At 73.0% G+C, this 56,834-nt stretch carries 52 protein-coding genes and 1 pseudogene (1 of these 53 cut by a window edge); 14 read left to right on the top strand and 39 right to left on the bottom strand.

The genetic code is table 11. The features are described from left to right. Positions 1-569, bottom strand: partial view of a hypothetical protein gene (locus ACPPVO_RS08705; protein WP_426510711.1) — the 5' portion only. It extends 61 nt beyond the left edge of the window; the window shows 569 of its 630 coding nt (coding positions 1-569); the start codon lies at positions 567-569; its stop codon lies off the left edge, out of view. 44 nt (positions 570-613) lie between these two features. Between ACPPVO_RS08705 and ACPPVO_RS08700 the strand changes: the two genes are divergently transcribed. The 4 genes from ACPPVO_RS08700 to ACPPVO_RS08685 all read left to right on the top strand — a co-directional run bounded on the left by ACPPVO_RS08700 (position 614) and on the right by ACPPVO_RS08685 (position 7,613). Then, on the top strand, positions 614-874 hold the full coding sequence (locus ACPPVO_RS08700; RefSeq protein ID WP_426510710.1) for a hypothetical protein: 261 nt from the start codon (positions 614-616) through the stop codon (positions 872-874). Between the two features lie 193 nt (positions 875-1,067). Continuing rightward, positions 1,068-2,336, top strand: coding sequence for a bifunctional pyridoxamine 5'-phosphate oxidase family protein/GNAT family N-acetyltransferase (locus ACPPVO_RS08695; RefSeq protein WP_426514580.1), 1,269 nt, complete (start codon positions 1,068-1,070; stop codon positions 2,334-2,336). After that, a complete protein-coding gene (gene leuE, locus ACPPVO_RS08690; RefSeq protein ID WP_426510709.1) occupies positions 2,249-2,947 on the top strand; it encodes a leucine efflux protein LeuE in 699 nt (232 codons plus the stop codon). Before ACPPVO_RS08695 ends, leuE begins: the two co-directional genes overlap by 88 nt. Positions 2,948-3,113: 166 nt before the next feature. Further along, on the top strand, positions 3,114-7,613 hold the full coding sequence (locus ACPPVO_RS08685) for an ATP-dependent helicase (protein ID WP_426510708.1): 4,500 nt from the start codon (positions 3,114-3,116) through the stop codon (positions 7,611-7,613). A 1,040-nt stretch (positions 7,614-8,653) separates the two neighbouring features. Here ACPPVO_RS08685 and ACPPVO_RS08680 read toward each other — a convergent pair. Then, positions 8,654-9,436, bottom strand: a complete 783-nt coding sequence (locus tag ACPPVO_RS08680) for an SAM hydrolase/SAM-dependent halogenase family protein (RefSeq protein ID WP_426510707.1) — start codon at positions 9,434-9,436, stop codon at positions 8,654-8,656. Here ACPPVO_RS08680 and ACPPVO_RS08675 point away from each other — a divergent pair. From ACPPVO_RS08675 to ACPPVO_RS08650, 6 genes are all read left to right on the top strand, one after another. Continuing rightward, positions 9,435-10,367, top strand: a complete 933-nt coding sequence (locus tag ACPPVO_RS08675; protein WP_426510706.1) for an LLM class F420-dependent oxidoreductase — start codon at positions 9,435-9,437, stop codon at positions 10,365-10,367. The two genes, ACPPVO_RS08680 and ACPPVO_RS08675, sit on opposite strands and share 2 nt — an antisense overlap. 90 nt (positions 10,368-10,457) lie before the next feature. Then, positions 10,458-11,645, top strand: a complete 1,188-nt coding sequence (locus ACPPVO_RS08670) for a glycoside hydrolase family 5 protein (protein ID WP_426510705.1) — start codon at positions 10,458-10,460, stop codon at positions 11,643-11,645. Beyond that, positions 11,646-12,110, top strand: a complete 465-nt coding sequence (locus ACPPVO_RS08665) for a GNAT family N-acetyltransferase (protein WP_360388803.1) — start codon at positions 11,646-11,648, stop codon at positions 12,108-12,110. It abuts the gene before it with no gap. A gap of 12 nt (positions 12,111-12,122) precedes the next feature. Continuing rightward, entirely contained in the window at positions 12,123-12,575 is a 453-nt protein-coding gene (locus tag ACPPVO_RS08660) for a hypothetical protein (RefSeq protein WP_426510704.1), read from the top strand. Positions 12,576-12,581: 6 nt separating this feature from the next. Next, complete coding sequence (locus ACPPVO_RS08655) at positions 12,582-13,394, top strand: DNA-formamidopyrimidine glycosylase family protein (RefSeq protein WP_426510703.1); 813 nt, start codon at positions 12,582-12,584, stop codon at positions 13,392-13,394. Positions 13,395-13,657: 263 nt separating this feature from the next. Continuing rightward, positions 13,658-14,479, top strand: coding sequence for a hypothetical protein (locus tag ACPPVO_RS08650; RefSeq protein WP_426510702.1), 822 nt, complete (start codon positions 13,658-13,660; stop codon positions 14,477-14,479). A gap of 338 nt (positions 14,480-14,817) precedes the next feature. Here ACPPVO_RS08650 and pspM read toward each other — a convergent pair whose 3' ends face one another. From pspM to ACPPVO_RS08595, 11 genes and pseudogenes are all read right to left on the bottom strand, one after another. Then, a complete protein-coding gene (gene pspM / locus ACPPVO_RS08645; RefSeq protein WP_426510701.1) occupies positions 14,818-15,579 on the bottom strand; it encodes a phage shock envelope stress response protein PspM in 762 nt (253 codons plus the stop codon). Positions 15,580-15,598: 19 nt separating this feature from the next. Then, positions 15,599-16,453 carry a PspA/IM30 family protein gene (locus ACPPVO_RS08640; RefSeq protein ID WP_360388818.1) on the bottom strand — a complete coding sequence of 285 codons (855 nt, stop codon included), beginning with the start codon at positions 16,451-16,453 and terminating at the stop codon, positions 15,599-15,601. Positions 16,454-16,595: 142 nt separating this feature from the next. Continuing rightward, positions 16,596-17,420 (bottom strand): hypothetical protein, encoded by an 825-nt coding sequence (locus ACPPVO_RS08635; RefSeq protein ID WP_426510700.1) that lies wholly within the window; start codon positions 17,418-17,420, stop codon positions 16,596-16,598. Between the two features lie 30 nt (positions 17,421-17,450). After that, entirely contained in the window at positions 17,451-19,265 is a 1,815-nt protein-coding gene (locus ACPPVO_RS08630) for a substrate-binding and vWA domain-containing protein (protein WP_426510699.1), read from the bottom strand. A 200-nt stretch (positions 19,266-19,465) separates the two neighbouring features. Beyond that, positions 19,466-19,951, bottom strand: a complete 486-nt coding sequence (locus ACPPVO_RS08625; protein ID WP_426510698.1) for a helix-turn-helix domain-containing protein — start codon at positions 19,949-19,951, stop codon at positions 19,466-19,468. Between the two features lie 95 nt (positions 19,952-20,046). Further along, a complete protein-coding gene (locus tag ACPPVO_RS08620; RefSeq protein WP_426510697.1) occupies positions 20,047-20,544 on the bottom strand; it encodes a CinA family protein in 498 nt (165 codons plus the stop codon). 572 nt (positions 20,545-21,116) lie between these two features. After that, positions 21,117-21,671 (bottom strand): annotated as a pseudogene (gene pgsA, locus ACPPVO_RS08615) (CDP-diacylglycerol--glycerol-3-phosphate 3-phosphatidyltransferase); the annotation flags it as partial. Beyond that, a complete protein-coding gene (gene rimO, locus ACPPVO_RS08610) occupies positions 21,668-23,107 on the bottom strand; it encodes a 30S ribosomal protein S12 methylthiotransferase RimO (RefSeq protein ID WP_426510696.1) in 1,440 nt (479 codons plus the stop codon). The pseudogene pgsA and the gene rimO, both read right to left, overlap by 4 nt. A gap of 50 nt (positions 23,108-23,157) precedes the next feature. After that, positions 23,158-23,601 carry a DUF3291 domain-containing protein gene (locus tag ACPPVO_RS08605; protein WP_426510695.1) on the bottom strand — a complete coding sequence of 148 codons (444 nt, stop codon included), beginning with the start codon at positions 23,599-23,601 and terminating at the stop codon, positions 23,158-23,160. A gap of 10 nt (positions 23,602-23,611) precedes the next feature. Next, positions 23,612-24,253: a helix-turn-helix transcriptional regulator gene (locus ACPPVO_RS08600; RefSeq protein WP_426510694.1), complete on the bottom strand. Its 642-nt coding sequence runs from the start codon at positions 24,251-24,253 to the stop codon at positions 23,612-23,614. 389 nt (positions 24,254-24,642) lie between these two features. After that, positions 24,643-25,563, bottom strand: a complete 921-nt coding sequence (locus ACPPVO_RS08595) for an AEC family transporter (protein ID WP_426510693.1) — start codon at positions 25,561-25,563, stop codon at positions 24,643-24,645. A gap of 257 nt (positions 25,564-25,820) precedes the next feature. On the opposite strand from ACPPVO_RS08595, the gene ACPPVO_RS08590 reads away from it, so the two are divergent. Continuing rightward, positions 25,821-26,225, top strand: a complete 405-nt coding sequence (locus tag ACPPVO_RS08590; protein WP_426510692.1) for a hypothetical protein — start codon at positions 25,821-25,823, stop codon at positions 26,223-26,225. A 24-nt stretch (positions 26,226-26,249) separates the two neighbouring features. On the opposite strand, the gene ACPPVO_RS08585 is transcribed toward ACPPVO_RS08590, so the two are convergent. The 8 genes from ACPPVO_RS08585 to ACPPVO_RS08550 all read right to left on the bottom strand — a co-directional run bounded on the left by ACPPVO_RS08585 (position 26,250) and on the right by ACPPVO_RS08550 (position 36,053). Beyond that, entirely contained in the window at positions 26,250-28,883 is a 2,634-nt protein-coding gene (locus ACPPVO_RS08585) for a DNA translocase FtsK 4TM domain-containing protein (RefSeq protein WP_426510691.1), read from the bottom strand. A gap of 20 nt (positions 28,884-28,903) precedes the next feature. Beyond that, entirely contained in the window at positions 28,904-29,275 is a 372-nt protein-coding gene (locus tag ACPPVO_RS08580; protein WP_360369738.1) for a DUF2784 domain-containing protein, read from the bottom strand. Position 29,276: 1 nt separating this feature from the next. Further along, the gene (locus tag ACPPVO_RS08575; protein ID WP_426510690.1) at positions 29,277-30,965 is read right to left on the bottom strand and encodes a ribonuclease J; all 1,689 of its coding nucleotides are present in this window, start codon (positions 30,963-30,965) and stop codon (positions 29,277-29,279) included. Next, positions 30,962-31,915 carry a 4-hydroxy-tetrahydrodipicolinate synthase gene (gene dapA / locus ACPPVO_RS08570; protein ID WP_426510689.1) on the bottom strand — a complete coding sequence of 318 codons (954 nt, stop codon included), beginning with the start codon at positions 31,913-31,915 and terminating at the stop codon, positions 30,962-30,964. Before dapA ends, ACPPVO_RS08575 begins: the two co-directional genes overlap by 4 nt. Positions 31,916-31,951: 36 nt before the next feature. Further along, positions 31,952-32,689, bottom strand: a complete 738-nt coding sequence (thyX, locus tag ACPPVO_RS08565) for an FAD-dependent thymidylate synthase (RefSeq protein ID WP_426510688.1) — start codon at positions 32,687-32,689, stop codon at positions 31,952-31,954. A gap of 12 nt (positions 32,690-32,701) precedes the next feature. Next, entirely contained in the window at positions 32,702-33,250 is a 549-nt protein-coding gene (locus ACPPVO_RS08560; protein WP_426514579.1) for a DUF2752 domain-containing protein, read from the bottom strand. 54 nt (positions 33,251-33,304) lie between these two features. Next, positions 33,305-34,543 carry a winged helix-turn-helix domain-containing protein gene (locus tag ACPPVO_RS08555; protein WP_426510686.1) on the bottom strand — a complete coding sequence of 413 codons (1,239 nt, stop codon included), beginning with the start codon at positions 34,541-34,543 and terminating at the stop codon, positions 33,305-33,307. Between the two features lie 139 nt (positions 34,544-34,682). Continuing rightward, on the bottom strand, positions 34,683-36,053 hold the full coding sequence (locus ACPPVO_RS08550; RefSeq protein ID WP_426510685.1) for a glycosyltransferase 87 family protein: 1,371 nt from the start codon (positions 36,051-36,053) through the stop codon (positions 34,683-34,685). 132 nt (positions 36,054-36,185) lie between these two features. Between ACPPVO_RS08550 and ACPPVO_RS08545 the strand changes: the two genes are divergently transcribed. After that, complete coding sequence (locus ACPPVO_RS08545) at positions 36,186-36,797, top strand: N-acetyltransferase family protein (RefSeq protein ID WP_426510684.1); 612 nt, start codon at positions 36,186-36,188, stop codon at positions 36,795-36,797. Between the two features lie 48 nt (positions 36,798-36,845). On the opposite strand, the gene dapB is transcribed toward ACPPVO_RS08545, so the two are convergent. The 18 genes from dapB to rimP form a co-directional block, all read right to left on the bottom strand. Then, positions 36,846-37,544 (bottom strand): 4-hydroxy-tetrahydrodipicolinate reductase, encoded by a 699-nt coding sequence (gene dapB / locus ACPPVO_RS08540; RefSeq protein ID WP_426514578.1) that lies wholly within the window; start codon positions 37,542-37,544, stop codon positions 36,846-36,848. A 62-nt stretch (positions 37,545-37,606) separates the two neighbouring features. Then, the gene (locus ACPPVO_RS08535) at positions 37,607-38,926 is read right to left on the bottom strand and encodes a M16 family metallopeptidase (protein ID WP_426510683.1); all 1,320 of its coding nucleotides are present in this window, start codon (positions 38,924-38,926) and stop codon (positions 37,607-37,609) included. A gap of 3 nt (positions 38,927-38,929) precedes the next feature. Then, a complete protein-coding gene (locus ACPPVO_RS08530) occupies positions 38,930-41,371 on the bottom strand; it encodes a polyribonucleotide nucleotidyltransferase (RefSeq protein WP_426510682.1) in 2,442 nt (813 codons plus the stop codon). A 271-nt stretch (positions 41,372-41,642) separates the two neighbouring features. Further along, positions 41,643-41,912, bottom strand: coding sequence for a 30S ribosomal protein S15 (rpsO, locus tag ACPPVO_RS08525; protein WP_426510681.1), 270 nt, complete (start codon positions 41,910-41,912; stop codon positions 41,643-41,645). Between the two features lie 107 nt (positions 41,913-42,019). Then, positions 42,020-42,967, bottom strand: coding sequence for a bifunctional riboflavin kinase/FAD synthetase (locus ACPPVO_RS08520; RefSeq protein ID WP_426510680.1), 948 nt, complete (start codon positions 42,965-42,967; stop codon positions 42,020-42,022). A 94-nt stretch (positions 42,968-43,061) separates the two neighbouring features. Then, positions 43,062-43,952 (bottom strand): tRNA pseudouridine(55) synthase TruB, encoded by an 891-nt coding sequence (gene truB / locus ACPPVO_RS08515; RefSeq protein WP_426510679.1) that lies wholly within the window; start codon positions 43,950-43,952, stop codon positions 43,062-43,064. 17 nt (positions 43,953-43,969) lie between these two features. Beyond that, on the bottom strand, positions 43,970-44,887 hold the full coding sequence (locus tag ACPPVO_RS08510) for a DUF3626 domain-containing protein (protein ID WP_426510678.1): 918 nt from the start codon (positions 44,885-44,887) through the stop codon (positions 43,970-43,972). After that, positions 44,884-46,170 (bottom strand): MATE family efflux transporter, encoded by a 1,287-nt coding sequence (locus ACPPVO_RS08505; RefSeq protein WP_426514577.1) that lies wholly within the window; start codon positions 46,168-46,170, stop codon positions 44,884-44,886. The genes ACPPVO_RS08510 and ACPPVO_RS08505 overlap by 4 nt, the downstream gene beginning before the upstream one ends. A 590-nt stretch (positions 46,171-46,760) precedes the next feature. Further along, positions 46,761-46,979 carry a DUF6186 family protein gene (locus tag ACPPVO_RS08500; protein WP_426510677.1) on the bottom strand — a complete coding sequence of 73 codons (219 nt, stop codon included), beginning with the start codon at positions 46,977-46,979 and terminating at the stop codon, positions 46,761-46,763. Further along, entirely contained in the window at positions 46,976-47,377 is a 402-nt protein-coding gene (locus tag ACPPVO_RS08495; protein ID WP_426510676.1) for a hypothetical protein, read from the bottom strand. The genes ACPPVO_RS08500 and ACPPVO_RS08495 overlap by 4 nt, the downstream gene beginning before the upstream one ends. Before the next feature lie 40 nt (positions 47,378-47,417). Next, complete coding sequence (locus ACPPVO_RS08490) at positions 47,418-48,494, bottom strand: DHH family phosphoesterase (RefSeq protein ID WP_426510675.1); 1,077 nt, start codon at positions 48,492-48,494, stop codon at positions 47,418-47,420. Then, positions 48,491-48,967 carry a 30S ribosome-binding factor RbfA gene (gene rbfA / locus ACPPVO_RS08485; RefSeq protein WP_426510674.1) on the bottom strand — a complete coding sequence of 159 codons (477 nt, stop codon included), beginning with the start codon at positions 48,965-48,967 and terminating at the stop codon, positions 48,491-48,493. Before rbfA ends, ACPPVO_RS08490 begins: the two co-directional genes overlap by 4 nt. Before the next feature lie 125 nt (positions 48,968-49,092). Next, positions 49,093-49,389: a DUF503 domain-containing protein gene (locus ACPPVO_RS08480; RefSeq protein ID WP_360369684.1), complete on the bottom strand. Its 297-nt coding sequence runs from the start codon at positions 49,387-49,389 to the stop codon at positions 49,093-49,095. Between the two features lie 460 nt (positions 49,390-49,849). Further along, the gene (locus ACPPVO_RS08475) at positions 49,850-50,272 is read right to left on the bottom strand and encodes a hypothetical protein (RefSeq protein WP_426510673.1); all 423 of its coding nucleotides are present in this window, start codon (positions 50,270-50,272) and stop codon (positions 49,850-49,852) included. Positions 50,273-50,353: 81 nt separating this feature from the next. Further along, entirely contained in the window at positions 50,354-53,440 is a 3,087-nt protein-coding gene (infB, locus tag ACPPVO_RS08470) for a translation initiation factor IF-2 (protein ID WP_426510672.1), read from the bottom strand. A gap of 158 nt (positions 53,441-53,598) precedes the next feature. Further along, positions 53,599-53,934, bottom strand: coding sequence for a YlxR family protein (locus ACPPVO_RS08465; RefSeq protein WP_360369678.1), 336 nt, complete (start codon positions 53,932-53,934; stop codon positions 53,599-53,601). Positions 53,935-53,969: 35 nt separating this feature from the next. Then, on the bottom strand, positions 53,970-55,004 hold the full coding sequence (gene nusA, locus ACPPVO_RS08460; RefSeq protein WP_360369675.1) for a transcription termination factor NusA: 1,035 nt from the start codon (positions 55,002-55,004) through the stop codon (positions 53,970-53,972). Beyond that, positions 55,001-55,546 (bottom strand): ribosome maturation factor RimP, encoded by a 546-nt coding sequence (gene rimP, locus ACPPVO_RS08455; RefSeq protein WP_426510671.1) that lies wholly within the window; start codon positions 55,544-55,546, stop codon positions 55,001-55,003. The genes nusA and rimP overlap by 4 nt, the downstream gene beginning before the upstream one ends. Before the next feature lie 286 nt (positions 55,547-55,832). On the opposite strand from rimP, the gene ACPPVO_RS08450 reads away from it, so the two are divergent. Then, complete coding sequence (locus tag ACPPVO_RS08450) at positions 55,833-56,324, top strand: hypothetical protein (RefSeq protein ID WP_426510669.1); 492 nt, start codon at positions 55,833-55,835, stop codon at positions 56,322-56,324. A 28-nt stretch (positions 56,325-56,352) separates the two neighbouring features. Next, positions 56,353-56,784, top strand: coding sequence for a ferritin-like domain-containing protein (locus ACPPVO_RS08445; RefSeq protein WP_426510668.1), 432 nt, complete (start codon positions 56,353-56,355; stop codon positions 56,782-56,784). Positions 56,785-56,834: the final 50 nt, after the last annotated feature.

Here is a 56,834-nt window from a genome sequence, read left to right as displayed (position 1 = left end):
ACCGTGACCTGCACCGGCTTGCCCTGGTCGCGGTAGTCGACGGTCAGCGTGCGCTCGGCGGTGCCCGCGTAGGCCGGGACCGTCACCCGCACCGAGGCCAGCCGCCCCTGGGCGTCGAGCGCCACCGTGAACGGTGCCGCCTTCGCGCGCTCGCCGAGCGCCGTGAGCCCCGCCTGGTCGGCGAGCCCGAGATCGCCGCCGCGCGTGAGGTCGTAGGTGCCCGTGATCCGGCCGCCGTCCTCGAGCCGGGCCCGCCCGACCCGGGCCACGAAGTCCTGGCTGCTGGTCGGGTCGTCGGTCTCGAACAGGCCGATGATCTCCGTGTGCGCCACCTTGGTCCGGTCGAACCGGTACCACTTCTTCGCGCTCACCCCCGCCGCCGGGATGCTCGTGCGGAAATACCGCTCGCCGCCCCCGAGCACGATCCCCTCGAGCGAGAACCTCACCCCGGACGCCACCGAGTCGAGGCGGGCCTGGCGCTTTCCGGCCGGGTCCACGACGCCGGTGACGTCGTCGATCTTCATCGTGTAGCCGTAGGCCACCCCCTGCAGCGCCTTCACGGCCGCCACCAGCGCATCCTTTCCGGCCGGGGTCGGTCGATGCCGCCGCCGATGTGGAGCCGCCCTGGTCGCCGCCGCCTCCGCACCCGGCCAGCACCAGCGCCACGAGCATCGCCAGCACGACCCCGGCGACCCGGCCGCCGGAGCGCCGCCGCTCGACGGGGTCGGCCACCGGTGCGCGCTCGGCGACCTCCAGCGAGCACGCGGTGCGCGCGGCCAGCGTGGACGAGGGCGGCACGGACACGGCGACGAGCGGAGCCGGTGGCAGCCACAGCACGAGGTGGTCGGTGCGCATGCTCTTCCTCCCTGAATGAGCGGTCGACTACTCCCCTTCAACAGTTGATCGGTCGTTGCGGGTGCGGACACCGCTCGCCCCCGTTTTGCGAGCGGTGTCCCGGACGGTGGGGACATTAATGAGGGGGTCTGACATTTTTGGGTTGTGGCAGGTCAGGGGTCGGCTGATATTGTACTGCCACATTCGGAGTTTTGTACTAGTACAAGAGGAGTATCGTGGAGACGTATCAGCAGACGGCACGCACCACGCCGCGGCGCATGCCCGAACGAGCCTCCTACGACGCCGCCCTGGTGCACTCGGTACTCGACGAGGCCTATGTCTGCCACGTCAGCTACGTCGCCGGGGGCGAGCCGCGGGTCCTGCCGACGCTGCACGCGCGCGTGGGCGACACCCTGTACCTGCACGGCTCGACCGGCAGCCGCCCGATGCTCGCGGCGCGCGAGGACGGCCTGCCCGTGTGCGTCGCGGTGACGATCATCGACGGGCTGGTGCTGGCCCGCTCGCAGTTCAACCACAGCGCCAACTACCGCTCGGTGATCGTGCACGGCACCGCGCGCCCCGTCACCGACGAGGACGAGCGCACCCGGGCGTTCGCCGCGCTGGTCGAGAAGGTGGCGCCGGGCCGCGACGCCGACAGCCGGCGCCCGAGCCGGAGGGAGTCCGCGCAGACGGCGCTGCTCGCGCTGCCCCTCGCCGAGGCCTCGGCCAAGGTCCGCGCGGGCGCGCCGAGCGACGACCCCGAAGACCTGACGTTGCCGCATTGGGCGGGAGTTGTACCGCTGGTGCTCACCCGGGGACTGCCGGTGCCCGCGGAGGCTCAGGAGGTACCGCTGCCGGCTTATCTGCGTCCGGAGCGTGAGACGTGGCGGCGCCCGGTCGCGCTGCGGGGCCGTCACATCGTGCTGGAGCCCCTGGACCACGCGCACGCGCCTGAGCTCTTCACGGCGCTCGACGACGCCGAGGTCTGGGCGCATCTGACGAGTCCGCGGCCCGCGTCCGCGCGCGAGATGGCCGAGATCGTGGCCGCGGCGCTGGCCGACCCCGAGCGCGTGCCGTTCGTGCAGCGCGAGGCCGCGACCGGGCGGGTCGTCGGCAGCACCTCGTACTACGGGGTCAGTCCGGTGCAGCGCGGCCTGGCCATCGGGTACACCATGGTCGGCCGGCCCTGGTGGCGCACCGCGGTCAACACGGAGTCGAAGCTGCTGATGCTGCGGCACGCGTTCGACACGCTCGGCGCGCTGCGGGTGGAGTGGCACACCGACGTGCGCAACGAGCGGTCCCAGCGGGCGATCGAGCGGCTCGGCGCGCAGCGTGAGGGCATCATGCGCAGTCACCGCCGGCGGGCCGATGGCAGCCAGCGCGATACCGTGCTGTACTCCATGATCGCCGACGAATGGCCCGCCGCGCGGGAGCGGCTGGGCGCGGCGCTGGAGAACGGTGGCACTGGAGGCGTGGCGTGCTCGGCATCACCAACCCCTTGACGTACGTCCTCGGCACGCTGGCGATCGTGCTGCTGCCGGGGCCGAACTCGCTGTACGTGCTGTCGGTGGCCGCCCGGCGCGGAGTGCGCGACGGCTACCGGGGCGCCGCGGGCGTGTGGCTCGGCGACGCGCTGCTCATGACGCTGTCGGCGGGCGGCGTCGCGTCGCTGCTGCACGCCAACCCGTGGCTGTTCGGGATCGTGAAGTACCTCGGCGCCGGCTATCTGGCCTTCGTCGGCGTCCGGCTGGTGGTGAGCACGCTGCGGCGCCGGCGCGCCGAGGACGCCCCGCCGCCGGCCGCGCCCGCCGACCGGCCGTTCCGCCGGGCGCTGGTGATCAGCCTGTTCAACCCGAAGGCGATCCTGTTCTTCGTCTCGTTCTTCATCCAGTTCGTGGACCCGGCGTACCCGCACCCGGCCGTGAGCTTCCTGGCGCTCGGCACGGTGGTAGAGGTGCTGAGCGCGTTGTACCTGACCGCGCTGATCTTCGGCGGGCAGTACCTGGCCGACCGGTTCCGGGCCCGGCGCCGGCTCGCCCAGGGGCTGACCACGCTGGTCGGGGGCGCGTTCCTGGCCTTCAGCGTGAAGCTGGCGACGTCGAGCCTCTCCTGAGGCCGCATCGGGGTTCCCCGCCTGACCGGGCAGGGGACCCCTTCGCTGCCCGGCCAGGCAAGCTCGGGTGTCTCTTCGGTGTGGAACACAGTAGCCAAACGGTCCAATTCGGGCAAATCGCCGTCGCTTCAGAAAAGTGTCGTACCCCCGGTGCAGGATTGGGGGCATGAAGGAGCTGGATGGTTTCGGAGCGGCGACCCGCGAGTGGTTCCGCGCGGCGTTCGCGGAGCCGACCAAGGCGCAGGCGGGTGCCTGGCGGGCGATCAGCGCCGGCCGGCACGCGCTGGTGGTCGCGCCGACCGGCTCCGGCAAGACCCTGGCCGCCTTCCTGTGGTCCCTCGACCAGCTGGCCGCGAAGCCGCCCGCCGAGCCGGCCCGCCGGTGCCGGGTGCTCTACATCAGCCCGCTCAAGGCCCTCGCGGTCGACGTCGAGCGCAACCTGCGGGCGCCGCTGGCCGGCATCCGGCAGGCCGCCGCCCGGCTCGGGCAGGAGCCGCCCGACATCCGGGTGGGGATGCGCACCGGCGACACGCCCGCCGACGAGCGCCGCGCCTTCACCCGCACCCCGCCCGACATCCTGATCACCACCCCCGAGTCGCTGTTCCTGCTGCTCACCTCGCAGGCGCGGGAGTCGCTGCGGGGGGTCGAGACCGTGATCATCGACGAGGTCCACGCGGTCTGCGCCACCAAGCGCGGGGCGCACCTGGCGCTGTCGCTGGAGCGGCTCGACGCGCTGCTGGAGCAGCCGGCCCAGCGCATCGGGCTCTCGGCGACGGTGCGGCCCATCGACGAGACCGCGCGGTTCCTGGGCGGGGCGGCGCCGGTCGAGATCGTCCAGCCGCCCAGTGCCAAGACCATCGAGGTCGAGGTACAGGTGCCGGTGGAGGACATGACGGCGCTGGGCGAGACCACGCCCGGCGAGGACGACGACGGGGCGCCGCGGCAGGCGTCCATCTGGCCGGCGGTCGAGGAGCGGGTGCTCGACCTGATCCAGCAGCACCGGTCGACGATCGTGTTCACCAACTCGCGGCGCGGCGCCGAGCGGCTCTGCGCGCGGATCAACGAGCTGGCCGGGGCGCGCGCGGGCGTGCCGCAGCCCGAGCCGGTCAACCTCCCGGCCCAGATGATGGCCCAGGCCGGCATGGCCGGGGGCGCGCCGCCGATCGTGGCCCGCGCCCACCACGGCAGCGTCTCGCGCGAGGAGCGCAAGCACATCGAGGAGGCGCTCAAGTCCGGGCAGCTGCCGGCCGTCGTGGCCACCTCCAGCCTGGAGCTCGGCATCGACATGGGCGCCGTCGACCTGGTGGTGCAGATCGAGGCGCCGCCGAGCGTCGCCGCCGGGCTGCAGCGGGTCGGCCGGGCCGGGCACCAGGTCGGGGCCGTCTCCCGCGGCGTCGTCTTCCCCAAGCACCGCGGCGACCTGGTCTCGTGCGCGGTCGTGGCCGAGCGCATGGTGCAGGGCAGCATCGAGGAGCTGCGCTACCCGCGCAACCCGCTCGACGTGCTGGCCCAGCAGATCGTCGCGATGGTCTCGATGGAGCCGTGGCCGGTCGACGGGCTGGCCGCGCTGGTGCGCCGGGCCGCCGTCTACGCCGACCTGCCCGACTCGGCGCTGTATGCGGTGCTGGACATGCTGGCCGGGCGCTACCCGTCGACCGCCTTCGCCGAGCTGCGGCCGCGCGTGGTCTGGGACCGCACCGAGGGGATGCTCTCCGGCCGGCCCGGGGCCCAGCGGCTCGCCGTCACCAGCGGCGGCACCATCCCCGACCGGGGCATGTTCGGGGTCTTCCTGGCCGGGGCCGAGAAGGCGGCCCGGGTCGGCGAGCTCGACGAGGAGATGGTCTACGAGTCGCGGGTCGGCGACGTGTTCCTGCTCGGCTCGACGTCGTGGCGGATCGAGGACATCACCCCCGACCGGGTGCTGGTCTCCCCCGCGCCCGGCGCCGCGGCGAAGATGCCGTTCTGGAAGGGCGACTCGCCGGGGCGGCCGGTGGAGCTGGGGCGGGCCATCGGGGCGCGGCTGCGCGGGTTCGTCAAGTCCGGCGACGAGGCGGCCCGGGCGCACCTGCGGGCCGGCGGGCTCGACGACTGGGCGGCCGACAACCTGCTGGCCTACCTGCGCGAGCAGCGGGAGGCGACCCGGCACCTGCCCGACGACCGCACGGTGCTGGTCGAGCGGTTCCGCGACGAGCTCGGCGACTGGCGGATGACCGTGCACTGCGTGCTCGGCGCACGCGTCAACGCCCCGTGGGCGCTGGCCATCGGGCGGCGGCTGCAGGAGCGGTACGGCGTGGATGCCCAGGTCATGCCCAGCGACGACGGCATCGTGGTCCGGCTGCCCGACGTGGCCGAAGAGCCGCCCGGCGCCGACCTGGTCGCCTTCGACCCCGACGAGATCGCCGGGATCGTCGAGGAGACGGTCGGCACGTCCGCGATGTTCGCCGCCCGGTTCCGCGAGTGCGCGGCCCGGGCCCTGCTCCTGCCGCGCCGCGACCCGCGCCGCCGGCAGCCGCTGTGGCAGCAGCGGCAGCGCTCGGCCCAGCTGCTCGACGTGGCCCGCGACTACGCCGACTTCCCGATCACCCTCGAGGCCGCCCGGGAGTGCCTGCAGGACGTGTTCGACGTCGCCGGGCTCGTCGGGGTGATGCGCGACGTCGCCGGGCGCAAGCTGCGGCTGGTCGAGGTGGAGACCGAGCGGCCCTCCCCGTTCGCGCGGTCGCTGCTGTTCGGGTACGTCGGGGCGTTCCTCTACGAGGGCGACGCGCCGCTGGCCGAGCGCCGCGCCGCCGCCCTCGCGCTCGACCCGACCCTGCTCGCGGAGCTGCTCGGACGGGTGGAGCTGCGGGAGCTGCTCGACCCGGCGGTGGTCGCCGAGACCGAGGCGAGCCTGCAGTGGCTCGGCGAGCAGCGCACCCCGCGCGACGCCGAGGACGTCGCCGAGATGCTGCGGGTGCTGGGCGACCTCGGCGACGAGGGGCTCGCGGCCCGCGGCGCCGACCCGGCCTGGGCGCGGGAGCTGGCCGAGCGGCGGCGCGCGATCGAGGTGCGGGTCGCCGGGGAGGCGCGCTGGATCACGGTCGAGGACGCCGGTCGGTACCGTGACGCCCTGGGCGTGGCGCTGCCGGTCGGCCTGCCCACGGCCTATCTCGAGCCGGTCGCGGACCCGCTCGGCGATCTGGTGAGCCGCTACGCGCGCACCCACGCGCCGTTCACCGCCATGGCGTGCGCGGCGCGGTTCGGGCTCGGCGTGTTCGTCGTCGAGCAGGCGCTGCGCCGGCTGCCCTCGGCCGTCTCCGGCGAGTTCTCGCCCGAGGGGGCCGGCACCGAGTGGTGCGACGCCGAGATCCTGCGCCTGCTGCGCCGCCGTTCGCTGGCCGCGCTGCGCCGCGAGATCGAGCCGGTGCCGCCCCGCGTGCTGGCCCGCTTCCTGCCGCAGTGGCACCACATCGGGGCCTCCCGGGCCCGCGGCGTGGAGGCGGTCGCGTCGGCGATCGAGCAGCTGCAGGGGGTGGCGATGCCCGCCTCGGCGCTGGAGCGGCTCATCCTGCCGGCACGGGTCGCCGGCTACAGCCAGGCGTATCTCGACGAGCTCACCGCCTCCGGCGACCTCGTGTGGGCCGGCACCGGGGGCATCGGCGAGCACGACGGCTGGGTAAGCCTCGCCTTCGCCGACGCCGCGCCGCTGCTCCTGCCGCCGCCGTCGGAGGTGGGCGGGCCGCTGCACGAGGCGATCCTGGAGGCCCTCGCCGGCGGGCAGGCGCTGTTCTTCCGCGGGCTCGCCGAGACGATCCACGCGCCCGAGGACGAGCTCATCTCCGCCATCTGGGACCTCGTCTGGGCCGGCCACCTCTCCAACGACACCATCGCGCCGCTGCGCGCCAAGCTCGGCGGCGGCGGGGCCCACCGGTCGCGGCCCTCGACGCCGAAGTCGCGGTACCGGCGGGCGGGCTCGATGTCGCTCGGGCGCGCCTCGCTCGCCGTGGCCCGCACCGGGCCGCCGACGGCCGCCGGCCGGTGGTACCGGCTGCCCGAACGCGACCTCGACCCGACCCGGCGCGCCACCGCCAACGCCGAGCTGCTCCTCGACCGGCACGGGGTCGTGACCCGCGGGGCCGTCATGGCCGAGGACCTGCCGGGCGCGTTCGCCGGGGTCTACCCGGTGCTCGCGGCGATGGAGGAGCGGGGCGCGGCCCGGCGCGGGTACTTCGTCGAGGGGCTCGGCGCTGCCCAGTTCGCGCTGCCGGGAGCGGTCGACCGCCTGCGCGGCGGCAGCGAGCACCGCGACGCGCTCGTGCTGGCCGCGACGGACCCGGCCAATCCGTACGGCGCGGCCCTGCCCTGGCCCGAGCGCGTCGTCGACGCCGGCGACGGCGAGCGGTCCGGCCACCGAGCGGGTCGCAAGGCCGGCTCGCTGATCGTCACCGTGGGCGGCGACCTGATCCTGTACGTCGAGCGCGGCGGCCGCACCCTCCTGTCCTACGCCGACGACCCGGAGCTGCTCGCCCTGGCCGCGAAGGCGTTGGCGGACGCGGTGCACGGGGGCGCGCTGGGCGCCATGTCCGTCGAACGCGCGGACGGCGAGTCGATCCTGCAGTCGCCGTTGCGGGATGCGTTGGCGAGCGCCGGGTTCCGGAGCACACCGAGGGGCTTGCGGCTACGCGGCTGACCACGCCCGCGCCGCGCGGCGCAGTCCAGTCCAGCGCAGCGCGACGGTCGCACGGCGCGGTCGCGCACGGCGCGGCGTGGACACGGCACGGGCGGCGCGCGGCACGGCGCAGCCAGCGCGGTCACGGACGGTACGGCCTGCATGCGGCGCGGGCGGCGCACGGCGCGGCGTGGACAGGGCTCGGACGCGCATGGCCTCGCCATCGCGCCCGGCACAACGCTGCCGGACATGGCCGTCGCGCCCGGCGCATCTCGGCGCGGACGGCACAGCAGGGCCGCCGCGCAGGGCGTGGACGTGCACGGCGCGGCATCGCGCACGGCGCACCACGGCGCGGACGGCACAGCACGGCCGCCGCGCAGGGCGTGGACATGCACGGCGCGGCATCGCGTACTGCGCACCACGGCGCGGTCGCTCAGGGCGCGGTCGCAGCTGGGAACGGCGCGGCCGAACGCGGTGCGCGGCACGGCCGGAAGGTGCTGTGTGCCATGGAAGCACAGGCCGTGGCGCGGGAATTCCGAGGCGTGCTGGACGGGTCGACGCGAATGGTGGCCGATGCGACGGTGGGCTGCCGGCCACAACTTGTCGGGGGTGGGGGACGCCTTCGGCCTGCCCGATCAAACGCGGCAGAGGGCACCTGACCGTAGTTTGGGCGCGGTCATTCCTCCCGGCCGTGGTTCGCTGCCGGGTCCGTGGTGGTCATCATTCGGTGGGCGCGGGCCGTGGGCGCCTACGGCGGGAGAGAAAATTTGCGGTTCGTCGGGGTCCGGATCGTGGCGCCTGCGGCGCGCAGAAGCTTGCGGCTCACCGAAGTTTCGGTTCGTGGCGCCTGCGGCGCGGGGCAAACTTGCGGTTCGTCGGAGTCCGGAGCGTGGGCGCCTGCGGCGCCAGAAAGGCTTGCGGCTCGCCGAAGTCCGGCCTGCGGCACCTCCGGCGCTTGTTACTTGCGGATCGTCCAAAGACCGGGCGATGGCGCCTGCGGCGCTTGCGGACCTGCCGAACGAAGGTTGCCGGCCGGCTCGCGGTTTGTTCGGCTGTCCGGGTCAGTAGGTAATTGTCAACCGGGAACCTAGGGTGGCTGACAAGCGCGTTGCCGCGTTGCCGCCGTTCACTGCTACTGCCACGAAGCCCGCCGAGTCCGCGAAGACCAGCAGGGTGTTCGGCTCCGCTCCGCCGAAGGTTGTGGTCTTCCGGGCCGGGCTCCCGTTGACCTCGACCGACGCCGGGAGTTGGGCCAGGGCCTCGGCCGGGGCGGCCAGTTGTACGTTGCCGAAGTGGTCCACCGTCTGGACGTCGGACACCAGGCGGCCGGGGGCCTGCTCGACGTACAACGGCGGGAGTTTCACCGGGTCGGTGATCTCCTCGCCGGCGTCTCGCAGAGTGGCGCCCGCGAAGAGGTGGGCGGCCACCGGGGCGAAGATGTCGCGGCCGTGGAAGGTTGCCGAGACCTCGTCGGCGAACCACGAGCGGTTCGTCAGGTGTACCGCCGTTGTCACGCCGCCCAGGGCCTCGGCCGCCGGGAGCAGGAGGCCGTTGTCCGGGCCCACCAGGTAGCCGCCCGGCGTTGCCAGGGCGATCGGGCGGCGTGCGGTGCCCACGCCCGGGTCGACCACGGCCAGGTGGACGGCGCGCGGTAGCGACGGGACGGTCTGGGCCAGGATGGCGGCGCCGCGGCGGACGTCGCCCGGTGGGATCAGGTGGGTGATGTCCAGGATTCGGGCCTGCGGGGCCCGGACGGCCAGGACGCCGTGGCAGGACGCCACGAAGCCGTCGGACAGGCCGTAGTCCGTCGTGAAGGAGATCATCGCGATAGTGTCCGGGTCCATGCGGCTTTGCGTGTTCACCGAGCCTCAACTGGGGGCTACGTACGAGGACCAGCTCGCCATCGCGCGGCGGGCTGAGGAGCTCGGGTTCGAGGCGTTCTTCCGGTCCGACCACTACCTAACCATGGCCGGCGACGGTATGCCGGGGCCGACCGACTCGTGGGTGACGCTCGGCGCGCTCGCGCGGGAGACCTCGACGATCCGGCTCGGCACGCTCGTGACGTCGGCGACGTTCCGGCTCCCGGGGCCGCTCGCGATCGCGGTCGCGCAGGTCGACGCGATGAGTGGCGGGCGGGTCGAGCTGGGGCTGGGCACCGGGTGGTACGAGCGGGAGCACAGCGCGTACGGGATCCCGTTCCCGCCGTTGGCCGAGCGCTTCGACCGGCTCACCGAGCAGCTGGAGATCATCAAGGGGTTCTGGGCGACGCCGGCCGGAAGCACGTACAGCTTCGAAGGGCGTTACTACGACGTCGTCGAATCGCCGGCGCTGCCCAAGCCGGTGCAGCCCGCGGGGCCGCCGGTGATCATCGGCGGGAAGGGGCCGAAGCGCACGCCGCGGCTCGCGGCGCGCTACGCCGACGAGTTCAACGTGCCGTTCTCCTCGCTGGAGGACACCGACGCGCAGTACCGGCGGGTGGTCGAGGCGATCGAGGCCGAGGGCCGCGACGGGCGGGCGCCGATCGTCTTCTCCTTCGCGCAGACGATCGTGTGCGGCGCGGACGAGGCCGCGGTCCGCCGGCGCGCGGAGGCGCTCGGGCTGGACCCCTCCGGCCCGCAGCCCGGTCAGCTGTACGGCACGCCCGAGCACATCGCCGAGCAGATCCGCGGCTTCGTGAAGGCCGGCGCCTCCCGCGCGTTCCTGCAGCTGATGGACCTGCGCGACCTCGAGCACCTGGAGCTGATCGCGGCCGAGGTGGCGCCGCTGCTGGCGTAGGCGGTACATCGCCGGAAATGCGGGCAGTGCCCGGCGGTGCCGCGCCAGACCCCACCGCCGGGCAGTCCGCTGAGGAAATTGCAACAGGGCATGGCGCTCGGTGGCGTGCTGCTGCTGATGGTGGCAGCTCTCGCGGTACCGCTGCCGGAGCCCAGATTCACCAAGGTGCTGTGCGTGGGCGACGACGTGCAGGCCCGCGCCGTGGCCGGGCTCGCCAACTTCTCGGCGTGGCTGCGGCGCAACCACGCGACCGGGTTCATCGGCGAGATCGGGTGGCCCGGCGACCGGGACGCGGCGCAGTGGAGCCAGGTCGCCGAGGCGTGGTACGAGGCGGCCGACGCGGTCGGGCTCCCGGTCACGGCCTGGGCGGCGGGCACCTGGCCGGCGAACTACCCGATGGCGGTGTACCGCCCGGTCGCGCAGGGCCTGCGGGTCGACGTGCCCGGGCCGCAGGCGCGCGTCGTCGAGCGGCACAGCAGTACACCCGGATATCTGCGCGGCGTGAACCTGGCCGCGGGCTCGTTCGCCACCTCGGACAGCAACGGCGGCTTCGGCACCACGAACCCGGGCCGCTACGGGTGGGACTACACGTACGAGACGCCGTCGAGCTACGGGTTCCTGGCCGGCCGCGGCGTGCGCCTGGTGCGGCTGGCGGTCAACTGGGAGCGGCTCCAGCCACGGCCGTTCGGCCCGCTGGACGAGGCCGAGCTCGCGCGGGTGCGCGACGCGCTGCGCCACGCCCGCGCGGCCGGGCTCGCGGTCATTCTCGACCTGCACAACTACGGCGACTACGCGCTCGGGGGCGGCACCGCCGGCCCGCCGCGGATGCTGCGGCTGGGCGAGTTCGCGCTGCCGACGACGACGCTGGCGGACTTCTGGCGGCGGCTGAGCGTCGCGGCCGACGACCCGTCGGTGATCGGGCTCGGGCTGCTCAACGAGCCGACGCGGCTGGCCGCCGACGGGCGCGCGGGCGCGCTGATCTGGCAGCGTGCGGCGCAGGAGGCGGTCGACGCCATCCGCGCGACCGGGGACCGGCGGGCGATCCTCGTCAGCGGGTACGTCCCCATGGGGCCGCCCTCGTGGGGCGAGATGCACCCGGTCGCGTGGATCCGGGACCCGGCGCACCGGGTGGCCTACGAGTCGCACGCGTACTTCGACCACGACGGCAGCGGGCACTACTGGATGTCGTACGCCGACGAGCTGCGCAGCGTCACGTGGCCCGCGCCCGCGCGTTGCCAGCGGTTGACGCCGATGGGGCGCCAGGTGCTCACTGGCTAGGTGACCTTGGTACGAGCGGCCGGGCCGGACGACCTCGACGCCGCGCTCGCGGTGTGGCGGGCCGCCAACGAGGCCCGCGGCCACGCGCCCGCGCCCGCGCGGATCGAGCGGGTGCGGCAGAAGCTGCGCGACGCGGACGCGCTGGTGGTGGTGGCCGTCGACGGGGACGAGGCGGTGGCGATGGGCCTGGCCGAGCCGGGCCGGGCGGACGACGGCGCGGGGGCGCCGATCCCGGGGTACGGCCACGTCTCCATGGTCTTCGTCGCGCCCGCGCGCTGGGGCCGGGGCGTCGGCGGCCTCGTGCTCGACGCGCTGCACGGGGCCGGATGGGCGCGCACGACCCTGTGGACGCGGACGGGCAACGCGCGGGCGCGGCGGCTGTACGAGAAGGCCGGGTACCGCCCCACCGGCCGCACATCGACGCTGGCGGGTGACGGGATCATGCAGTTCGAGCGGATCGGTTAGCCTCTACACGTCATGAGGCGTTGGGCGTTACTGCTGATCGGGCTCGGCGTGGGACTCTTCGCCGGGTCGCAGCTCGCCGCGTCCCGGGCCCAGAGCACCGCCCTGTGGACCGGGGTGGCCGCGACCGTCGTCGGGCTCATCATGGTCGCCGCGAGCGGCCCGCCGGCCGCCGAGGAGAGCGAGGACGGCCTCCCGTCGTTCGCCGCGCTCGGGCCGCGCGTCGAGAGCATCCTGCGCCTGGCCGAGGAGCAGGCGGCCGACCAGATCCGGCAGGCCGAGAAGGACGCCCGCAAGGTGCGCGCCCGGGTCGAGGGCGGGCTGTGGGCCGTGCTGCGCGAGGGCGACGACGGCGAGCGGTACGAGGTGGCCCGGCTCGAGTCGCGCTCGGACGCCGACTCGGTGGTCGCCGCGCTCGAGGCCCGCGGGCACCTGCAGCGCTACTCCGTGGCCCCGGCCGGCGGCTGAGCGGGCGTGCCCGAGGGCGACACCGTCTGGAACACCGCGCGCGTGCTCGGCGCGGCGATCACCGGCCAGACCATCACGCGCAGCGACTTCCGGGTGCCGCAGCTCGCCGCGGCCGACCTGTCCGGCTGGACCGTCGCCGAGTCCGCGTGCCGGGGCAAGCACCTGCTGCTGCGGCTCACCAAGGACGGCCGGGAGCCGCTCACCCTGCACTCCCACCTGCGCATGGACGGCGCGTGGCGCACGTACAAGCCGGGCGAGCGCTGGACCGGGCGGCCCGCGCACCTGATCCGCGTGGCCCTGCACACGCCGGCCGCGGTCGCCGTCGGCTTTCACCTGCACGAGCTCGCCCTGGCGCCGACCCGCGAGGAGGCGCGGCTCGTCGGGCACCTCGGCCCGGACCTGATGGGCGAGGACTGGGACGGCGACGAGGCCGTGCGCCGGCTGCTCGCCAAGCCCGAGCGCTGGGTGGCCGACGCGCTGCTGGACCAGCGCAACCTGGCCGGGATCGGCAACCTGTACAAGGCCGAGACGCTGTTCCTGCGCGGCGTGTCACCGTGGACGCCGGTCGGCGCGGTCGCGGACCCGGCCGCCCTGGTCGCGAAGGCCCACGCGCTGCTGAACTCCAACCGCGGCCGCTGGACCCAGTCCACGACGGGCTCACTGCGCCGCGGCGAGACGAACTGGGTGTTCGAGCGCGCCGGTCAGCCGTGCCGGAGGTGCCGTACCACCATCCGCCGCTGGACGGGCGGCGACCATGACCGCATCACGTACTGGTGCCCGCACTGCCAGCCCGGGAACGGCCCGCCCGAGCGCGGGTGACGACGCGGCCGCACGAGCACGAGGTCACCCTCGGCGTCGAGGTCGACAAGCCAGAAGCCCTGGTTGTCGTACGGCATGTGCACCTCCGTGACGCTACGCAGCGCGCCTCGGAATGCCCCTCGCCCTAAGCCAAATTTGAAGCCCTGTTATTCGCAACGTATCCACACTGACCATTCGGCTGTTGTCACCCCCGTGACCGGGGCGCGGCGGGTCGGCGACCACGGGGTAGGGTGCTGCCCGTACGTCTCATGGGGAGGGGCGCGATGGACCACGGCCTGACCCGGCGCGGCCTGCTCGCCGGGTTGCTCGCGGCGGCCACGCTGACCGCCTGTGATAGCGCTCCCAGCGCCGGCCCGGCCCCCACCGACTCGTTCAACCCGCCCCAGGACCAGCCGCTCGCGACCTGGGAGCTCACCGGCGGCCTCACCGCGGCCGGGATCGCCGCCTTGCGCCCGCCCCGCCTCGTCGTCTACGGCGACGGCGACGCGATCGCGGACGCCACGTACCACTCCCGCCTCGACCCCGACCAGCTGCGCACCCTCGCCAACGGCCTCGCGGACGACCTGCGCGCCAGCGCCTCGCAGAAGAAGCCCACGCCGACCCCGACGATCGTCGACGCGCCCGTGACCAAGGTCTCGGTGTGGACGCGGACGGGTCCGCTGGCCTTTACGGCCGAGGGGCTTGACGAGCTGAAACCCGATCACGTGTACCCGGATGTGCTTTACAACGCCCGCGACCGCCTCGCCACCGTGCACAGGACCGTGTCCGCGACCGCGCAGCCGTACCTCGCGACCCGGGTCCGCGTCGTGGCGGTGCCGGCGCTGGACGGGCAGGCGGGCACCGGTTCCCCGATCGTGCCCGACCCGAGCCCGACGGCGACGGCGAACCCGTGGCCGACGGGCATCACGTTGCCGTCGCCGGACTCGCAGGGCCTGCGGCGCACGGACCTGGACGGCGACGCGGCTCGGGCGGCGGTGCGGATGCTGACCCGCGACCTGGACCAGCGGGGAGCCTGGCCGTCGTACCGCATGACGGACGGCACGGTTGTGCGGGCGAGCTGGCGTTACCTGCTGCCGACGGAGTGATCCACGAAAAGTCGGGCGCTCCGCGCCGCGACTTTTCGGATTTATCGCCTGACGGGGTATAAGTCGGATAAGTCCGATCACGAAGTGTCGGACTTATCCGGTTCGCGCCGTGTCCAGGTCGGACTTATCCGGTTCGCGCCGTGCCGGAGTTGGGTTTGTCCGGTTTGCGCCGTGCCGGAGTTGGGCTTGTCCGGTTCGCGCCGCGCCCAGGTCGGGCTTGTCCGGTTCGCGCCGCGCCCAGGTCGGGCTTGTCCGGTTCGCCGCCGTGTTCGGGCCGGACTTGTCCGGTTCGCGCCGTGCCGGGTCAGCGCAGTCCGCGCCGATTCGGCCGGCGACAGTCAGGCGGTTTGTGCGCGCGGAGTGGTCTGCGGGTTGCGCAGGTCGGCCAGGGCCTCCGCGACCCCGCGCAGGAACGCCGTCGCGTCCGCGAGGCTGCCCACCGCCGCGTTGTCCTCCGCGACGCACCCGGCCGCCGCGGTCACGAACTGCTCGTAGGCCGTGACGCCCTGCTCGAGCTGCTCGGCCAGCATGCGATGGGCCGGGCGCAGCGCGGCGCCGGACGGGCCGATGCGCATCGTGCGCTCGACCGAGGCGCAGCGCTGGGCGAGGTCGCGCAGCTGGCGCTCGGCTACGGCGGCGTCGAGCACCGCGCCCTCGGCGGCGGGCCCGAGCCGGCCCACGAGGCCGCCGAGCATCGTCGCGGCGCGGTCGAGGCGGCGCCAGGGCTCGGCGACCGTGAGGCCCCGCAGCTTGTAGAACTCGCGCTGGCGGTCGAACTCGGCGATCGCGGTGCGGCCGGCGGGGAGGCGCTGGACCATCCCGACGAGCTTTTCCCGGGCCAGGGTGCCGGCGAGCGCCGGATCGGGCTCCGGCGGTACCGGCAACGCCCGGAAGGCCCGGAAGTCGACCCAGCGCCACCAGGTGATGGCGATGGAGCCGCCGGCCGCGGCCGCCCAGAACGCGTCGGGCAGGCCCAGGCCGCTGTACGGCACGAGGATGGCGGTCGCCCCGGTGAGCAGACCCGCGCGCACGGACCAGCCCCGGGCGGAGCGGTGCAGCTTGCGCAGCCGCTTGAGGTGCTTGCTCCGATCGTTGGCCATGACCCGCCCCCGTTCCCGGTCAGCCCGCGCTGGCCGAGTCTCCCGCCTGCTTGTCCTTCATGCTGGCCCGGATCTCGTCGAGCCGGGAGACGCTGGCGTCCTTGGTCCCGGTCGACGCGACGGCGGGCGTCTCCGGCGCGGCGGCCAGCTGCTCGCCGGCCATGCTCGCACGGATCTGGTCGAGCCGGGAGCTCCCGGCCATGTCGAGGGTCGAGCGCTGCACCTCGAGCATGCGGCCCTCCACCGAGTTCGAGGCGAGCTCGGCGCGGCCCATCGCGTTGGCGTACCGACGCTCGATCTTCTCCCGCACCTCGTCGAGCGACGGGGTGTTGCCGGGGGCGGCGAGGCCGCTCATCGACTCGAGCGACTTGGCGACGGTCTCCTGCATCTTGGCCTGCTCGAGCTGGCTGAGCAGCTTCGTGCGCTCGGCGAGCTTCTGCTGGAGCATCATGGCGTTGTTCTCGACGGCCTTGCGCGCCTGGGCGGCGGCGTTGAGCGACTGGTCGTGGAGGCTCTTGAGGTCCTCCATGCCCTGCTCGGCGGCGACGAGCTGGGTGGCGAACACCTGCGCCGTCTGCTCGTACTGCGTGGCCTTGGCCTCGTCGCCCTCGGCGCGCGACTTGTCGGCGAGCACGAGCGCCTGGCGGGCCGAGCCCTGCAGCTTCTCGACCTCGGACATCTGCCGGGACAGCCGCATCTCCAGCTGCCGCTGGTTGCCGATCACCGCCGCGGCCTGCTGCACGAGCGCCTGGTGCTGACGCTGCGCGTCCTCGATCGCCTGCTGGATCTGCACCTTCGGATCGGCGTACTCGTCGATCTTGGCACCGAACAGCGCCATGAGGTACTTCCAGCCCTTAGCGAACGGATTCGCCATCTCGCGGTCCTCTCTCGGCCAGCACAGGAACGTGCGGCTTCTATCGTGTCAGGCTCGCGCTAGAGCGTCACGCCCGGTTGGAGGCCAACCCCCCGAAAATTCGCGCCAGACCCGTACATTGCGGACACAAGTCAGGGGGATCTCAGGGCTGTGGGCCCGCGACATCCCCGCCCGAGAGGGCCGAGCGCGACAGCCGCTCGGCCTCGGCCAGGCCCGCGCGCAGGCCCTCAAGATCGTTCGTGAGCTCCGCCACCTTGGACGCGGTCAGCGGCGCGCCGCCGACCGTGGTCGCGTGCAGGGCGACCAGCTCCGCCATCCGGGCGACCAGGCCCTCCATGCCCAGCACCGCGGACTGCATGCGGGCGAGCAGCATCTCGCGGGCCTCGCGCAGCCGCTGGCCGACGTCGAGCTGGTCCGCGACCGCGCGCCGGGCCCGCTCCCGCTCGTCGCGCAACGGACCCGGCGCGAGGCCGGACAGCCCGCGCTGCAGCTGGTTGTAGTCCTGCCGCAGCCGCTGCGTGTTGATCCCCGACGCCGTCTGGTCGATGAGCGTCACCTGCCCCGCGAAGCGGGCCAGATCGGAGAGGGCCCCGGCGGCCGAGTCGTCGACCTCGGAGATCTGGCCCCGCAGGATCGGATCGCCGGTGCCTTCCGCCTGCCGGCGCAGCGTGCGTACCGCGGCCTCGGCGCGCTTGAGCCAGCGCTCGGCGTCGCTACCGCGCGGCGGCGCGGGCAGGTTCGGCGGCGGCGCGGCGGACAGCGGCTTGGGCGAGGACCCGCCGCGGTCGGTGAGAACGCCGAGGACGACCCGGATCCCGTACACCGCGCCCGCGACCGCGAGCCCGACCGGCACCCCGACGAGCAGGCCCGCCGGGGTGAGGGCGGCCGCGACCGCGCCGCCCATCCCGCCGAGCACGCCCGCGGCCACGAGCCCCCACGGCTCGGTCAGCTGCTCCTTGACGCCCACGACCGTAAGTGTGCCCCCTCGGTTGAAGGATCAGAAGTTGCTGAGGACATTCACGAGCACGTTGTTGATCGTCGTCGGGTCGCTCGCGTCGTAGGCCGCCGCGCGCGAGGCCGAGGAGATCTTCTGCAGCACGCCGATGTCGGCCTGCCCGCCGTAGGCGATGGTGAACACGCGGACCGGGATCTCCTTGTCCGACGTGTCGACGTCGCGGACGAGGGCGTCGAGGTCGCTGTCCTTCGGGTACTCGTTCTTGCCGTCCGTGAGCACCACGACGGCGTTGATCCGGCTCGGGTCGGACAGCTCGACCATCTTGCGCTGCGCGGCCCGCGTGGTGGCGTACAGGGCCGTGCCGCCCTCGGCGCTGAGCGAGTTGATGACCTGCTCCAGCTTCGCCTTGTTGCCCGAGAGCCCGGCGACGGGGACCTGCTCGGTGTACGGCGTGGTGGCCCCCGCGACCTCGGTCGAGAACGTCCACAGCCCGACCTCGTCGTCCGGCGCGAGCAGCGTCAGCGACTGCAGCGCGGCCTGCTTGGCCAGCTGCATGCGGGTCTGGCCGTTGCCGGCGTCGTTGTTCATCGAGCCCGAGACGTCGACCACCAGCAGTACCTTGGCCCGCTTGCGCTGCGCGTCCCACGTGCTCAGCGCCTTCTCGAGCACCTGCGGCGACGGCGGGTCGATCACGGTGAACTTCGCGTCCGGCAGCAGCCCGTTGTCGCGGGTGACCGCCGAGCCCGCCTTGCCTTCGAAGGTACGGAAGGCCAGGTCCGTGAAGCGCTTCTGCTGCGCCCCGTCGCGCACGTAGGCGAGGAAGTCGGCCGCCGCGGCCTTCTGCTCGTCGCTGGCGTTGGTCAGCACCACGTAGGGGTGGTCGCTGACCAGCGTGCCCTCCTTGGGGTAGATCGCGACGAGCGGCACCCGCGGCTTGGTCCCCTTGCCGGCCAGGGCCGGGTCGCCGGTCGGGTTGCCGGTGTTGTAGTCGTAGACCGACTTCTCCTCGACCGCGACGGCGCTGACGTAGTTGAGCCCGCGCCCGCCCTGGTCGGCGGCGAGCTGGTTGGACAGGAACGTCAGGGTGGTGTCGCCGTAGTGCACGACGCTGGACTCCACCGACTTGACGTACTGCAGCACCTTCGGGTCGGCGAGGTCCTTGTCGGTGAGGTCGGTCGAGCGCCCGGTGGCGGCGAAGTACGCGCCGACCGTGGCGTTGAGACCCGACGTGGAGAAGTGCGGGTTGGTCTTGCCGAGCCGGAACCGGCCCCACTCCGGGTGGCCCTTGGAGCCCCAGCCGTTCGGGTCGTTGATCAGCCCGAAGACGTCGCCCCAGCCGATGGGCTTGTCCGGCCACCCGAGCGCTTCGGCCATCGGTTTGGGCATGGCGAGTACCAACGGGGACTGCGCGATCATCGGGAGCTTGCCGTCAGGGACCAGCCCGCCCTTGTCGCCGGTGGCCAGGCGCTGCTTGAGCAGCGCGACCCACGACGCCGACGCGGGGGTCCAGACCGCCGGCTGCGGCCCGTCCTTCTTGGCGTCCCAGCCGGTCGCGAGCGCCTCGAGCGCCGCGCCGGAGGCCTTCGTCTGTACCACGGGGTCGGCGCACTTGCCGTCGAAGCGCCGGTCGGACTTGATGTAGCTCTTCGCGAACTCCGTCATCAGCGCGGCCTTCTCGCTGGACGCGGTGATGTTCAGGGTGGTGCAGCCCTCACGGCGCGGGGAGTCGGCCTTGGAGTCGTTGCCGTCGTCGCCGCGGTTGGCCAGGAAGAGGTACACGCCGCAGATCGCGAACACCCCGATCACCGCGGCGATGATGATCGGTAGGGGGTTGCGCCGCCGGTTCGGGTAGCTCACGGGTTGTTCGCCTCCGCGCTGCCGTGCTGTGATCCGCGCCCCCGTGGGCGCGGCACCAGTGTGGCAGAGCGCGTCGAGTCCCGATCAAGCCGCGCCGCATCGCCCCGGACCGCTCAGACGGCGGCCGGTGCCTCCAGGATTTCAGGCGGCGACCGGGTGCCTTTAGGACTTCAGGCGGAGGCCGGGTGGCCCCGAGTCGCTCAGGCGGCGTAGACGACGTCGCGCTCGCGGTCGGCCGGGCCTCGGGTCGCGCGCAGGGTGGTCCGCAGCGGACCATCGTGGTGTACCGCCACCGAAAGCTTGGCATCGGCGGCAACCTTCGCCTTGGGCGCACCGCGCACGAGCCGGGCCTGGGGGCCGTCGGCGGACGCGTCGGCCGCGGGGACCGCCTCACCCGAACCGGAGTCCGGCACGGGCTCGGGCGCGCCGACCGGCACGAGCACCGGCGGCAGGTCCTCGGCCAGGGCCAGGGTGTCGCTCACATCACGCAGCACCTCGGACAACGCGGCGCCCAGGGCCTCACAGATCGCGGCCAGCAGCTCGCTGGACGCCTCCTTCTGGCCGCGCTCGATCTCCGAGAGGTATCCGAGGCTCACGTTCGCCGCGGTTGAGACCTCACGAAGGGTCCGGTGCTGGGCCTGCCGTCGCGCTCGCAGCGCGTCACCGATCACCCGACGAAGCAGCACGGTGGCACCCCCTCTGACGCAGCTGGCAAGACCGCGAAAAAACTGGTACCCGTCACGGTACCTGGTGCGAAGCCGATCGACACCCTGCCCCGCCGTTATAAGACAGCCAGGGTCTCCGCGAGCAGCCCCACGGCGGCCTCGACGGCCCCGCACCGCACCGCCGCCCGGTCGCCCGGAAGGGTGAGCTCCCGCACCTCGACCCGGTCCGGCTCACCGTGCGCGGCCGGCGGCCCGACCACCGCGACATACACCCGGCCGACCGGCTGACCAGCCTGTGAGTCCGGTCCGGCGACCCCGGTCGTGGCGGCCGCCCAGTCCGAGCCGCACCGCTCCCGCGCCCCGGCCGCGAGCGCCGCGGCGACGGCGGGGTCGACGGGCCCGTGCGAAGAAAGCAGCGGCGGCGGTACCCCGAGAAGCTTCGCCTTCAACTCTGTCGCGTACGCCACGATCCCGCCCCGGAAGACCCGGCTCGCCCCTGGCACCTCGACGAAGGCCGCCGAGAGCAGCCCGCCGGTCAGCGACTCGGCCACGGCGAGGGTCTCGCCGCGCTCCTTGAGGGCCGCGAGGATCGCGCCCGCCCGCTCCGTGTCCACCCGAGTTCCTTCCGCGACGAAAGCGACAACCGCTCCCCTCTCTTTACTCCGCCGCCGCCTCCACCTCAATCACCGTGCAATCCGGCGGATACCCTGTCGGGCGAAAAATCCGGCATGTCGCGGCGCGCAGTGCCCGACATGTCGGTCGAATCACCCGCGGGCGAGGCCGCAGGCGCGCCAGGACCCTGTCCACGACGCGACCGCGGGCGGGGCCACGGCCGGCGCCCGCACAAGGGCCGATCGACTGTCCGCCCCTCGAACCGACGCCGCACAAGGGCCGATCGACTACCCGGCCATCGAGCCGGGCCACGGCCAGAACCGGCCGCCCGTCAACGTGGCCACGGCCGGAGCCGCGCCAAGCCCCGTCGCGCTCAGGTGACCGGCTCGCAGAAGCCCGCGACGCCGAACCACGCTCAAATGACCGGCTCGCCCGCGCGTCGGAGTGAGTCGCGCCACGCCCGGACAAATCGGTCGAACTACCCTCAGGCGACCGGCTCGTCCGCCTGCGGAGCCACGGCCGGCGCCGCTCCGGGCACCGATAACACCGCTCCCCCACCGCGGGCCAATGACTCCCGCCGAATCCGGATCGCCCGCAGGACGTAGTCGGCACCGGTGACCACCGTCACCACGACGGCCGCGAACATGAGCCACGGGCCGATCTGCGCGAGGCCATGGGGCAGCGGCGTGAGGTACCAGCCGATCGCCAGAATTTGCAGGGCCGTCTTCACCTTGCCGCCCCGGCTCGCGGGGATGACCCCGTGCCGGATGACCCAGAAGCGCAGGGCCGTCACGCCCCACTCGCGGACGAGGATGACCGCCGTCACCCACCAGGGCAGCTTGTCGTAGAAGGACAGCAGCACGAGCGCTGCGCCGGTCAGGGCCTTGTCCGCGATCGGGTCGGCGACCTTGCCGAAGGAGGTGACGAGGTTGTGCGCGCGGGCGATCCACCCGTCGACGTAGTCGGTGGCGCAGGCCACGATGAAGGTCAGGCCCGCGGCGACCTGCCAGGCGTCGTGGGTCATGCGGCTGGCCACGACGCACAGCACGAAGACCGGCACGAGCACCATGCGCACGACCGTGAGGACGTTCGCCGCGTTGAGCAGCGGCGGGGGCTTGACCGAGGTCATGGCGCCGCCGGGCTGAGCAGCTCGGTCGGGGTCGCGACCAGGTCGACGCCGACGCTCTCGACGACCTTGGCGCGCACGAGATCGCCGGGGCGCAGCGACGCCGGGTCGAGGTTGCCGCCCGCCACGAGGGTCGTGGAGCCGTCGACCTCGGGGGCCTGGTGGGCCCCGCGGCCCTCGACGTCAACGCCGTCGGGGTGGCGCTCGACGGTGTCGACGAGCACGTCGACGATCGAGCCGACGCGGTCGCCGGCGCGCTGGGCGCAGAGCTCCTCGGCGAGGGCGCTCATCCAGTCGTACCGCTTCTTGACCGTGCTCGCCGCGACCTTGTCCGGCAGCCCGGCCGCCTCGGTGCCGTCCTCGTCGCTGTAGTCGAACACGCCGATCGCGTCGAGCCGGGCCTCGGTGAGGAAGCGCGCGAGCTCGTCGACGTCCTCGCGGGTCTCCCCGGGGAAGCCGACGATGACGTTGCTGCGGGCGCCCGCCTCCGGGTCGAGCCGGCGCGCGGCCTTGAGCAGGTCGAGGAAGCGCTCGGTGGAGCCGAAGCGGCGCATGCGGCGCAGGACGGGCTCGCTGGAGTGCTGAAAGGACAGGTCGAAGTAGGGCGCGACGCCCGGCGTGGTGGCGATCGCCTCGATGAGCCCGGGCCGGGTCTCGGCCGGCTGCAGGTACGACACGCGCACCCGCACGATCCCGGCGGTCCCGGCCAGCTGCGGCAGCAGCTTCTCCAGCAGGCGGGGGTCGCCGAGGTCCTTGCCGTAGGAGGTCGAGTTCTCGCTCACCAGCACCAGCTCGCGCACGCCGTTGGCGCCGAGCCACTCGGCCTCGGCCAGGATCTCGTCCGGCGTGCGGGAGACGAATGCCCCGCGGAAGGACGGGATTGCGCAGAACGCGCACCGGCGGTCGCAGCCGCTGGCCAGCTTCAGCGGCGCGACGGGCCCCTGGTCGAGCCGCTGGCGCATCACCCCGCGCAGGTGGGCCGGCAGGTGCCCGGGGGTGACGACCGTCGCCTCCCGGCGGGCGACCGGGGTGAGCGGCAGCAGCGTGCGCCGGTCGCGCGGGGTGTGCGACGGGATGGTCTCGCCCGCCAGGATCGCGTCCAGGCGGGCGGCCATGTCCGGATAGTGGTCGAAGCCGAGCACCGCGTCGGCCTCGGGCAGCTCGCCGGCGAGCTGCTCGCCGTAGCGCTCGGCGAGGCAGCCGGTCGCCACGACCTTGGCGCCGGTGTCGGACGCGGCCAGCAGGGTGTCGATCGAGTCCTGCTTGGCCTTGGCCACGAACCCGCAGGTGTTCACCAGCACGACGTCGGCGTCGGTACCGTCGGTCGTCACCGACCACCCGCCGTCGGCGAGCCGGGCGGCGAGCTCCTCGGAGTCCACCTCGTTGCGGGCACAGCCCAGGGTGAGCAGGGCTACGCGGCGGTCAGCGTTGGTGGACATGCTGTCGAGCGTACCGACCGGGGCTGACAATTTGCGGAGCGGATCCGGCCTCACGGAGCCGGGAATACGTCCCGGAACGTAAACGCCTTCGGCGTCGGCCCGCCGCCGCCGAGCAGCTCAAGCCGCTCGCGGGCCTCGTCCAGGCCCGGCCGGTGCCCGGACGGCACCCACCACAGCACCATGTGCGGCTCGCCCAGGGGGACGAACCACTCCCGGCGTCGTCGCAGAACGTCGAGATGACCACTACGGAAGGTGTACTCGCGCAGCGCCTCCAGCGACGTCCAGACGGACATGTTCACCATCAGGTCCCCGCCGAACGGCCGCAAAGAGGTGGCGTCGGCGCCGCTGTCGTCCACGAGCCGCCACACGAAGCCGGGGTACTCGTCGGCAACGGCGTTGATCCGGTCGATGTCGGCGTAGAACCCGGCCATGCGCGGGTCGTCGCGCGGCCCCACGGGCACGCCGACGTTGAGCTGAGCAAGGTGAGCGGTCATAGGCGGCAGTCTAAAGCAAACTGCCATTGTTTTTAGTACCGTCCGGGTCTCGATCGACAGCCACACAGCACCCTTCGGGCCGGGGATCGATCCGCGCCCCGCCCCCGAGCGCACCCTGCAGCAGCGCCAGGTTGGCCCCGCAGACGGCGCCCGGATGCGTGCGCGCCACGGAGTCGAACGGGCAGTTGCGCAGGCGCCACACGTCGCCGTCGGCGTACGGCTCGTACCCGAGCCCGCGCAGCGTCTCCTCGACCGACCCGCCCGCGAGCCGCGCCCCGGTACGCCGCGCGGCCGCGTAGAGCGCGGGCTCGATCCCCGCCTCGTCGACGGCCTCGGCCAGGACCTCGGCCAGGACGCGGTACCCGCGCGGCGGAAGACTGACGGAGTGCTCGACCGCGGAGCGCCGGTACAACTTCGAGGGCCGCCCCGCCCCGGGCCCGCTACGCCCCCCGAGCCGCGCGAACGCCACGTCGAGGAGCCCGGCCTCGGCGAGCTTGTCGAGGTGGTGCGCGGCGAGCGTGCGCCCGATCCCGAGCGCCTCCGCCACCTGATCCCGGCTGACGGCGCCCCCGGCCGCGGCCACGTGCTCGTACACGGCCCGCCGCCGCGGATCGGCCAGCGCCCCGAGGGCATCAATCTGCTCGTCCGGCACGGCTCCAACTATTGCAGCAGCCGGCCCCCACCGTCGCGCGTCACCACACCGAGCTCAGACACACCGCCCACCACCGCGCCCGCGCGACGCCACGCCGCGCCGACAGGCCCAACTACGCCCAGCCTCACGCGGACACCCCACACCCCAGACAACACCAGCACCGCACCCCCATCGCCACCGCGTCCGCGAGCACACGCCACCCACACCCCAGACCAGCGAAGTCGTCGCGCCCGCGCGGGCATGCCACCCGCACCCCTACCCAGCGAAGTCGTCGCGCCCGCGCGGACACGCCGCACGAGTGGCGCCGTCGCGTCCGCGCGGGCACGCCGCCCATGCCTGCGCACCAGCGGCGCCGTTGCGACCGCGCGGGGCGGGGCGCGCTCGACCCGCTACAGCAGCAGCGTCGCCGCGATCGTCAGGGTCGCCATGGACAGGCCGGTCGACGCCACGATGACGTCGCGGGCGAAGGTGCCGTCCACTGCGTACGCGCGCGCGAAGACGAACGTGTTCTGCGCCGTCGGGAGGGCCGCGCACAGCACGGCCGCGACCAGGGCCGGCCCGGTCAGCCCGAAGACGAGGCGCGCCAGGACGAAGCAGAGCAGGGGTTGCAGGAGCGATTTCAGCAGTACCGCCAGCGCCACCTCCACCGGCCTCCGCGCCTCGCCGTCGTTGTCCTGCCGCGGCACCAGCGACAGCCCGAGCGCGACCAGCGCCGACGGCACCGCCGCGTTCCCGAGCAGCGCGACCGCGTCGCCCGCGAGGCGGGGCAGGTGCACGTGGGCGGCGCCGAGCACGACGCCGGCGAGGCAGGCGAGCATCACGGGACTGCGCAGCGGCACGGTGAGGAGGCGCCGCCACCGCCCGGTCGCGTGCTCGCTCTGCGCGACGTCGAGCGTTCCCAGGATCAGCGGCGTGAGGATGCTGGTCTGGATCAGCAGTACCACGGCGATGAAGCCGGCATTGCCCAGCACCTGCACCATGACGGGGATGCCGAGGTTGCCGGCGTTGACGTACCCGCAGGCCATGCCCGCGATGGTCTGCTCCGCGAGCGGTCGCTTGAACACCCACCGCGCCGCGCAGAAGCCGGCGCCGCCGATGACCAGCGTGGCGATCGAGAAGGCGGCGACGGCCTTGCCCGCGGGGCCCCCGATCGGCTGCCGCGTGAGCGTGTTGAGCAGCGCCGCGGGCATCGCCACGAAGAAGACGAACCGGCCGAGCACATCGACGGCGGCGGGGCCGAGGACCTTGCTCCGCCCGGCCGCGTACCCGACGGCCGTGAGCGCCCAGATCGGCACGAAGGCGGCGAGCACCTACCGGATCCCCCGCGCCGTGACCGGGACCGGGATCGGGAAACGAGCCGCCGCAGCGCCCGCAACCCGCAAAGCCCAAACGGCCGTCCGCGCCATCGCCCAGACGCTAGTCAATGACCCGGAGGACCGCCACGGCCACGCCACCGAGGGAGGCCACCGCCACAGCAACCCCGACCCGTGTCAGAGCGCTGACGGCCCCATGTCAGCCAACGCCCGCATGGTGGTGACACAACAACCGCCACGAAGGAGCGCCCACCATGTCGACCACCCTCACCACTCAGGACCAGAACACCATCCGCCTCGCCGCCTACGGCGCCGTCACCCTGCTCTCGGCCGCGGCCGCCGCCGGTGGTTCGCCGCACAAGGTCGCCAGCAACGGCAGCATCGCCCTGGGCTCCTCCACCGGCCTCGTCGGCCACATCCTGGCCAAATACCCCAGCCACAAGGACCTCAACGGCCGCTCCGTCGCCGACATCGCCGACCGGGTCCTGCCCGCGCTGACCGAGGCGTCGGCGCTGCTGCGCACCCAGGCGCCGGACGAGGCCGCCAACTTCCGCGGCACCGTCCTCACCGCCCTGGAGTCGGCCACCCACAACACCCGGCCCACCCCCGCCGTCACCGACATGATCCGCAAGATCACCGCGGCCATCGACGCCGCATGACGCAATCGGGGAGTGGCCGGCCGGTCAGTCGTCCTCGGAGTCCTTCAGGGCGCCCAGCACCTCGCCCAGCGTGTCGGGCTTGATGAGGACGTCGCGCGCCTTGGAGCCCTCCGACGGGCCGACGATGCCGCGCGTCTCCATGAGGTCCATGAGGCGGCCGGCCTTGGCGAAGCCGACGCGCAGCTTGCGCTGCAGCATGCTCGTCGAGCCGAACTGGCTCGTCACCACCAGCTCGATGGCCTGGACGAGCAGCTCGAGGTCGTCGCCGATCTCCTCGTCGATCTTCTTCTTGGCCTCTTCGCGCTTCTGGGTGACGCCCTCGCGGAACTCGGGTTCGCGCTGGTCCTTGCAGAATTTCACGACGTCGCTGATCTCGGACTCGGAGACCCAGGCACCCTGGATGCGGACCGGCTTCGACGCGCCCATGGGCAGGAACAGCGCGTCGCCGCGGCCGATGAGCTTCTCGGCGCCGGGCTGGTCGAGGATGACCCGGGAGTCGGCGAGGCTGGACGTGGCGAACGCGAGGCGCGACGGCACATTGGCCTTGATCAGGCCGGTGACGACGTCGACGCTGGGCCGCTGGGTGGCGAGCACCAGGTGGATGCCGGCCGCGCGGGCCAGCTGGGTGATGCGGACCACCGAGTCCTCGACGTCGCGCGGGGCGACCATCATGAGGTCGGCGAGCTCGTCGACGACGACGAGGAGGTACGGATACGGCCGGATCTCCCGCTCGCTGCCCGGCGGCGCCGTGATCTGCCCCGCCCGCACCTTGCGGTTGTAGTCGTCGATGTGCCGGACCCCGGCCGCGGCGAGGTCGTCGTAGCGCATGTCCATCTCGCTGACGACCCAGTCGAGGGCGTCGGCCGCCTTCTTCGGGTTCGTCACGATCGGCGTGACGAGGTGCGGGATGCCCTCGTAGCTGGTGAGCTCCACGCGCTTCGGGTCGACCAGCAGCAACCGCACCTCGTCCGGCGTCGCGCGGGTCAGCAGCGACACGAGCAGGCTGTTGAGGCAGCTGGACTTGCCCGCGCCCGTCGCGCCGGCGATGAGGATGTGCGGCATCTTGGCCAGGTTGACCACGACGTAGCCGCCCTCGATGTCCTTGCCGAGCGCGACCACCAGCGGGTGGTGGTCGCTGGTGGCGACCCGGGAGCGCAGCACGTCGCCGAGCGCCACGTTCTCGCGGTCGGAGTTGGGGATCTCGACGCCGACCGCGCTCTTGCCGGGGATGGGGCTCTGGATGCGCACGTCGGCCGACTTCACCGCGTAGGCGATGTTCTTCGACAGCGCCGTGATCCGCTCGACCTTGACGCCGTGGCCGATCTCGACCTCGTAGCGGGTGACCGTCGGGCCGCGGGTGAAGCCGGTGACCAGCGCGTCCACGCCGAACTGCTCGAACACCCCCTGCAGCGCGTTGGTGATCTCGTCGTTGGCCCGGGTGCGCCCGCGCGGGGCGTCGCCGGTGCCGAGCAGGTCGGGCGGCGGCAGCTTGTAGTCGGCGTCGGTGAGCGCGAGCTGCTCGGCTCGCGTCGGCATCGGCGAGTGCTCCGGCGGCTCCTTCTCCGGGGCCGGCGCCTTGTCCTTCTTCTTGCGCCCGGCGGCCGGCATGCGCTGGAGCACGACGGTGTCGTGGACGAACTCGGGGTCGAGGTCGGGCGCGGCCGCGTCGAACTCGTCGGGGTCGAGGCCCAGCGGGTGCGGCAGCGGCTCGGACTCGTCGCCGGCCCGGCTGCCCTGGCGGCGGCGGGCCGGGGCCCGGCGCGCCGGCTGCTCCTCCGGCTCGTCGTAGAGGTCCTCGAACTCGTCGTCGTCGACGAGTGTCGGGTCCTCGACCCGGCCCAGGGCCAGGTCGCGCAGCTGGCGCCAGCGCTGCGGGATCCGGCTGATCGGCGTCGAGGTCACGACCAGCAGGCCAAATGCCGAAAGCAACAGCAGCAGCGGTACCGCCACCCAGGAGGTGACCGCCATCTCGAGCAGTCCGCCGCCGCCCCGCCCGAGCAGGCCCCCGGCCCGGTCCATCTTCGCGGGAAGGGTCGGGGCGCCCGCGGCCAGGTGCATCAGGCCGGTGCCGCCGATGAAGAGGGCGCCCCAGCCGACCAGGCCGCGCCCGCGGTGCTCGTCGGGGTCCTCGGTCGAGCGCATGATCCGGACGCCGCCGATGACGAGGAGCACGGGGAGCACGCCCGAGGCCGCGCCGATGAAGGTGTGGCAGATGCTCGCCAGCCAGCGGCCCACCGGCCCGGCCGCCTGGAACCACAGGGCCGCCGTGAGCAGCACCGCCAGCCCGATCATGCCGAGCCCCGCGCCGTCGCGGCGATGCTCGGGGTCGAGGTCGCGGGCGGTCGCCGCCTGCCGGCCGATGGCGCGGGCGCCCCAGCCGACGCTGTGCGCGAGCCCCATCCAGACCGCGATCATGCCCCGGCCGAACAGGCCCAGCGGCGTGGCGACCACGGCCCCGGTGCGGCGGCGGCGCCGCGTGGGCGTCGCGGTCCGGGCGTTGGTCCGCGGGGTGGCGGCCCGGCCCCGGGTCGTCGCCTTCACGGGGGTGGCCTTCGCCGCGGGCGTGGCCCGGGTGCGCGGGGTAGCACGCGTGTTCGAACCGCCGCGCGCGTTGGACGTGCCCCCGCCGCGGCCGGCCTGGGAGGTCCGGCCCGCCATGGTCACACCGTATCGGGCGGCTACGACAATTTTCTTTCGGCGCGCCGGTGGCGCAGCTTCGCGAGGGCGACCGCGTAGGAGACGACCACTGCCACACCCACCAGGACCTGCAGGAGGTGGGTGTACCGCTCGGGGTAGAGGACATTCTCGATGTACGTGTCGATGAAGCCCTTGTCGCCCACCGCCTGCCCGGCCCGGCGCCGGGCCCAGTGCTCGACAACGGTGAGCGGGCAGGTCAGCGGGATCGACACGACGGCGAGGCCCCACGCGGCGGCGGCCAGATGGGGCCAGAAGGCCTTCGGCCACCGCCAGACGAGGAACCCGCCGAGCACCACGTAGGCGAGGAAACAGAAGTGCAGCACCAGCACCGTCGTGGCCAGGGCCGCGTACATCTCAGACCTCGACCACCGTGGGAACGATCATGGGGCGGCGACGGTACGCCTCGTTGACCCACCGCCCGACCGAGCGCCGCACGATCTGCTGCAGCTGGTGCGGGTCGGTGATGCCGTCGGCGGCCGCCTTGTTCAGGGCGTCGGTGACCAGCGGCAGTACCGCGTTGAAGACCGCCGGGTCGTCGGAGAACCCCTTCGCGGACACCGTCGGGCCGGCGACCACCTTGCCGGTGACGGAGTCGATCACGACCGTGGCCGCGATGAACCCGCCGTCGCCGAGGATGCGCCGCTCGGTGAGCAGCGACTCCCCCACGTCGCCGATGGCGAGGCCGTCGACGTACACGTACCGCGAACGGATGTGGCCCACGAGGCGCGCCTCGCCGTCGACGAGGTCGACCACGTCGCCGTCCTCGCAGAGCACCACGCGCTCGGCGGGCACCCCGGCCTCCCGGGCCAGCTGCGCGTGCGCACGCAGGTGCCGCCACTCGCCGTGCACCGGCATGAAGTTGCGCGGCTTGACGACGTTGAGCAGGTAGAGCAGCTCGCCCGCGGGCGCGTGGCCGGAGACGTGCACCTTGGCGACGTCCTTGTGCACGACGATCGCGCCGGCGCGCGAGAGCTGGTTGATCACGCGGTACACCGCGGTCTCGTTGCCCGGGACCAGCGACGACGCGAGCACGATGGTGTCGCCCTCGCCGATCACGATGTGCCGGTGGTCGCCGTTGGCCATGCGGCCCAGCGCGCTCATCGGCTCGCCCTGCGACCCGGTCGACATGAGCACGATCCGCTCCGGCGGCAGGCTCATCGCCTCGTCGATCGCGACGAGCAGCCCGTGCGGGATGCGCAGCAGGCCCAGGTCGCGGGCGATGCCCATGTTGCGCACCATCGAGCGGCCGATGAGGGCCACCTTGCGCCCGTGCGCATGCGCGGCGTCGAACACCTGCTGCACCCGGTGCACGTGGGAGGCGAACGAGGCGACGATGATGCGCCCGGTCGCGCGGCCGAAGATCCGCTCCAGCACCGGGCCGATCTCGCGCTCCGGGGTGACGAAGCCGGGGATCTCGGCGTTCGTCGAGTCCGACAGCAGCAGGTCGACGCCGTCGGCGCCGAGCCGCGCGAACCCGGCCAGGTCGGTGATGCGCCCGTCCAGCGGCAGCTGGTCCATCTTGAAGTCGCCGGTGTGCAGCACCGTGCCGGCCCCGGTGGTCACCGCGACCGCGAGCGCGTCGGGGATCGAGTGGTTGACCGCGAAGAACTCGCACTCGAACGGCCCCAGGCGCTCGACCTGGCGCTCGCGGACGGTCAGCGAGTACGGCTCGATGCGCCGCTCCGCCAGCTTGGCCTCGACCAGGGCGAGCGTGAACTTCGAGCCGACGATCGGGATGTCCGGCTTGTGGGCGAGCAGGTACGGCACCGCCCCGATGTGGTCCTCGTGCCCGTGGGTGAGCACGATCGCCTGAACCTGGTCCAGGCGGTCGAGTATCGAGGAGAAGTCGGGCAGGATGAGATCGACGCCGGGCTGCTCCACGTCGGGGAACAGCACGCCGCAGTCGATGATGAGCATCCTGCCGTCGTACTCCAGCAGCGTCATGTTGCGGCCGATCGCGCCGAGCCCGCCCAGCGGGGTGACCCGCAAGGTGCGGGGCCCCAGAGGGGGTGGCGGATCGAGCTCGACGTGCGCCACCGTCATAGGGCCACTCCGAGTTCGTTGTGGTGCGCCATCTGCTCGGCCGAGCCGATGGTGCGGCCGGCCTCGGCGCAATCCTCCCGCAACCGGCCCAGTTCCGCCGCGTTCACGCCCACGAGGGGCGGGCGGACCGGTCCGGCGGGCAGACCGAGCAGTGTGAGGGCCGCCTTGGTCAGGATGACACCCTGGGTGCGGAAGAATCCGCAGAACGCCGGCAGCAGCTGCAGGTGCAGCTCCCGAGCGCGGGCCACGTCGCCCGCCTCGTACGCCGTGATCATCGCCTTCGTCTGCGGTCCGAACACGTGCGTGGGCACGCCCACCACGCCGACCGCGCCGACCGCCAGCAGCGGCAGCGTGAGCTTGTCCTCGCCAGAATAATACGCCAGGCCGGTGCGCTTGATCACCCAGGCGGTCTCGCCGAGGTCGCCCTTGGCGTCCTTCACCGCGACGATGCGCTCGTGCTCGGCCAGCCGGCACATCGTCTCGGTCTCGATCGCCACGCCGGAGCGGCCGGGGATGTCGTACAGCATCACCGGCAGGCCCGAGGCGTCGGCGACGGCCCGGAAGTGCTGGACGAGGCCGGCCTGGGGCGGCTTGTTGTAGTACGGCGTCACCACGAGCAGCCCGTCGGCGCCGGCCTTCTCGGCGGCCCGCGTGAGCTCGAGCGAGTGCGCGGTGTCGTTGGTGCCGACGCCGGCGATCACGGTCGCCCGGTCGCCGACGGCCTCCACGACCGCGCGGAGCACCCGGTCCTTCTCCGCGTCGCTCGTGGTCGCCGACTCGCCCGTCGTGCCGTTGACCACCAGACCGTCGTGCTCCTGCTCGTCCACCAGGTGGACGGCGAGCCGGGCGGCGCCGTCGGCGTCGAGCGAACCGTCAGACCCGAATGGCGTGACCATCGCGCTGAGCAGCCGGCCGAACGGCCGGCCGGGGACGGAACCGGTGCGTGTCATACGCACAACCTATCGGAAGCCTGCGGCGAGCATTTCTCAAGATTCCCAGGTGTACCGCGGGGACGCCACCTCGGTGCCGTCGGCGAGCTCGGCGATCGTGAAATCCCCGAACACGCTGGGCGCGACCCGCTGCAGTTCCCGCAGGCAGGCGACGGCCACCTCACGGATCTCGACATCGGCGCCCTCGCTCGCCCGCATCGTCACGAAGTGGCGCCAGGCCCGGTAGTTGCCGGTCACCACGATCCGCGTCTCGGCCGCGTTCGGCAGCACGGCCCGGGCCGCCTGCCGCGCCTGCTTGCGCCGCGAGGTCTTGTTCTCGACGTCGGCGAACTTGGCCTCGAGCCCCTCGAGCAGCTCGTTGTACGCCCGCAGCGCCGCCTCGCCCGCCTCGACGAACGTCTTGTGCAGCGCCGGGTCCTCGGCGATCACGGCCGGCTCGACCATGGCCTGCTCGCGCCCGGGCACGTAGCGCTGCGACAGCTGCGAGTAGGAGAAGTGCCGGTGCCGCACGAGCTCGTGCGTGAACGAGCGCGACACGCCGGTCAGGTAGAACGTCACGGTGCCGTGCTCGAGCACCGAGAGGTGCCCGACCTCGAGGATGTGCCGTAGGTAGCCGGCGTTCGTGGCGGTCGCCGGGTTCGGCTTGCTCCACGACTGGTAGCAGGCGCGCCCGGCGAACTCGGCGAGCGCCTCACCGCCGTCGGCGTCGGTCTCCCAGGGCACCCCGGCCGGTGGCTCGAAGTGGGTCCAGGCGATGGCTTTGACGGAGAGCATTCGCAGAGCCTACTAAACGAAGAAGTACGTGAACGGTGCCCAGGGCAGGTTGCGGACGACGCTGAAGACGAGCCAGGCCACGAGGAAGCCGATCAGCGCGCCGTTGGAGATGCGCAGCATGGGCAGCTTGAAGGGCAGGTTCAGCCTGTTGACGGTCCAGGCGACGTAGAGGTACGCCAGGAACGGGGCGGCGAAGACGAGCGGGGCGTGGTGGTGCGCCGCCGCGGGGATGTCGCCGTGCAGCAGGTACCAGGCGGCGCGGGTGCCGCCGCAGCCCGGGCAGTCGAAGCCGGTCAGCAGCTTGACCAGGCAGGTCGGCGGGTCGGAGGCGCCGGCGCTCGTGGGCTTCATGAGCAGCGTGTAGGCCACGCCGCCGGAGATCAGGGCGCCCACCCCGGCCGGGCCGGCCCAGGCCGGCAGCCGCTCGATGAGGCGCTGGAAGCGACCCTTCGGCGGCTGGTACGCGTAGTGGTACACCGGCGGCAGCGACACGCTCGCGGGCGCGGTGGGCGCGCCCAGCTCGGGCACGTCGGGAAGCACCCCTTCGAGTGACCGGGGCATGGGGGCCGGCAACGGTGACGTCACGGAGCCAAAAGTACACCGATCGAGCAACGGCTACGACGCCGCCGAGGACAGGACTTTCGCGAGGGGCTCCGCGAAGTCGCCGCGCTCGGGCAGGTCCACCTCCCCCAGGCCCAGCCAGCCGGCGAAGCGGTGCAGCTCCGCGGCCAGGGCCTCGGCCACCTCGCCCGGGGACGGCGCGCCCCGGCCCGCCGGCGGCTCGATCCACGCCGCCGGCACCTGCAGCACCCCCGCCTTGCGGTCGGCCTTGAGATCGACCCGGGCGACCAGGCGGTCGCCGAGGAGGAAGGGCAGCACGTAGTACCCGTACAGCCGCTGCGGGGGCGGCACGTAGATCTCGATGCGGTAGTTGAACCCGAACAGGCGCTCGACCCGGGCCCGCTCCCACATCAGCGGGTCGAAGGGGCTCACCAGGGTCGCGGCGCCGATGCGGCGGGGCCGGCGCGCCTCGGCGTGCAGGTAGGCGCGCGGCGCCCAGCCCTCCACCTCGACCAGGACGAGCTCGCCCGCCTCGACCAGCTCGGCGATCGCCTGCCGGGCGCCGGCCAGCGGGAGCCGGAAGTAGTCGCGCAGCTCGGGCTCGGCGGCCACGCCCAGGCCGCGGGCGGCGACGCGCACCAGTTCCCGGTACGCATCCTCGTCGCTCGGCGTGGGCGCGTTGACGACCTCGGGCGGCAGGATGCGCTCCGGCACGTCGTAGACGCGGGCGAACGCGGAGTTGCGGCGGGCCACGCTCACCTCGCCGGTGTAGAACAGCCACTCGATCGCGGTCTTGGTGTCGGACCAGTTCCAGCCCCAGTGCTCCTTGCGGCGCGGCTGGACCATGTCGCCCTCGACCTCGGCGGCGCTGATCGGGCCCTTGGCCCGGATCTCCTCGAGCACCCAGCGCACCAGGTCGGGCTGCTCGCGGGCGATGCGGACCATCCGGCCCCAGGCGGCGCCCGAGCGCATGCGCCAGCGCAGCATCGGCTGCAGCCGGACGGGGACGAGGGAGGCCTCGTGCGCCCAGTACTCGAACAGCTCCCGCGGCCGCCGGTAGGCCAGCCGGTCGAGCAGGGCCGCATCGTACGGGCCGAGGCGGCTGTAGGCGGGCAGGTAGTGCGCCCGCTGGACGATGTTGACCGAGTCGATCTGGAGCAGGCCGGTGCGTTCCAGCACGCGGCGCAGGTGGCGGCGCTCGGGCTCGGCGCCGGGCGCCCGGTCGGCGAAGCCCGAGGCGGCGAGGGCGATCCGGCGGGCCTGGGTCAGCGTCAGGTACTCGCTCATCGTCAAGGAGGCTAACCCGGGGGTATGACAAAACCTGGAGACGGACATATCCCCGGTCAGGGTATAAATCCGGTAAGTCGTGGCACGGAGTGCCCGACTTACCGAAAAAACTCCCCGGCGGCCGAAGCCACCGGGGAGCTGGAAACTAGGCGCCGACCAGGGGTCGTCTTGGTTGTTCCTGGGCGTGGAAGGCCTCGGTCACCTTGCGGTCGATCTCCACGAGATCGGGCGCGTCCTCCACGTCGGGGCCGCCCGCCTCGCCCGGCTCGCCGGCCGCCCGCTGGTCCGCGCCGGTGTCGGCGGGCTCGCGGATCGGCAGGCCGAACAGGAGACCGATCATGAGCAGGATGTACGCGTTGCTGCCGATGAGGCCGAGCCCGTCGAACTTCGCGTGGAAGGCCCAGGGGGTACGGCTGCAGAGAAGTGCGAACGAGAACCCGAAGGCGATCATGAAGTTGCGCCGGCGCCGCGGGTCGAGCGTGCGGTCGGTCGCGTAGTCGAACAGGATCACGATCGCGGGGACCGTCCACACGAGGTGGTGGATCCAGGTGATCGGGCTCACCATGCAGCCGACGAGCCCGGTCAGGGCCAGCCCGGCGACCTCGTCGCGGTGCCGGATGGCCCGGCGGGCGCGCCAGTACCAGACCGCGAGCGTGATGAGCACGAGCAGCAGCCACAGCGGCTTCATCGGGTCGGGGTTGAAGATCCGGCCGACGAGCCCGGTGAGCGCCTGGTTGGACACGAACGTGGGCGAGCCGACGCGGTCGGTGTTCCACACGGCGTCGGTCCAGAACACCCGGGACGCGTCCGGCGCGAACGTCGCGGCGAGCCAGGTCGCGGCCGTGGCGGTCGCGGCCGAGACGGCGGCGGCGCGCCAGCGGCGGGTGATGAGCAGGTAGACGATGAACACGCCCGGGGTGAGCTTGATCGCGGTGGCCAGGCCGATGCCGATGCCGCCGAGCTTGTGCCCGCCGCGCACCAGGAGCAGCACGTCGGCGACGACCAGGAACAGCACCAGGATGTTGACCTGGCCGAAGTTCACGGTCTCGCGGATGGGCTCGAAGGCGGCCGCGAGGGCCATGGCGATGCCCATCGCGTACCAGTACGACCAGCCCTGCCGCTTGAACACCGGGCCGAGCAGCCAGGTGAGGATCGCGGCCATGGCCAGCACGTTCATGGACACGCTGATGACGATCGCGGTGTTCCAGCCGATGAGGGACATCGGCGTCATGAGCGCGGCGGCGAACGGCGGGTAAGTGAAGCCGTAGGGCGTGCCGGGCGTCAGGTAGTCGTAGATGTCTCCGCCGCGGTTGACCCAGTAGTCCATCGCGCCGTAGTAGACCTTGAGATCGAAGAACCCGTTGTGCGCCGCCGCCACCAGCAGGAACCCCCACACGACGACCCAGACGGCCGCCACGATGAGCGTCTTCCTGACGCCGGGCCGCAGCTTGGGCCGGACGGCGCTCGATTCGGCGACCCGTCCCCGCTCCGCCACCTGTTCTGCCCTCCTGCTCATTCGCCGTCAGAATGCCACTGTGACCTCAGAGCCGCGTCACAGTTGACTCAACGGTCCCGCCGGTCGAACTGTGACGTACGGGCGCTACCCCGCCGAGTTGCGCTTCACACAAAATCCGTAGGCTGCTGATCCATGACGCTCGGGTTCGTCCGTCCGGCGCGAATCGACGACGTCGTCGAAATCGCGCGTGTCCAACTCTCGACCTGGCGGGTCGCCTATCGGCGACTGCTGCCCAAACACATCCTCGACCGGCTGGACGAGGAGTGGATTACCCGCAGGTGGCGAGAGGCAATCGCGGAGCCGCCGTCTCCGGCCCACCGGGTGCTCGTGGCGGTGGAGCAGGTCGATTCGTCTGGCTCGCAACCAGAGTCAGCATACGTCGTGGGATTTGCCGCGTCAGGTCCGGCAGATGACACCACACTCGCTCCGGATGAAGATCACACCGCCCTTGACAAGGTGTTCGGGTCGGCCGCGGCCATCACGGACGTGCTGGTGGAGCCGCGCTGGGGCCGTCGTGGGCACGGCAGCCGTTTGCTGGCGGCAAGTGTGGATTTGTGGCGCTCTGACGGATTTACGACAGCTCTCGCGTGGACGTTCGCCGACGACCCTGTTACGCGTCGATTTCTGGAGAGTTCCGGCTGGGCCCCGGACGGGGTCGGGCGATCGCTCGACGTCGATGATCTGCTGGTACCGCAGATCCGGTGGCACGTCTCCCTCGAGCAAGAGCCCGTTATCGACGCGTGACGCTGTTGCGGCCCAACGGTGGCCCTAGCGTCCCAGCATGTGGGAGCTTTAGCCGAGCAGGGCATCGAGCCCGACGGTGAGGCCGGGCCGGGTGATGACGGAGCGCACAGCCAGCAGCACACCCGGCATGAACGAAACCCGATCGTAGGAGTCGTGCCGCAGGGTGAGGGTCTCCCCCGCGGTGCCGAAGAGCACCTCCTGGTGGGCGACGAGGCCGGTGGCGCGCAGCGCGTGCACGCGGACTCCCTCGACGTCGCTGCCGCGGGCGCCGGCCATCTCTTCCTTCGTCGCGTCGGGCATCGCGCCCAGGCCGGCCTCGGCGCGCGCCTCCGCGATGATCCGCGCGGTGCGCAGGGCGGTGCCGCTCGGGGCGTCGATCTTCTTGGGGTGGTGCATCTCGACGATCTCGACCGACTCGAAGTGCCGGGCGGCCTTGGCGGCGAACTCCATCAGCAGCACCGCGCCGATGGCGAAGTTCGGCGCGATGACGATCCCGATGCCGGGCCGGGCGGCCAGCTTGTCGCGCACCAGCTCGATGCGCTCGGTGGTGAACCCGGACGTGCCGACCACCAGGTTGACGCCGTGCTCGAGGCACCAGTCGATGTTGCCGAACACCGCGTCGGGCGTGGTGAAGTCCACGACGACCTGAGCGCCCTCGAGGGTGTCCCGGCCGTCGCCGTCGTCCACCGCGGCGACGAGCTCCATGTCCTCGGCGCCGCCGACGGCCTTGCACACCTCGTTGCCCATGCGGCCGCGCGCGCCCAGCACCCCGACCCGGATCGTCTCGCTCACGCAGACAACCTATAGCGTCAGTCGAGCGCGCCCGCGAAGGCCCCTTCGCTGAAGTCGCCGATCACCGCGAGGGACATCCGGCGGGCCAGCAGCTCCTCGGTGACCCGGCGGACCTGCTGGGGGGTGACCGCGTCGACGCGGCGCAGCACCTCGTCGACGGAGAGCAGCTCGTCGTACAGCAGCTCGCCCTTGCCCAGGCGGCTCATGCGCGAGCCGGTGTCCTCCAGGCCCAGCACCACGGCGCCCTTGAGCATGCCCTTGCCGCGCTCGACCTCGGCGTCGGTGAGGCCGTCGGCCGCGAGCCGCGCGAGCTCCTCGCGGGTGATGGCCAGCACCTCCTCGACCTTGCCGGGCGCGCACCCGGCGTAGACGCCGAAGAGGCCGGCGTCGCTGTACTGCGAGGTGAAGGAGTACACCGAGTACGCCAGCCCGCGCTGCTCCCGGATCAGCTGGAACAGCCGGCTGGACATGCCGCCGCCGAGCACGTTGTTGAGCGCGCCCAGCGCGAAGCGGTCGTCGTGCTCGCGCGGGTACCCCGTGCAGCCCAGCACCAGGTGCGCCTGCTCGGTGTCCTTGTTGCGCACCACGACCTGCCCGGAGCGGGCCGGCACCCTGGCCGCGCGCGGGCGCCGGGGCGCGGGCACGGCCGCGTTGTCCCAGCCGGCCCGCTCGAACGCCGCGCGGACCGCCCGCACGACCTTGGCGTGGTCGAGGTTCCCGGCCGCGGCGATGACCATGGTCTCGGGGCGGTACCGGCGGCGGTAGAAGCCGTCGATCTGCTTGCGGGTCAGCGCCGAGATGCTCGGCACCGTGCCGGAGATCTGCCGGCCGAGCGGGTGCGTGCCGTACACGGCCTCGGTGAAGACGTCGTGCACCTCGTCGCCGGGCTCGTCGTCGTGCATGGCGATCTCCTCGAGGATCACGCCACGCTCGGTCTCCACGTCCGCCTCGGCCAGCACGGAGTCGGTGACCAGGTCACAGACGACGTCGATGGCCAGCGGCAGGTCCGCGTCGAGCACCCGCGCGTAGTAGCACGTGTACTCCTTCGCGGTGAACGCGTTGGTCTCCCCGCCGACCGCCTCGATCTGCGCGGAGATGTCCAGCGCGCTGCGCCGCTTGGTGCCCTTGAACAGCAGGTGCTCGAGAAAGTGCGAGACGCCCGACAGCGTGGGCGTCTCGTCCCGCGAGCCGATGCCGACCCAGACCCCGAACGAGACGCTGCGCATCGCAGGGATCGCCTCGGTCAGGATCCGCAGCCCGTTGGGCAGCACGGTACGTCGTACGGTGCCGCCCATCGGGTCGTCGGACAGGGTCTGGGTCGTCGCTCGACTCGCCATAGGTCAGTCGCGCCGGTTACGCCGACGACGGAACTCGCCGCCCTCGCCGCCCTCGCCGCCTTCGCCACCCTCGTCGCCGCCGGCCGGGGCCGCCTCGCCGCCCTCGGCGGACGGACGCGGGGCCCGGTCGCCACCGCGGTCGCCGCGGTCACCACCGCGGTCGCCCCGGTCCCGGCGCGGGCCACGGTCACCACCGCGGTCGCCCCGGTCGCCGCGCTCGCGGGCCGGACGCTCGCCACCCTCGGCCGGCGCCGCCGGCTGCTCGCCCTCGGCCAGCACCTTGTCGAGGTAGATCTTGCCGCGGTTGTCGATGTCCGCGATCTGCACCTCGACCCTGTCGCCGACGTTGAGGAAGTCCTCGACCTTGTCGACCCGCTTGCCGTTGCCCACCTTGGAGATGTGCAGCAGGCCGTCGCGGCCGGGCAGCAGCGAGATGAACGCGCCGAACGCGGCCGTCTTCACCACGGTGCCGAGGAACTTGTCGCCGACCTTCGGCATGGTCGGGTTGGCGATCGCGTTGATCCGCTCGACGGCGGCCTCGGCCGACGGGCCGTCGGTCGCGCCGACGTAGATCGTGCCGTCGTCCTCGATGCTGATCTCGGCGCCGGTCTCGTCCTGGATCGCGTTGATGGTCTGGCCCTTCGGGCCGATCACCATGCCGATCTTGTCGACCGGGATGCGCACCGTGGTGACCCGCGGCGCGTACTGGCTCATGCCCGCCGGCGACTCGATCGCCTCGGCCATCACGTCGAGGATGACGTACCGCGCGTCGTGGGCCTGCTGCAGCGCCCCGGCCAGCACGTCCGACGGGATGCCGTCGAGCTTGGTGTCCAGCTGCAGCGCGGTGACGAACTCGCGGGTGCCGGCGACCTTGAAGTCCATGTCGCCGAACGCGTCCTCGGCCCCGAGGATGTCGGTCAGCGTCACGTACTGCGTCTTGCCCTCGACCTCGTCGGAGATCAGGCCCATCGCGATGCCCGCGACCGGCGCCTTGAGCGGCACGCCGGCCGACAGCAGCGCCATGGTGGAGGCGCAGACCGAGCCCATGCTGGTCGAGCCGTTGGAGCCCAGCGCCTCGGAGACCTGCCGGATCGCGTAGGGGAACTCCTCGCGCGACGGCAGGACCGGGATCAGGGCCCGCTCGGCGAGCGCGCCGTGGCCGATCTCGCGCCGCTTCGGGGCGCCCACGCGGCCGGTCTCACCGGTGCTGTACGGCGGGAAGTTGTAGTTGTGCATGTAGCGCTTGGACTTCTCGGGCGCGAGGGTGTCGAGCGTCTGCTCCATGCGCAGCATGTTCAGCGTGGTGACGCCCAGGATCTGGGTCTCGCCGCGCTCGAACAGCGCCGAGCCGTGCACGCGGGGCAGGACCTGCACCTCGGCGGTCAGCGGCCGGATGTCGCGCGGGCCACGGCCGTCGATGCGGACCTGCTCGCGCAGCACGCGGGCGCGGACCTCGTTCTTGGTCAGCGACCGCAGCGCGGCGCCGATCTCCTTCTCGCGCCCCTCGAACTGACCGGCGACACGCTCGAAGGCGGCCTCCTTGATCCGGTCGAGGGCCTCCTCGCGCTCCGCCTTCCCGGCGATGCGCAGGGCCTCGGTGACCTCTTCCTTCACCGCGCCGGCGACGGCCTCGTAGGCGTCGGGCTGGTAGTCGAGGAAGACCGGGAACTCCTGCACCGGCTTCGCCGCGACGTCGGCCAGCTCGGCCTGGGCGCGGCACAGCTCGCGGATCGCGGGCTTGGACGCCTCCAGACCACCGACGACGACCTCCTCGGTCGGCGCGGGCGCGCCGCCGGCCACGAGGGCGACGGTGTGCTCGGTGGCCTCGGCCTCGACCATCATGATCGCGACGTCACCGTCGGCCAGGACCCGGCCGGCGACGACCATGTCGAACGTGGCCCGGCTGAGCTCCTCGACGGTCGGGAAAGCCACCCACTGCCCGTCGATGTGGGCCATGCGGGTCGCGCCGATCGGGCCCGAGAACGGCAGGCCGGACAGCTTGGTCGACAGCGAGGCGGCGTTGATCGCCACGACGTCGTACGGGTGGGCCGGGTCGAGCGCCAGGACCGTCTCGACGACCTGGACCTCGTTGCGCAGCCCCTTGACGAAGCTCGGGCGCAGCGGCCGGTCGATGAGCCGGCAGGTGAGGATCGCGTCCTCGCTGGGCCGGCCCTCGCGGCGGAAGAACGAGCCGGGGATGCGCCCGGCCGCGTACATGCGCTCCTCGACGTCCACCGTCAGCGGGAAGAAGTCGAACTGCTCCTTGGGCTGCTTGCCGGCGGTCGTCGCGGACATCACGACGGTCTCGCCCAGCTGGGCGAGGGCCGAGCCGGCCGCCTGACGAGCGAGGCGCCCGGTGGAGAAGGTGATCTCCCGGGTGCCGAACGGGCCGTTGTCGATCACGGCCTTGCTGCTGTGTGTACCGAGAGTGCTCTGCTCGGTCATGTGTGGTGTTGCTCCCTTTTGGGTTGTTGGTTCACCCTCGGCGGAGCTGTCTGCGGCCGGTCTTCGATCGAAGCTCACGGGGTGTGTACTTCACCCGGAAGCCACTACCGAGGACCGGTGCGCCGACCCGCTCGGCGGGGCGCTGCCATTTCAGTGTGTCACTACTCGACGGGGGAGCGCCGAATTCCGGGCCCCGGGCCAGTTGTGTCGCCGCGAAGCGACACACAACCGGCCTGGGTGGTTTCGGCCACTCCCCCGTGAATGCGTGTCGTTATCGCCGCAGGCCGAGCCGCTCGATCAGCGAGCGGTAGCGGGCGATGTCGCTGCGCTGCAGGTAGTTCAGCAGGCGGCGGCGACGGCCGACCAGCAGCAGCAGGCCGCGCCGGCTGTGGTGGTCGTGCTTGTGCTGCTTGAGGTGTTCCGTCAGATCCGCGATCCGCTTCGTCAGCATCGCCACCTGGACCTCCGGCGAACCGGTGTCGGCCTCTCCGGTGGAGTACTTGCCCATGATCTCGGTCTTCTGCGCAGAGTCGAGCGCCATGTTCTCCCTTTGCCGTGGATTCATCGGCCGGCTCCCGCGGCGTCGTGCAGGCAGCCTGACCCCCGCCGGTCACCCGGCGTCAACCCAAGGCTAACAGATCGGGCGGATCAGGCCCGCATCGGACCGTTGCGCAGCACTTCCCGGGTCTGCTCGACATCCTCCGCGATCTGCGCGATCAGCGGCTCGACGCCCTGGTAGACGCGCTGCTCCCGCAGCCGGTCGGCGAAGTCCAGGTGCACGCGCTCGCCGTACAGGTCGCCCTCGAAATCCAGCACGAACGCCTCGACGCGCCGCTCCTTGCCGGAGAAGGTGGGGTTGGTGCCGATCGACACCGCCGAGGGCAGCCGGGCGCCGTCGCGGTCCCGGACGAGCCAGGCCGCGTAGATGCCATCCGCGGGCACCGCCGCCCGGGGCGGCACGAGCAGGTTTGCGGTGGGAAAGCCCAGCTCACGGCCCCGCTGGTCGCCGCGCACCACGACACCCTCGAGCCGGTGCGGCCGCCCGAGCGCGCGCGCCGCGGCCACGACGTCCCCCGCGTCGACGCAGCTGCGGATGTACGTCGAGGAGAACACCGTCCCCTCGTCCGCGACGAGCGGCGCTCCCTCGACCGCGAACCCGAACGTCCGCCCGAGCCGCGTGAGGAGGTCGACGTCGCCGGCCTGCTTGTGCCCGAACCGGAAGTTCTCCCCGACCACGACCAGGGCGGTATGCAGGTGCTCGACGAGCGCGTCGTGCACGAACTCCTCGGGTGACAGCCGCGAGTACTCCGCCGTGAACGGGATGACGCACAGCACGTCGACGCCGAGCGCCTCGATCAGCTCCGCCTTGCGCGCGGGCTCGGTCAGCACCGCCGGGTGCGACCCGGGCCGCACCACCTCGGACGGGTGCGGGTCGAACGTGAGCACGACCGACTGGACCCCGAGCTCGCCGGCCCGCTTCACGGCGTGGCCGATGATCTGCTGGTGGCCGCGGTGGACGCCGTCGAAGACCCCGATCGTCGCGACCGCGCGGCCCCAGCCGCCGGGCGCCGCCTGCGTTCCCCGCCACCGCTGCATGCCCCTGAGCCTACTTGGCCGCGGCGGTGCGGATCTCCCGGGCGCTGATGCGCACCCGGCCGCGCGGCACCGCGACCGCGGCGCCCGGCGCCCCCTACGGCACGAGGACGATCTCCGGGCGGGCCTTGCCGTCACGCTCCCGGACGATCGCGAGCACGGTGCCATCGGGCGCGAACACCGCGTACGGCTCCGCGATGCCGATCGGGGCCAGCGGGCCGCCGTGGGAGAGGACCTTCGCCTCGTCCTCGGAGGCGTCGCGGCGGGGGAAGCAGCGGTCCGCCGCCGCCGGGAGGGGCAGCGTCACCGGGTCCGGGCGCTCGGCCAGCTCGTCCAGCGTCGCGGCCTCGGCCAGGGTGAAGCCGCCCACCGCGGTGCGCCGCAGCGCCGTGAGGTGGCCGCCGACGCCGAGGGTTGCGCCCAGGTCGCGGGCGAGGGCGCGGATGTACGTGCCCGACGAGCAGGCCACGTCCACGTCGAGGTCCACGTGCGCGCCCGCGCGGCGCACGGCCAGGACGTCGAGGCGCGAGACGGTCACGGGGCGGGCGGCGAGCTCGACCTCCTCGCCGGAGCGGACGCGGTGGTACGAGCGGACGCCGTTGACCTTGATGGCCGACACGGCGCTGGGGACCTGGAGGATGTCGCCGCGCAGCGGGGCCAGGGCGGCCGCGAGCGCGTCCCCGGTGACGGCCGAGGCGTCCGCGCGGGCGACCACGTCGCCCTCGGCGTCGTCGGTGACCGTGGACTCGCCGAGGCGGATCGTCGCCGTGTACTCCTTCGTGCTCCCGATCACGTACGTCAGCAGGCGCGTCGCCTTCTCCACGCCCACGATCAGCACGCCGGTGGCCATGGGGTCGAGGGTGCCGCCGTGCCCGACCCGCCGCGTCCGCGCGATGCGGCGCATGCGCGACACCACGTCGTGGGAGGTCATGCCGCCGGGCTTGTCGACGACGACAAGGCCGCCCGGGGTCGCCGCCTTCTGAGCCATGGCCGACACCCTAGCGTTCAGCCGAACTCGACCAGGCAGTGCCACAAGTACTTCAGCAGCTGGAGCACCTCCGGCGGCGAGCCCCACCGCAGCGGGTCGCGCGCGGCCGCGCCGATGAGCGCCGGGTCGACCTCCGCCACGCCGTAGTGCGCGCACAACCCGTGCGCGAGTACCGGCACCTCGGGGCCGCGGAAGTCGTCGGGGATGTCCGACGGCGCGAGCCGGAAGCCGGAGCGCCACTCGACCCGCAGGCCGTAGCGCTCGGTGAGCGCGTCGGCGGCGGCCGCGGTACCGCAGCCGGAGCCCTTGAAACTGCTGTCCAGCACCAGCGCCTCGACGTCGTCGGCCAGGCGCACCGGGCCGTGGATCTGCGCCTCGACGTAGTCGTCCAGCGCGCGCCCGGGGCCGGGCCGGCGCGGGCGGCTCAGCGCGTCCGCGCCGTGGTGGGCGTGCAGCGCGTCGAGCACGGCGTCGAACGCGTCAGCGGTGCCCGCGGAGGTCGGGTGCCGGGCGCTGTCGCCGAACGTGAACGTCGCCCAGGCCAGCACGTGCGGGCGCAGGCGCAGGTGGGCGGAGCCGAAGCGGGGCGCGGCGCCGTCCTCGTGGTGCAGGAGGTTGAGCGCCCCGTACTTCGGGCGGTCCCGCGCGCGGACGCCCGGGCGCTGGTAGGCGCCGCCGAACATGCGCTCCTCCCAGCGGTCGCGGTCGCCGCCCGGGAACGCGGTCAGGCCGCCGTTGGAGATGCCGGTCTCGAACTGGCTGCGGAAGCGCCCGTCGGCGAGGAGGCCGTCGATGACGGTGCCGCCGGGGACGCTGCGGTCCGGATGGAAGTTGATCGTGATGGGCGCCTCGACGGCGAGCGGCGTGGAACCCGCCCGCAGGCGGCGGACGTGGTCGAGGGCCGCCGTCTGCGCATCGGTCAGCACCGGCGTCATCGTACGGCGCCGGCCACCGCCCAGCGGTCCCCCGCGAGCCGCCACAGCAGCCCGGCGAGGCGCAGCGCGATGAAGAGCGTCAGCGCCGCCCACACGCCGCGCAGGCCGGCGCCGGACAGGTACGCCAGCCAGATCCCCGGCAGGAACCCGCCCAGCGCGCTGACGAGCGTGAGGTTGCGCAGGTAGCCGACGTCCCCGGCGCCGAGGAAGACCCCGTCGAGGGCGAACACGACGCCCGCGGCGGGCATCATGGCCACGAAGAACCACCAGGCGTGGCGGGCCTGCGCGTACACCTCCGGGTCGGCCCCGAACCACGGCCGGACGGCGAGCAGCGCGGCCGCGACGAGCACGGCGAACGCCGCCCCGGCGACCAGGCCGGCGAGGGTGATGCGGCGGGCGAGGTGGCGCGCCTCGGCCACGCGCTCGCCCCCGAGCGCGGCGCCGACGAGCGACTGGGCCGCGATGGCCAGGGCGTCGAGCGCGAGCGCGGTGAAGAAGAAGAGCTGGATGGCGATCTGGTGGGCGGCGAGCGCGGCGTCGCCGAAGCGGGCCGCGACCGCGGACGCGGACAGGAAGCAGGCCTGGAACGCGGCGCCGCGCAGCAGCAGGTCGCGCCCGAGCGCGAGCTGGCGGCCGATGACGGCCAGGTGCGGGCGCAGCGGCACGCGCTCGCCGGCGAGGGCCCGCACGAACAGCAGCCCGACGACGGTCTGGGCGGTGACGTTGGCGACGGCGGAGCCGGTGAGGCCCAGGCCGGCCGGGTACACCAGCAGCGGGCACAGCGCCGCGGACAGCGCGTTGGCGGCCAGCACGTAGTACAGGGGGCGGCGGGTGTCCTGCACGCCGCGCATCCAGCCGTTGCCCGCGGTGCCGAGCATGAGCCCGGGCGCGCCGAGCGCGGCGATGCGCAGCCAGCCCTCGGCGTTGGACGCGACGTCGCCGGCCCCGCCGGCCAGGGCCCGGGTGAGCGGCCCGGCGGCGGCCTCGAGGACGAGCAGGATGGTGACGCCGCCGGCGAGGGCGAGCCAGGACGCCTGGACGCCCTCCTCGACGGCCTCCGTGCGCTGCCCGGCCCCGAAGCGGCGGGCGGCGCGGCCGGTGGTGCCGTAGGCGAGCACGGTGCCCAGCCAGACGGCGAACGACATGACGGAGCCGCCGATGGCCAGCCCGGCGAGCTGCGTGCGCCCGAGGTGGCCGACAACGGCGGTGTCGACGAGGACGTAGAGGGGTTCGGCGGCGAGTACCACGAGCGCGGGGAGGGCCAGCGCGGCCACCCGCCGCATCGTCGGAGCCTGATCGACCGTCACCCGGTCATCGTAAGGGTAGGAAAGCCTCTCGGCAGTTACCGAGGTGACACAACCTCTTCCGATGGGAGACCGTGACGTCGTGCGGGGCGTCCCGGTCTCCCATGGGAAGAGCGTGTGTTGTTCAGCCGCGCCGGTCCATCGACATCTGCAAAGCGGCGCGGGCGCGCTCGCGGGTGTCGGCCGGGGGCTCCTGCGGCTTCGGCTGGGGCTTCTGCTGGTCAGGCATGACGCTGGTCTCCTCTGTTGCCAGGTGCTGATGGTCGGTGCTTGCTCGGTCGCGCCGGGGTCACCGGGAAACACGTGCGGCACACGCCAAGGAGACCGACGTGGGTGATGTCGGCCTGTTGACACAGGTTGCTGCGCACGTCATTCCTCGCTTCCGGCGGATGGTTCGGGCCGTGTCACCCGCCGCCGGAGCCGCTGTCTAGGAGCGGTGCGCCCGGGGCGGGCGGCGAAGAATTCGTACTGTGCGCATGCGACTAAGCTATCGTTCAGTTCCAGCATGTGCGACGACATCCCGCGATCTGGAACGGTGTGTCGCGGGTGTGACAGATCGATTTCGCAGCTCAGCGGGCCAGGAAGTGCCAGCCGAGCCACCACCAGAAGCCGAACATGGCAACGCGGCCGACGGGGAGCGGGCCCACGCGGTACCGCATGACGATCCCGCACACGTCGCCGAGGCTCGGCACCCGGGAGTTCTCGCGCCGGGAGGCGATCTCGACCGCCGCGAAGAGCCCGAGGGCCGCGGTGAACAGCACCGTGACGAGCAGCTGCCCGGCGCTCACCGGCGCACCATCGCCCAGAACGCCCACAGCCAGCCGAAGTAGGCGGCCGTGCGGGCCCAGTAGTGCTCGAGCACCGGGTCGGCGAGGCGGGACAGGGTCGGGTACGAGTGCGAGCCGTTGAGGAACGTCGCGCCCTCCACGACGCCGAAGAGCAGCAGCGGCACCAGCCACCAGGCCGCGCCGCGCGACAGCCGGGCCGGCGAGGCCCGGCGCGGCACCGCCGCCGACATGCCCAGCCAGAACAGCACCCCGCCGGTGGCCAGGACGAGCAGGTTGGCCCGCAGCCCGAACGACGGCGAGGCCCCGCCGACCAGCGAGATCAGCGCAAAGACGGGCGTCAGCACTACCGGCCGGGCCCAGGCCCGGTCGACCTCCGCGACAAGCTCGGGTCGGTCCATCCCTCGATTGTCACCGGAATCGATGCCCGCGGGCCAGCAGTTATGTCCCGGAGATTCTCCCGGAGTTCACCCTGATCCCGGCCGGGGCGGGCAGCAGCCCGCGGATCGCGTCGACGACGTCCTCGACCGTGCCGGACGCGCTGAACCCGGCGGCGAAGCGGTGCCCGCCGCCGCCCAGGGCCACGGCGACCGCGCTGACGTCGACGGCGCCCTTGCTGCGCAGCGAGACCGACCACTCCCCCGGCCGGACCGGCTTGACGACGCACGCGACGTCCGCCTCGGCGGCCGTGCGCACGGTGTCGATGAGCGCCTCGATGGCCGACGGCGCCTGGTCCTGGGCGGCGAGGTCGTCGGGGGTGAGGTACGTCCACACGAACCCCAGCCCGCCCGCCCCGTCGGCCTCGAGCACCGTGCGGGCCAGCGCGGTGCCGAAGACCCGCAGCGCGCCGACCGGCCGCGTGTCGAACAGGCGCCGCGAGATCTCCCCGACCGGGATGCCGGTCGCGATGAGGCGCGCCGCGAGCTCGTGCACGGCCGGGGTGGTGGAGGCGAACCTGAAGGAGCCGGTGTCGGTGGCCAGGGCCACGTAGAGGCACTCGGCGATGGCGGCGTCCAGCGGTACACCCAGACGGCGCAACAGCCCGTCGGAGAGCACGGACGTGGCCGCCGCCGCCGGGTCCACGAGGTTGATCCGCCCGAAGCCCGGGTTGGAGGCGTGGTGGTCGAGCACGATGCCGACGGGCGCGGCCCGCAGCCGGTCGGCCAGGCCGCCGAGCCGCTCGATGCTTGCCACGTCGAAGACGAGCATGGCGTCGGGCGCGGGGTCGGCGTCCTCCTCGGCGACGAGCAGGTCGGTGCCGGGCAGCGCGTCGAACGGCGCCGGCAGCCGCATCGGCCCCGGGAAGGTCGCCGTGACGCGCCCGAGCCCGAGCCCGCGCAGCCCGAGACCGGCACCGAGCATGCTGCCCAGCGCGTCGCCGTCGGGGTTCACGTGGCAGGCGAGCAGCACCCGGGCGCCGGGCGGCAGCCCGCGCAACGCCGCGACGGCCGCCGCCCACTCGGTCTCGGAGGGGTGTACGGCGGCCTCGGGGTCTCCCCCGGCGGCCGCCTCGCTCACCGCCGGTCCTGGCCCACGACGACCTCGTCGTCGGCTTCCAGGTCGTCGGCGTCGTCGTCCTCGAGCTTGTACGGCTGCGGGTCGCCCGCGTAATGCGCGCCGGCCGCGAGGCGCTGGACCTCGGCGTCGGCGTCGTGCGCGCTGGCGAGCAGCTCGTCGATGTGCTTGACCTGCTCGGACACGTCGTCGTGCACGAACGCCAGGCTCGGCGAGTGCCGCAGCCCCAGCGCCTTGCCGACGGTGGAGCGCAGCAGGCCCTTCGCGCTCTCCAGGGCGGCCGCGGTGCCCGCCTGGGCGGCCGCGTCGCCGAGCACGGTGTAGAACACGGTCGCCTCGCGCAGGTCCGCGGTGATCCGCGCGTCGGTGATCGTGATCATGCCCAGCCGCGGGTCCTTGATCTGCGTCCGCACCACCGACGCGACCAGTTCGCGCACGCGCTCCGCGTGCCGCCGCACCTTCGCCGGATCCGTCATCTCGAACACCTCCGCAGCCAAACGGCCCGCCGCCGGCCTCGGGCCGGCCCGCCGGACCTGAAGATCTGACCAACGCCTTGACAGTACCCGCGCCCCGCCCGTGGAGCCGCGTCCCAAAGCCAGGATTACTCGTCGTCGTCACCGTGCAACCGACGGCGCACGGAGAGCAGCTCGAACTCGGGCCGCCCGGCGACGGCCCGCTCGCACGTGTCGAGCACCTCCCGCACGTGGCCCGCCTCGGCGGCCACGACGGCGATGCCGATCTCGGCCCGCCCGGTGAGATCGAGCGCCCCGACCTCGGCGACGGAGACCTCGAACTTGCGCAGAAACGCGATCAGCGGCCGCACGTACGAGCGCTTGGCCTTGAGCGAACGCGAGTCCCCGGGCAGTAGCAGGTCGAAGACCGCGGTTCCGGTATACACGGCGCAAGATCCTAACCGCGAAAGCGCTTTCGCGCTTCCGGATTTAACAGCCTTTGGCTCGGGCCCGCGTCACCTGCGGGCCGTAGCTCCCGCCAGAAATCCCGGCGCCCGTGGCGCCAAGACCGCACCAGGGCCTCCACGGCGCGTCGCCGCAACCACGGTCCGGGGCGGCGGCTCAAGCGACGCCCAGCGGGCCCTCGCCCGGTCAGAGGAGACTCGGACTCCCTCCCCCCGCCCGCGCGGCGGCTCAAGCTCCCTCGCCCGGGTCGCGCGGCGGCTCAAGCTCCCTCGCCCGGGTCGCGCGGCGGCTCAAGCTCCCTCGCCCGGGTCGCGCGGCGGCTCAAGCTCCCTCGCCCGGGTCGCGCGGCGGTTCAAGCTCCCTCGGGCGCCTCCCTCGCCCGGGTCGCGCGGCGGTTCAAGCTCCCTCGGGCGCCTCCCTCGGCCCTGGGCGCGCGGCGGCTCAGGCGACCAGCAGGGGGTCCTCGCCCGGCCGGGTGAACGGCGGCTCCAGCGGTGGCCGGGCCAGGATCGGCGGCTCCGGCTCGATCGGCAGCGCGGCCGCGCCCAAGCCCGGCAGCGGACCCCGCCGCCGCGGCTGGACGGCACCGGCGCTGCCCCCGCGCCCGCGGTACACGTACAGGGAGTCGGGCGCGACCGCGTCCAGGGCCGCCACGACGGCCGGCAACTGCCGGAACCGCTCCCAGTCGGACGCGTCGGCGAAGCCGAGCTCGAAGACGACCCCGAAGTCCTCGGAGCGCCAGGTCCAGTCGCGGACCCCGTGCGTAACCGCGGCCTCGATCAGGGCCGCGCTGTGGGCATCACGCCACTCCCGCGCCGGGTGCTCCCCGTCGCGGACCTCGATCGACCACCACGACAGATCCATGATGTGACCGAGGTTACTCCTCGTCCGGGAGATGCCAAAGGGGGCCGCGGCGAACCGCGGCCCCCTCTGTCACTGCGTTGATCAGGTGCGGGGCTTCTCGCGAAGCTCCCACGTCTCGATGACGTCGCCGATCTGGATGTCGTTGTACGTCCCGAGCGTGATACCGCACTCGAAGCCCTCGCGGACCTCGGTCGCGTCGTCCTTGAAGCGGCGCAGGCCGGCGATCGACAGGTTGTCGTTCACCACCGCCCCGTCCCGGACCAGGCGCGCCTTGGTGTTGCGCCGGATCAGGCCGGTACGGACGATGCAACCCGCGATGTTGCCGAAGCGCGACGAGCGGAAGACCTCGCGGATCTCCGCCGTGCCGAGCTCGACCTCCTCGTAGACCGGCTTGAGCAGGCCCTTGAGGGAGGACTCGATGTCCTCGATCGCCTGGTAGATGACGGTGTAGTACCGGATCTCCACGCCCTCGCGGTCGGCCAGGTCGCGCGTGCGGCCCTCGGCCCGCACGTTGAACCCGAGGATGATCGCGTCCGAGGCGCTGGCCAGGTTGACGTCGTCCTGCGTGACCGCACCGACACCGCGGTGGATGATCCGCAGCTGGACCTCGTCCGAGACGACGATCTTGACCAGCGCGTCCTCGAGCGCCTCGACCGAGCCCGAGCCGTCACCCTTGAGGATGAGGTTGAGCGTGGTCTTCTCGCCCTGCTTGAGCTGGTCGAACAGCGTCTCGAGGGTGACCCGGCCGGTGCGTGCGGCCATCTCGGCCGCGCGGCGGCGAGCCTGCCGCTGCTCGGCGATCTGGCGCGCGGTGCGGTCGTCGTCGGCGGCGAGGAACGTGTCGCCGGCGCCGGGCACCGAGGTCAGGCCGAGCACGAGGACCGGACGGGCCGGACCCGCGTGCGGCACGGGCTTGCCGTTCTCGTCGAGCATCGCCCGGACGCGTCCGTAGGCGCGGCCGGCGACGATCGAGTCACCGACGTTGAGCGTGCCCTTCTCCACCAGGACGGTGGCGACCGGGCCACGGCCGCGGTCGAGGTGCGACTCGATCGCGATGCCCTGGGCCTGGCCGTCGATCGGCGCGCGCAGGTCGAGCGCGGCGTCGGCGGTCAGCAGGACGGCCTCGAGGAGCCCGTCGATGTTGATCCGGCTCTTCGCCGAGATGTCGACGAACATCGTCTCGCCGCCGTACTCCTCGGCGACCAGCCCGTACTGCGTGAGCTCCTGCCGCACCTTGGCCGGGTTGGCCTCGGGCTTGTCGATCTTGTTCACCGCGACCACGATCGGCACCTCGGCCGCCTGGGCGTGGTTGAGCGCCTCGATCGTCTGGGGCATCACGCCGTCGTCGGCCGCGACCACCAGGACCACGATGTCCGTGGCCTGGGCGCCGCGGGCACGCATGGCGGTGAACGCCTCGTGACCCGGGGTGTCGATGAAGGTGATCGCGCGATCCTCTTCACCGTGCTCGACGTGAACCTGGTAGGCCCCGATGTGCTGGGTGATGCCACCGGCCTCGCCCGCCGCGACGTTCGTCTGGCGGATCGCGTCGAGCAGCTTCGTCTTGCCGTGGTCGACGTGACCCATGACGGTCACGACCGGCGGCCGGATGACCAGGCGCTCCTCGTCGACCTCGGCGTCGAGGTCGATGTCGAAGCGGGCCAGCAGCTCGCGGTCCTCGTCCTCGGGGCTGACGATCTGCACGTCGAAGCCGAGGTGCTCGCCGAGCAGCTGCAGCGTCTCGTTGGTGCACGACTGGGTCGCCGTCACCATCTCGCCCAGGTTGAACATCTCCTGCACGAGCGAGCCCGGGTTCGCGTTGATCCGGTCGGCGAAGTCCGACAGCGACGCACCCTGCGGGAGACGGATCGCCTGACCCTGACCCCGAGGGGCGCCCGAGCCCATGGTGGGCGCGGAGAGGTTGTCGAACTCTTGTCTGCGCTGCTTCTTCGACTTGCGGCCACGCGTCGGCCGGCCGCCGGGACGCCCGAAGGCACCCGCCGCGCCACCGCCACGGCCGCGACCGCCGGCGCCACCACCGGGGCGACCGGCACCGCCGGCACCCGCGGGCGCGCCGCCGCCACCGCCGGGACCACCGCGGTAGCCGCCGCCACCGCCGGGAGCGCCACCGCCGGGACCGCCACGGAAGCCGCCACCGCCGGCGCCGGCGCCCCCACCGGGACCGCCGCGGAAGCCACCGCCACCACCGCCACCGCCGGGACCGCCGGGGCGACCGGCGCCACCGCCGGGTCCGCCACGGAAGCCGCCGCCACCGCCACCGCCGCCACCGGGACGACCGGGACGGTCACCGCCGGGGCCGCTCGGGCGACCGGGCCGCTGGCTCGGCATCTGCGACGGGTTGGGCCGCGGGCCGCCCATCGAGGCCGGGTTCGGCCGCGGAGGCATGGACGACGGGTTGGGCCGGGGAATGTTGCCGGGTGTCGGCGGGCGCGGCGAGGCGCCACCGGACACACCGAACGGGTTGTTGCCCGGGGAACGGGCCGGCGGGCGGTTGCCCTGACCCGGACGCGGGCTCTGGCCCGGACGCGGACCGCCCGAGCTCGGCGCGCCGCCGCCGGACGGACCGGAGGCGGGGCTGGGGCGCGGACCGGGCGACGGAGCGCCGGCACCACCGCTGGGCGGCGCCGGGTTCTCGCGCCGCGTGTTCTCCCGCTGACGCGCCTGCTGGGCGGCCTTCATCGCCGCTTCCTGCTCGGCCTTCAGCGCGGTTGCACGCTGCTCGGCCGCCTGGACCTCGATGTCGTGCGCACTCGTCGGCTTGACGGCCGGCGGGGCCGGACGCGGCGGGCCGGGCACGGGGCCGCGGCCGCCACCGCCTCCAGAGCCACCGGATCCGCCACCCGCGGGCGGCTGCTGGGGCCGCTTCGGGGGCGCAAAGGGTTTCGCCGCCGGAGACGGCGAGGGACGGGGAGCCGCCGGAACTGGCGTCGACGATTGAGCCGACGCGGACGGCGCAGGAGGTGCCGAGGGCGCCGGAGCTGACCCTCCACCGTTTTCGAAGCTCGCACGCAGCCGGCGCGCCACAGGCGCCTCGACCGTGCTGGATGCGGACTTCACGTACTCGCCAAGCTCCTGCAGCTTCGCAAGTACGGTCTTGCTTTCGACCCCGAGCTCTTTCGCCAGCTCGTGTACGCGGGCCTTGCCTGCCACTACACTCCTCACCTCGAGGCCGGGCGGCAAGTTCCGCTCCGACCTCACTCGTGCACTTGAAGCCTGGTCATCTCAGGGACTTCATCGTGTGCTCATGTCCGTCGTCCTACCTAGCGTGTCCGGGTGGGGCGTCGCGCTCCCACCATCGGCGGTTCCGATTACTGCGTATGCTCCGGCTCCGTCACCGCCGCCGAGGCGACGGCTTCGACCAGCGGACCGGTGTCGAGGACACCGGCGATGCGCAGGGCCCGCCCGAAGGCGCGCCGACGCTCCGCTAGCGCGAGGCAAGCCGGATCGGGATGCAGGTGCGCGCCCCGGCCCGGCCGTCTGCGAGCCGGATCGGGGACAGCCCTGAACTGGTCAGGGCCACTCTCGATCGCGACAAATCGCAGCAACTCGGTGGATGACGCACGCTTCCGGCATCCGATACATGTGCGAACCGGTTCCGCTCGATCAGGTCTTACTTGATCAGATGCAGCCGGAATCGCAGGCATGCCAGCCGGGGGCGTGCGACGTACCACCAAGAAGTCTACCCTGCACTTTCGGCGCGTGCCGCGCCCGGTCCGGTGACGTGATCGACGTTGCCGTCCGGAGCGTTGTCCGGTCTGATATCGATCCGCCATCCGGTGAGCCGTGCGGCGAGCCGCGCGTTCTGGCCCTCTCTGCCGATGGCCAGGGAAAGCTGGAAGTCCGGGACGGTCACCCGGGCCGCCCGGTTGCCCGCGTCGACGACTTCCACGTTGAGGGCTTTTGCGGGAGAAAGCGCATTTCCGACGAACTGCGCAGGGTCGTCGGACCAGTCGATGATGTCGATCTTCTCACCGTGCAGCTCGCTCATGACCGCGCGGACCCGCTGGCCCATCGGGCCGATGCAGGCCCCCTTCGCGTTCACCCCCGTGACCGTCGAGCGCACCGCGATCTTCGTGCGGTGGCCGGCCTCACGGGCGATGGCGGCGATTTCGACCGTACCGTCGGCGATTTCCGGCACTTCCAGCGCGAACAGGCGCTTCACGAGATTCGGGTGCGACCGCGACAGGGTGACCTGGGGGCCACGGAAGCCCTTGACCACGTGGACCACGATCGCCTTGATCCGCTGCCCGTGCTCGTAACGCTCCCCGGGCACCTGCTCGGCGGCCGGAAGCATCCCCTCGATCTTGCCGAGGTCGATCGTGACGATGCCCTTCTCGGCCCGCGCCTCGTGCGCCTGGATCACGCCGGTGACCAGGTCGCCGTCGCGCCCGACGTACTCGCCGAAGTGCGCCTCGTCGGTGGCCTCGCGCAGCCGCTGCAGGATCACCTGCTTGGCGGTCATCGCCGCGATGCGCCCGAAGTCGTGCGGGGTGTCGTCGTACTCGCGCACGATCGTCCCGTCCTCGTCGACGTCCTGGGCGAGCACGGAGGCCGCGCCCGTGCGCCGGTCGATCTCGACCCGGGCGTGCGAGTTGGCCCCTTCGGTGTGCCGGTACGCGGTCAGCAGTGCGGTCTCGATCGCCGCGAGAATGGTCTCGAACGGGATCTCGCGCTCGCGCTCCAGAGCGCGGAGAGCCGCAAGGTCGATGTTCATGCCCCGTCCTCCCCTTCCTCGTCGTCTTCGTCGTCGTCTTCGTCGGTCTCTTCGTCCTCGGGGTCGGGCAGGTCGGCGAGCCGCTTGAGCTCCACCTCGACCCGCCCGGGGCCGAGCTCGGCGTACGGATGCTCCGTCTTCGCCCCGTCCACGTCGAGCGTCACTCCACCGTCGCCGGCGGCCAGCACGCGGCCGGTCACCTCGCGCCCGGCGATCTTCACCTGCACCAGCCGGCCCCGGTTGCGCCGCCAGTGCCGCGGCAGGGTCAGCGGCCGCTCCACGCCCGGCGACCCGACCTCCAGCTCGTACTCCCCCGCGATCAGCTCGTCGCCCTCGGCCTCCGCCTTGTCCAGCGCGGTGGAGATGGCGCGGGAGAGCTCGGCGACCGCGTCGAGGTCGACGCCCTTGTCACTGTCGACCGCGATGCGCAGCAGGTGCCGCCGCCCGACCCGGGTGACGGTGAGGTCCTCGAGGTCGAAACCGCCCGCCGCGACGACCGGTTCGACCACCGCCAGGAGGCGCTGTCGATGCTGCTGCGCCATAGATCGACACCCCTCCGAATGGCACCCGCACGGGCGCACGCCTTCACGCCGCCTGCGCCGAAGCGCGCGGGCGGCTCGTGCAGAGCGTAACGCGACGTGACTCGGGACGTCCCGGCGGCGCTCCGAACGCCACCCGGCAGCGGCACTCACCAGCACCGGACCGCCCAAACCCCTTGACCCGTCGCGGCACCGAGCGCGCCCGCCCGGTTGCGCTGCGTAGAACCTTGGGGCGGGGGCCTCAGGGCGGGTACAGCGTGAGGGGCGCCGATGGTGTTCACTATTGCGCGTGCATCTCCGCCGACGCGCCCTGCTCGCCGCCGCCGCGGCGGCCACGACCGCGTCGCTGACGGGCTGCGACCTGGACAGCGATCCGAAGGACCCGCCGTTCGACCCGTCCGGCGACGCACTCATGCCGCTGCTGGCCGGCGCGGTGGCGCTGCGTGACCGCTACGGCGAGGTGCTGACCGCCTTCCCGGCCCTGCAGGACCGGCTCGGGCCGCTCAAGGACGACCACGCGCAGCACGTGGTCGCGCTCGCCCGGGAGATCGGCCTGCCGGAGCAGGGGCCGTTCCCGGCGGTCAGCGGCTCCGCGGCCGCGCCGGGCTCGACCGCGCCGGTGCCGGGCGACCAGGCGGCGGTGCTCGCGGACCTGGCGAAGCTGGAGAAGGACGGCCGGCGGGACGCGGAGGCGGCGTGCCTGGCGGCGCCCTCCTACCGCGCGGCCCTGCTGGGCTCGATCGCCGCCTGCCGGGCGGGCCACGGGGAGGTGCTGGCGTGACGCTCGAAGCCGCACCGGGGGTGTTCGCATGACGCCGGCCGACGAGCGCCTCGTCGCCGCCCTGCAGGCCGAGCACGCGGCCATCTACGGCTACGGCGTGCTGGGCCCCAGGCTCGACGCCGCGACGGTCGCACTGGCCCGGGCCGCCGACAACGCCCACCGCACCCGCCGCGACGCGCTGCTGGTGCGCCTGACCAGCGACGGCGTGACCCCACCACCGACCGCGGCCTCCTACCAGCTGCCGTTCGCGATCACCGACCGCGCGGCCGCGCTGAAGCTCGCCGTCCAGCTGGAGGACCGCACCGCGGCGCAGTGGCGCCTGGCCCTGCCGGCCACCGACGGCGACGTGCGCAAGATCGTCCTGGACGCGCTGATCGACTACACGACGCGCGCGGTCGCGTTCCGCAAGGCGGGCAGCATGACCCCGCTGGTGGCCGCGTTCCCGGGCAAAACCGCCTGAACCGCCCCGCGCTCCCGATACTCCCGAACTTGTGCCACAGCAAGGCCGCA

The sequence above is a fragment of the Dactylosporangium sp. McL0621 genome, assembly GCF_049995355.1.
Lineage (GTDB): Bacteria > Actinomycetota > Actinomycetes > Mycobacteriales > Micromonosporaceae > Dactylosporangium.
This window is presented reverse-complemented; position numbering and strand designations above follow the sequence as displayed.

What these genes read in the sequence shown, in the direction of transcription:
- ACPPVO_RS08550 (WP_426510685.1), bottom strand. Translation starts at nt 36,053, where the DNA reads ATGAGCAGGAGGGCAGAACAGGTGGCGGAGCGGGGACGGGTCGCCGAA.
- ACPPVO_RS08445 (WP_426510668.1), top strand. Translation starts at nt 56,353, where the DNA reads ATGACGCCGGCCGACGAGCGCCTCGTCGCCGCCCTGCAGGCCGAGCAC.
- ACPPVO_RS08520 (WP_426510680.1), bottom strand. Translation starts at nt 42,967, where the DNA reads ATGCAGCGGTGGCGGGGAACGCAGGCGGCGCCCGGCGGCTGGGGCCGC.
- ACPPVO_RS08680 (WP_426510707.1), bottom strand. Translation starts at nt 9,436, where the DNA reads ATGGACCCGGACACTATCGCGATGATCTCCTTCACGACGGACTACGGC.
- ACPPVO_RS08685 (WP_426510708.1), top strand. Translation starts at nt 3,114, where the DNA reads ATGAAGGAGCTGGATGGTTTCGGAGCGGCGACCCGCGAGTGGTTCCGC.
- rimO (WP_426510696.1), bottom strand. Translation starts at nt 23,107, where the DNA reads ATGTCCACCAACGCTGACCGCCGCGTAGCCCTGCTCACCCTGGGCTGT.
- ACPPVO_RS08650 (WP_426510702.1), top strand. Translation starts at nt 13,658, where the DNA reads ATGGACCACGGCCTGACCCGGCGCGGCCTGCTCGCCGGGTTGCTCGCG.
- ACPPVO_RS08530 (WP_426510682.1), bottom strand. Translation starts at nt 41,371, where the DNA reads ATGACCGAGCAGAGCACTCTCGGTACACACAGCAGCAAGGCCGTGATC.
- pspM (WP_426510701.1), bottom strand. Translation starts at nt 15,579, where the DNA reads ATGGCCAACGATCGGAGCAAGCACCTCAAGCGGCTGCGCAAGCTGCAC.
- ACPPVO_RS08465 (WP_360369678.1), bottom strand. Translation starts at nt 53,934, where the DNA reads ATGCCTGCGATTCCGGCTGCATCTGATCAAGTAAGACCTGATCGAGCG.
- rbfA (WP_426510674.1), bottom strand. Translation starts at nt 48,967, where the DNA reads ATGACGGATCCGGCGAAGGTGCGGCGGCACGCGGAGCGCGTGCGCGAA.
- ACPPVO_RS08560 (WP_426514579.1), bottom strand. Translation starts at nt 33,250, where the DNA reads ATGCCCCGGTCACTCGAAGGGGTGCTTCCCGACGTGCCCGAGCTGGGC.
- ACPPVO_RS08505 (WP_426514577.1), bottom strand. Translation starts at nt 46,170, where the DNA reads ATGCGGCGGGTGGCCGCGCTGGCCCTCCCCGCGCTCGTGGTACTCGCC.
- ACPPVO_RS08590 (WP_426510692.1), top strand. Translation starts at nt 25,821, where the DNA reads ATGTCGACCACCCTCACCACTCAGGACCAGAACACCATCCGCCTCGCC.
- ACPPVO_RS08605 (WP_426510695.1), bottom strand. Translation starts at nt 23,601, where the DNA reads ATGACCGCTCACCTTGCTCAGCTCAACGTCGGCGTGCCCGTGGGGCCG.
- nusA (WP_360369675.1), bottom strand. Translation starts at nt 55,004, where the DNA reads ATGAACATCGACCTTGCGGCTCTCCGCGCTCTGGAGCGCGAGCGCGAG.
- ACPPVO_RS08670 (WP_426510705.1), top strand. Translation starts at nt 10,458, where the DNA reads ATGGCGCTCGGTGGCGTGCTGCTGCTGATGGTGGCAGCTCTCGCGGTA.
- ACPPVO_RS08475 (WP_426510673.1), bottom strand. Translation starts at nt 50,272, where the DNA reads ATGGATCTGTCGTGGTGGTCGATCGAGGTCCGCGACGGGGAGCACCCG.
- thyX (WP_426510688.1), bottom strand. Translation starts at nt 32,689, where the DNA reads ATGCTCTCCGTCAAAGCCATCGCCTGGACCCACTTCGAGCCACCGGCC.
- ACPPVO_RS08660 (WP_426510704.1), top strand. Translation starts at nt 12,123, where the DNA reads ATGAGGCGTTGGGCGTTACTGCTGATCGGGCTCGGCGTGGGACTCTTC.
- rpsO (WP_426510681.1), bottom strand. Translation starts at nt 41,912, where the DNA reads ATGGCGCTCGACTCTGCGCAGAAGACCGAGATCATGGGCAAGTACTCC.
- ACPPVO_RS08580 (WP_360369738.1), bottom strand. Translation starts at nt 29,275, where the DNA reads ATGTACGCGGCCCTGGCCACGACGGTGCTGGTGCTGCACTTCTGTTTC.
- dapB (WP_426514578.1), bottom strand. Translation starts at nt 37,544, where the DNA reads ATGGGCAACGAGGTGTGCAAGGCCGTCGGCGGCGCCGAGGACATGGAG.
- ACPPVO_RS08495 (WP_426510676.1), bottom strand. Translation starts at nt 47,377, where the DNA reads ATGGACCGACCCGAGCTTGTCGCGGAGGTCGACCGGGCCTGGGCCCGG.
- ACPPVO_RS08535 (WP_426510683.1), bottom strand. Translation starts at nt 38,926, where the DNA reads ATGGCGAGTCGAGCGACGACCCAGACCCTGTCCGACGACCCGATGGGC.
- leuE (WP_426510709.1), top strand. Translation starts at nt 2,249, where the DNA reads ATGGCCCGCCGCGCGGGAGCGGCTGGGCGCGGCGCTGGAGAACGGTGG.
- ACPPVO_RS08640 (WP_360388818.1), bottom strand. Translation starts at nt 16,453, where the DNA reads ATGGCGAATCCGTTCGCTAAGGGCTGGAAGTACCTCATGGCGCTGTTC.
- truB (WP_426510679.1), bottom strand. Translation starts at nt 43,952, where the DNA reads ATGGCTCAGAAGGCGGCGACCCCGGGCGGCCTTGTCGTCGTCGACAAG.
- ACPPVO_RS08575 (WP_426510690.1), bottom strand. Translation starts at nt 30,965, where the DNA reads ATGACGGTGGCGCACGTCGAGCTCGATCCGCCACCCCCTCTGGGGCCC.
- ACPPVO_RS08675 (WP_426510706.1), top strand. Translation starts at nt 9,435, where the DNA reads ATGCGGCTTTGCGTGTTCACCGAGCCTCAACTGGGGGCTACGTACGAG.
- ACPPVO_RS08585 (WP_426510691.1), bottom strand. Translation starts at nt 28,883, where the DNA reads ATGGCGGGCCGGACCTCCCAGGCCGGCCGCGGCGGGGGCACGTCCAAC.
- dapA (WP_426510689.1), bottom strand. Translation starts at nt 31,915, where the DNA reads ATGACACGCACCGGTTCCGTCCCCGGCCGGCCGTTCGGCCGGCTGCTC.
- ACPPVO_RS08545 (WP_426510684.1), top strand. Translation starts at nt 36,186, where the DNA reads ATGACGCTCGGGTTCGTCCGTCCGGCGCGAATCGACGACGTCGTCGAA.
- ACPPVO_RS08510 (WP_426510678.1), bottom strand. Translation starts at nt 44,887, where the DNA reads ATGACGCCGGTGCTGACCGATGCGCAGACGGCGGCCCTCGACCACGTC.
- rimP (WP_426510671.1), bottom strand. Translation starts at nt 55,546, where the DNA reads ATGGCGCAGCAGCATCGACAGCGCCTCCTGGCGGTGGTCGAACCGGTC.